Here is a 55,776-nt window from a genome sequence, read left to right on the forward strand (position 1 = left end):
ATAGGCTGGGTGTAAAACTCAAAATTTAACTCGTAATATTAAACATCCTTTTATCAACCCCGTATCCTACTATAGCAAGCACCTAGCACCTAGCACCTAGCACCTAGCACCTAGCACCTAGCACCTAGCACCTGTGATCATTCCTACGCGATATAAAATCGCTGCTACAATTTTGCCAACTTGCTAACTCGCAACTCACCTCATTTAATCGTCTGGGCCTTTTAGGGTAAACACTAAATGCCTGCGCATGTCTTTTAAAATCACGCCTTTTTTCAGCATTGCGCCACTAAGGCGTTTTTGCCATTTTAATAGCTCTGGGGTCGCTGCATCGAGTGTTTGCTGGTTTTCAAATTGAAAACATAATAGCAATGAGCCTGGGAATAAGTGGTATTCCACATCAAACCAGCATTGCAACATGCCTTCAAGTTCTGCGCGACCTTGCTCTTCAAGGGCGTCGGCAACATTTAATACAAGGGCTTGCTGTTTTAATTGTACTTTAGAAAGCTTTTTCATTTAAAAACCAAAATCGAGTCGAAAAACTAATTATACCTAAGCTTCATGCTTGGCGGAATGCATTACGCCAGTCTCGCGGTGATAAACCAAACTGAGAGCGAAAATGGTGACGTAAAGTAACAGATGAGCCAAAGCCGCATTGCTCGGCTAAATGTTCTAGAGGTAAATCAGTTGACTCAAGAAGTCGCTGCGCGTGGTTTAAACGTTGATTTAACAGCCACTGCCCAACGCTCTGCCCAGTAAGCGATTGAAAGTGGCGGGTAAAGGTGCGTCGGCTCATGTGCATTTGCTCTGCGAGTGTATCAATCGTATGGTTGCTAGCTAAGTTTTTTTGCATCCGTTCAAGCAAGCTTGCTAAACGCTCATCAGCAACATTTTGCGGGACGGGTAGGGCAATAAATTGTGTTTGCCCGCCAGTGCGATACGGCGCAGTTACCATCATTCTGGCAATAGCATTAGTTTGCTCGCTTCCTAAAAATTTGCGAACTAAATATAAGCAACAATCAATGGCTGCCGCTGTTCCTGCCGATGTATATAGCCGATTATGTTCAAGGTAAAGCACTTGATTGTTAAGTTTCACTTTTGCAAAGCGCGCTTTGAAGTCATCGCTGTATGCCCAGTGGGTAGTTGCTTCAATATTATCTAAAAGCCCAATGTGCGCTAACGCATAAGCGCCTAAACAAAGCCCTACAATTATAGCGCCACGGCTATGCGCGTTTAGCAAACTGGTTGCTAATTCTTTAGAGGGGGCTGTTTCAGGTGATGGCCAAGACGGAATAATTATAATATCTGCTTGATCAAACTTTGTTATTGAGTGATGCGCTTGAATATCAAACCCCGCGCTTGAGGGCATTACAGCTTTACTTTCGCTGCACACTGCTAAGTTAAATTCTTTAATACCAGCTGAGCGAGCGCCTTCACCAAACACCATGCATGGTACTGCAAGGTGAAATGGACTGATATTTGGAAATGCTAATACTGCAACATTCATGGTAAAGCCTTATCAAACACTTTGGCCCAATATTATCGATAAATGGTGTTTGGGTCACTGTTTGATACGTTAAAAATTCAGCAAACTAGGCGTCAATACAATGAAAAAGGGTTTATACAATGACAAACACAGCATTACTAATTATCGACTTACAGAATGATTACTTTGAGGATGGCGCGTTTCCTTTATGGCAGGCTAAACAAGTAAAAGATCAGCTAGTAGATGTGATCAAACAATCAACAGAACGCGGAGTTTTACCTATTCATATTCAGCATGTTGCTGATCCTTCTCAGGGTTTAGCGCCATTTTTTAATGAAGGTACAGAAGGTGTTGATATTCATACTGATATTTTAAATGCAGCACCAGAAGCCCCTGTGGTTGTAAAACACTATGCAGACAGCTTTCACCAAACTAATTTAGAAGATGTCTTAAAGCAGCATGGTATTAAAAAACTTTTGATCGCAGGCATGATGACGCAAAACTGTGTGACTCATACAGCTATCTCAGAGCAAGCTAAAGAGTACGATGTAGAAGTTTTGACAGATGTGTGTACCACAGTATCTGAAATGCTACATTTAATCGCACTAAATGCGCTTGCCCCACGATTAAAACTCCTGGACGCAAAGCAAGCCTTGCTTAGTTTGCAAAGTAATTAATATTTGCAAAGGCCGAAATAACATCTTTGGCAAATGCAATACGGGGGTGTTTTAATGCCCCTTTGTTCCAAACTAAGTAAATAATGTTTTCTGGGCCTTCGGGCCCTAGTTGCACAAGCTCCCCGGCTTTTATCTGATCGCGACAAAGGTAATCGGGTAATACAGAATAACCAATACCTGAACGAATAATATTGCTAATAGCACGTATATCTGGGCAAATAGCAATGACGTTTGAGTGGCATTTTGCGTTGAATACAGCTTCAAAGTATTGTCTTATCAAAGGCAGCTCTTCATCATAAGCAACGACATTGTAGCTTGAGAGTAAATCTGCGGTAAGGGCGCTGTCTTTGATTTCTCGGCCATGTAAACGGTTCATAACCAAAATGAGCTTTTCTTTGTCGAGCACTAGGCTATCGAATAGTGCTGGATCAGGCGCTGATGCGGCAATAGCAATATCTGCAGTACCTGATTGCAAGGCATCAAAAATTCTCACTTTATTACCAATATGCAGAACAAGATTTACATTGCCAGATTGCAGTAAGTTGGCAATTTGTGGCCCCGATACACTACTAATATATTCGGCAGGTCCTGCAATATTAACAGTGCCATGTGCGGCATCAGAACGTGCCCGTATCGACATGATCTTTTGCTCTAATATATCGATATGACCAGAAACCTGCAGCGCTAGATCATGTGCTGCAGCGGTCGGAGTAACACCGCGGGCTTTGCGCTCAAATAAAGATTTACCAACTACAGTTTCCATTGCTTGAATATGAGAAGTCACTGAAGGCTGAGATAAGCCTAAATTAGCCGCCGCCTTCGTAATATTTTTACAACGATAAACTTCAACAAAGGTTTTTAATTGCGTGAGATAAGACATGTAACTGTACGAGCCATAAATATTCTGATTGCTCCTCTTAATTTATCCGAATTCTACTCGCCCCGCAAACTCACTATGATAACTTCACTTTCTAAGAGGACGAATTATGAAAAAGATATTACAGCGACTAACGCTTGTTGCTGCATCAACTATGTCGATGTTTGCAGTGGCGGGTGAAGGCGAAGTGTTGGTTATTTTATCAAGTGAAACAACTATGGATTTAGCTGACGGCCAGAGCATTGAAACAGGCTACTACCTAAATGAGTTTGGTGTGCCAGCAAAAGCATTAGTTGATGCGGGTTATGAGCTTGTACTTGCAACACCTAAAGGTAATGCGCCTCAAGTAGATAAAAAATCAGTGAGCACCGATTACTTTGATGGTGATGAAGCTAAAATGCAGAGCATTCAGCGTTTTGTAGCATCACTTCCTGATATCAATGATACCGCGAGTTTGAGCGAAATTTTAGCGGGTGACTTAAGCCAATATGAGGCTGTGTTTATCCCTGGAGGTCATGCACCTTTAATTGATTTAGCAAACAACCCAGAAGTGGGTGAAATTTTGCGTCACTTTAATAAGCAAGGTAAACCAACAGCGGCAATTTGCCATGGCCCAATTACCTTGTTGTCGGCTCAAGTTCAGCCAAATTCTTATTATCAAGCGATAAAAGATGGCGAAAAAGCATCAGCCAATAACTGGATTTATGACGGCTATAAAATGACTATTTTTTCAGACCCTGAAGAGCGTGTTTTTGAAAGCAGTTTAGAAGGTAAAAAGCTTAAGTTTTATCCAGCTATGGCAATGGAAAACGCCGGTGGAAATATGGCATTCGCTAGTGAGTGGCAGCCAAACGTGGTTGTTGACCGCGAACTCATTACGGGGCAAAACCCGTTTTCAGATAAATTATTAGCAGAAAAGCTTTTAGAAATGTTAGCTAAGTAAATTAGCTAATTAGCAATTTAAACCTAATTTAAGGGGCATTTAAATGTTGAACTTTATTTATAAAAATCAAACCGAAATTTTGTTTGGTAAAGGTCAAATGAGTGAGATCACGTCACGTTTACCAGAAAACGCTAAAGTACTATTACTTTTTGGTGGTGGCTCAATAAAGAAAAACGGCGTTTACGACCAAGCAATGAGTGCGTTAGCCGATGTTGACGTTATAGAGTTTGGTGGTGTTGAACCTAACCCAACATACGAAACACTGATGCAAGCTGTGGCAAGTGCTAAAGAGCATAATGTTAACTTTATTTTAGCTGTTGGCGGTGGCAGTGTTATTGATGGCGCTAAGTTTGTTGCAGCAGCTTATAACTTTGCAGGTGAGCCGTGGGATATCCTTGTTAAAGGTGCTGAGTTTAGTAACCCGCTTCCTATTGGTGCAGTATTAACTTTACCTGCAACTGGCTCTGAGAGTAACGGCAACTCAGTGGTTACTAAAAAAGAGACGTCGCAGAAACGTGCTTTTTCATCACTGAGTGTGCAACCAGTTTTTGCAGTACTTGATCCTGAATATACTTTTTCGTTACCAGAGCGCCAAGTAAGTAATGGTGTTGTAGATGCATTTGTACACGTTATTGAGCAGTACTTAACTTACCCAGTAAATGCGCCATTACAAGACCGCTTTGCAGAAGGTATTTTACAAACTTTGATCAGCGAAGGACCTAAAGCGCTGAGCGAACCGCAAAACTATGATGTAAGAGCCAATGTTATGTGGTCGGCTACAATGGCACTGAATGGTTTGATTGGTCAGGGTGTACCGCAAGATTGGTCTACACATATGATTGGTCATGAATTAACAGCCCTTTATAATCTTGATCACGCACAAACACTAGCGATTGTTTTACCTGCACTAATGCATGTTCAAAAAGAGCAGAAGTCTATTAAAATACAGCAACTTGGTGAGCGAGTGTTTGGTTTTAATTATAGCGATGAAGCTGAACAAATCGATAAAACGATTAAAGCAGTGCAAGACTTCTTCGAAGCAATGGCTGTGAAAACACGCCTTGCTGATTATGACCTTGATGAACAAGCAATCGACGCGGTTGTTAATAACTTAGAAAAGAATGAGTTAACTACGCTAGGTGAACACGGTGATATTGATTTAGCGAAAGTTAAGCAAATATTAGCGCTGGCACTTTAGGGGTTAAATTTAAAGGCGTAACATAAGCTGTTACGCCTTTTTAAAAAATTGAAGACGTTTAATTCTATTGCATAAGCTAGTAAAATCTAGGCAATAAATTATCGATAAAAATCACACCATGAAACTTACCCATTTATTTTCAAGCGCTTGTTTAGCTTTATCTTGCTTTGTCTATGCAGAACCTGCAAAGTTTTATGCTAATGAAGCATTGCAAAAACAAACGCCAACAGCATACGCGCTCAGTGAATCTAATATTCCTTGGTTAGAGCAAGCACATAAGCAAAGACAACTTGATGCAGAAAAACTGGTCAACGCCTTAAAGCAAAATAAAGCGCTTTATAAAAAGTTAATGAACTGGGAAGCGCTATCGTTTGAGCAGCGAATGGCTTTACTACCAGAGGTGTTTGCAATTGAAATTAAAAGCTTTGCTATTACAGCACCAACCTTGGTGATAAATAACACCTTGTATCCGCAAAGAGCAGTTAATTTTGTGTTTGATGTACGTTACCCAGGTGCAGGATTAGTTTATTTAAACCCAGATAAGCTCAAAGAGATGGAAGTTTATGCGCCATTAGCGTTTTTATTACACGAAACCCGCCATGCATACCAATTTCAGCTAGCCTTTAAAGAGCAAAACTTATTAGCAAAAGGTTACTTAAGCGCATTTAAAACGCAGAGTAACTTATCGGGCGCATCATTTAGTGATTTTTTAACACTACTTAATGAGTACGAGGCGTTTCAATTTGGTAATCAGGTACTTGAACTGCTCACTGATGGTAAGTTTGAATCAGCAATGATGGGCACGTTTGCTAGCCAATTTAATGAACATAACCACTTAAAAATTGATTTGCTCGAACTGGCTAAAGAACCCCAAAAGGGCAGTTTACTTGAGCGGTTTAATGCCGCGATGAAAGAGCAATATCAGCTACGTTACCCTGAAAAATAAACTAACGTAGTGAGTATTCACTATTTCATTGAGCGCCATGCAAAGGTCGAGGCGGCAACCACAATCGCAATAGAAATACCAAGGTAGAGGGTTTCTATTGTGCCGCCAAACTCAACGGCGTGTTCTAAAAACAGAATCACCAAAATCACAGATGTTACCTGCACTAAAGTAATTTTTAAGTCATGAAAATCTTCGATATGAAAGGCGGCCAAAAACTGGCTGCTTTTTGTTGTTGAGGGCGATATAAATAGCCGGTACAGACTGATGGTAATGACTTGAAGAGTAATGCCGATGAGTAATAGGTCGAGAATTTTTAAAAGCTCGACAATTAACTCTTTCCCTCCTTTTGCTGAGTCAGGTAGTGCGGTGATGGTGACTTTCACAACATTGAAAACGATATTTACACAGGCAATGTAAACGAGTAACGATGAAATTGCTGTAGTGATAATCGCGATGATGACTAAAAACCGGCTATTTTGAAAAAGGCGCTCCATATCAACTCACACAAATTAATTTCTTTAATATACGTAGTTTAGCTCGTTTTTGATTAATTACTGAACTTATTATATGCCAAGTAAAACCTAACTTATTAGTTCTTTGAGTATTTACTCGTAAGGTCGGGTTGTGTATAAGTTTAAGGAACAACGAAGGTTGTTCTTATTTAGCTTTATTTTAAAAGGGATGTTTATGGGTTCTATGGCTAAGCACTCACTGGAACTGGATTTAAATGATAAAAAATGGTTTCGATATGCAGCCTTTAAAGGAAAATCGTCACTAACTGAAGATTCATTAACAGAACTAGAATCTCTCCCAGGTTTAGCGACGTTATCTGGGTGGGCCGAAGTGTTTTTTGCGCTTATGGTATGCGCGATTTCGTTATCTAGTTTTTATTTAGTAGATGTTGTTAAACCATGGTTGGCTTTTTTAATTTGCCTTATAAGCTTTTTATTGGTGTTTATTACCAAACGCATCATGACTTACAAGAAGTATGGCTTTGGTTCTAAATGGGCAATGAGCATAAGCAAGGATGAGCTCAAAATTGATAAGTTGACGTTTAAAAAGCACCAAAATCACACTCTCACCATTGCTAAAAACCAAATCGCAGAGGTGTTATTTCACTATACGATGGATCTAAAACGCAAACGAAAGTTTGGCGAACCACGAGTTAGATTACCCACCTTGCATGTGTGTGAAATTCACTTAAAAAATGGTGATACCCATGAAATTGACGGGATGCGGGTAGGGCTTTTTAACGTATTATATTTAATGGTTTTTCATGGCTACCCATTAAGCTTTAAAGGCACTTTTGCTGGTGGTGCAGGGAATGTCTTAATTTTGTTACTAAGGATGTTTGCTCTATCAGCGATTGCAAGTGCGCTTAGTATGCTTTTCATTAATTTAAAGCCATGAGCAGTTGTTGTATGTTCTTGAATGAAATAGCGCCTATTAAAATCAATAGACGCAACAGGTACGCTCGTATTAAGCAATAAAGTCAAGGGTTACAAGTAGTCGTTTTTCGCCAGCAGCAAGTGCTGGTGAGCGGTGCACAAGGCCTTTGCCTTCGTTATCTTGCCAAGTTTCGCCTTTTAATAAGGCTACATCACCCACATTTAGAGAGTGAATTTTAGCATTTGCTGTCATTAATCCTGATTCTTCATCGCTTAATCCTTGATGACCAGCGCCAAGTTTGGTGCGATCAAGTCCTGCATTTTGCAACCACTGCGAACCACTACCATAATATGTGCTGACTAAGCGGCAAGGGACTTTATCAACATGAAAACGTGGGCACATGGCACGTTCAAGAACTCTTAAACGTAATCCGGTGCGCTTTAACTCAAATAAATAACAAAACATATCAACAAGCTGAGCGAGGTCGGCTTTAAGCTCTTTTGTTTGAGGTAGTTTTTCAAGGGCTTTATCAATGTCAGCCACAATGCTGTTTTGATTGATCACAGCGTTAATGCTGAGTTCTGGGTTGGATGTAATACTCTCAGCTACTTCTGATTGCAGCTGTTCAGCTAAGTTACGCTGCCAAATTGCAATGTTATGCTCAGGTTTATAAATTTGTGAAAACACCACAGGGCTTAGCGCTGTTGCTGCCGCTGATGGTAGGTTATCAGTGTCATGTTCTAATACGTAGGCTGTCATTATGCTTCCTCCCAAACAGGAAATGGATCGGGCAGGGTTTGCCAAAGTGCTTTGCCTGCTAATAGTTCATCGTCGCTAAGTAAGCAGTTATCGAGAGCTTGAATGATCGCTGCTTGATTGAGGTTTTGGCCAATAAAAACCAGCTCTTGGCGCATATCACCAAAGGGTTCTTGCCATACTTGGTTAATTGAATCTAAGTAGTCGCTATCTGTTGGCCACTGATCTTTAGGTAAGGCTTTCCAAAATATCCCGCCAAAACCATAGCGGGCTATGCCGCCAGCTTGATTCCATTGGCAAGCAAATTGTGGTCGAGAGGCTAACCAAAAGTAGCCTTTAGAACGAAGTAATTTGCCTTCGCGTTGATTGTTATGAATAAAGTTATAAAACTTTTCAGGGTGAAAAGGGCGGCGAGCCTCGTAAGTAAAGCTACTAATACCGTATTCTTCGGTTTCTGGGGTATGCTCGCCGCGTAGCTCTTTTAGCCAGCCAGGTGCTTGCTGAGCTTTTTCAAAGTTAAACAGGCCCGTGCCGAGAATTTTATTGATATCAACTTGGCCATTTTCAATGGCAATAAGCTCTGCAGAAGTATTTAATGAGCTTAAAATGGCTTTTAAACTCTCAAGTTCATCGGCACTAATTAAGTCTGTTTTACTAATTAAAATAACATCAGCAAACTCAACTTGATCAATAAGTAAGTCGGCTACGCTTCGCTCATCTTCATCACCTAAATGCTCGTTGGTTTCTTGTAAAAATTTGGCTTCGTTAAAGTCGTTTAAAAAGTTAACGGCATCAACGACCGTGACCATGGTATCAAGCCTTGCAACATCAGAAAGTGACACGCCATCTTCATCAGCAAAGGTAAATGTTTCGGCAACAGGAAGGGGCTCTGAAATACCCGTTGATTCGATAACTAAATAATCAAATTGGCCTGTTTGCGCTAAAGCGCGTACTTCAATGAGTAAGTCTTCACGCAATGTACAGCAGATACAGCCATTGCTCATTTCTACTAGTTTTTCTTCGCCGCGGCTAAGCGAAACATCGTTTTTAACTGTTGCTGCATCGATGTTTATTTCGCTCATATCATTGACGATTACAGCCACTTTTTTGTCTTCACGGTTATTTAAAATATGGCTGAGCACAGTGGTTTTACCTGCACCTAAAAAGCCAGAGAGCACGGTGACGGGAAGTTTGCTCATGGTAGTGACCCTTAATTAGATTAAACAAAATACGTTAATGTTTTGTTATAATATATCAATAAGGGGGCGTTTAGGAATAGTAATCGTTGTTCGAGTAATACTATTTGACAGTGTACGAATAGGTACAACTGGCTTAACCTTTAGGTAAATGACTGCTTATTAAGGATTTATATGCGTTTAACCAAACTGTTGTTACCGCTTTTTATGGTGTGTTTGCCTTATACGTTATCGGCAAAAGAGCCGTTAGCACCAAAGCTCCCTGAGGCTATACAAGAAATTTACCCTACAGTCATGAATCAACAAATTTGGGTTGCTGGGGGCATCTCTACTGAGCTGCCAGCATCAACGGGTAAGATGACTGCAAAAGTTCATTTTTGGTCGCCTGAGTATGCTAGTTGGCAATCAGCCCCGAGTTTGCCTGAAGGGCGTCATCACACGTATTTAATCGCAGTAGAAAACAGGCTATTTGCCTTTGGTGGTTTTGTTAATAGTCAAGGCCAATGGACCAATAGCCGTGATGTGTTAATGCTAGATAAAGGCGCCAAAGCATGGCAAAAGGTGGCGAGTTTGCCTTTTGCGTTAAGTGAGACTGTGGGCGCAGTGCTTAATGGTAAAGTGCACTTAGCAGGTGGACGTAGCCCACACAGTGAACAAAATGGGCAATGGCAGCATAGTTTAGATGTGAGTACGCATTTAGTCTTTGATCCTAATAGCTTCACCTTCAAAGAAGCTGCACCCTTACCTTCGGCTAGAAACAGTGCGGCGAGTGCACAAGTAAACGGCCGTTGGTTTGTGTTAGGTGGCAGAACCGTTGGCGGCGAGCCTATCACTGACATGCTCGAATACTTACCCGAAACAGACACTTGGCAAGCACATGCAGCACTCCCTAAAGCACGAGCAGGGCATGCGGCGGCAGTTATTGATAATGCTATCACTGTGTTTGGCGGTGAACATAGCCAAGGAGTTGACCGTGAGGTTTTTAGTTATGATTTAACCAAGCAGCAATGGCGCAAAACTTTCGAATGGCAAACACCTCGCCACGGTTTAGGAGCTGTTACATTAAACGGCGAAATTTGGCTAGTGGGTGGTGCCACAAAGGTAGGACTTTCTGAAACGAGCCGTGAAGTGAATAATGCAAATGTGCTGCTTGAAGGTATGAAAGGTTTATGATTACTGTCTGTTAAAAATAATGTTATATTTGTATTCTTACCAAAAAGTAATAAAATAATACAAATTAAAATTTAACGATCAGGTTTCAAGATGACATTACAAACAAATAGTCCGTTAGTAGAGCAGCGTGCCGATCCATTTGTGCATAAGCACAGCGATGGTTTTTATTATTTTACCGGTTCTGTACCAACTTATGATCGCATTGAACTTCGTAGGGCTGCGACATTAGAGGGCCTAAAAGACGCTGAAACCTTTGATATTTGGTTCAAACATGACAGCGGCCCGATGAGTCGTCATATCTGGGCACCTGAAATTCATTACCTCGATGGCAAATGGTACATCTACTTTGCAGCCAGTGAAGAAGATGATATCTGGGCATTACGCCCGTATGTGCTTGAGTGTAAAGGTCAAGATCCGTTAAATGATGAATGGGTTGAGCTTGGCATGATGCAAGCGGCTGAGGGCGATGAAAAGTCATTCACTGATTTTTCTCTAGATGCCACTATTTTTGAAAATAACGGTAAGCGTTACTTCTGCTGGGCAGAGAAAACGGGTGGTCAATTTGCGGCATCCAACCTGTATTTAGCTGAGATGGAATCTCCAATTAAGCTAAAAACAGCACAGTTTATGCTGACGACACCTGATTACGATTGGGAGCGTGTCGACTTTTGGGTAAACGAAGGCCCGGCAGTACTTAAAAATAACGGTAAAATTTTCATTGCTTTCTCTGCAAGTGCAACAGGCGCATGTTATTGCATGGGTTATATGGAAGCCGATGAAAACAGCGATTTACTTGATCGTAATTCGTGGACCAAAACACGTATGCCAGTACTTGAAACAAGTGTTGATAAGAAAATTTTTGGTCCAGGTCATAACTGTTTTACAGTAGCTGAAGATGGTGAAACACCACTGTGTATTTACCATGCCCGAGACTATGAGCACGCAGTTGGTGAACCAAGTGTGGTGCCAAAAACAGACACTCGTCCACTTGAGGAAATAGTAAAAGATCCACTTTACGATCCAAACCGCCACGCTCGTGTGATGGAAGTAAAATACGACGAAAATGGTCGTCCGCTATTTGAATTGTATTAATTTACAGTGATTCAAAATTCGCTTACAAAGCCACCTACTCAGGTGGCTTTATTGTATGAGGTTTAGTTAGCTAACAATAGCTGGGTACCAGTTTGCCATAGTCACCCCAAATAAGCCGATTAAGAACACGATTGATATTAGCGTCATCAAACAGGCGGTGCCGATAGTGATAAAGGTAATATTCGTTCGAGCTGCATAGCGGACAAGTTCGGCTATTAAAAGGGGGACTAAGTAAGAGCAAAGGCTAACAGCAAGCACGGCAGGCCCTGTGAATGTGGCGGTATCGACGCCTAAGGTGCCAAATACTAAAAACCATGCAAATATTAATAATCTAAAAAACAACACACCGTTAGCGGCAAGATATAAGCGTATAGCCCATACTTGATGGGCGTTAAAGTTACGAGCCCTTGCGGTTTTAACCGCAAATAGACTTGATACGATAACCACTAAGCCGCCAAACATTGTCAGCGCATGCATTAAGGTATTACCAACCGTTCCTCTTACTATCATTAAATACATGCCAGCAAATGAAATACAGCAAGCTAAAACAACAAATACACGACCATTGTAGCGATGAAATGCTCTGTATTTTGTTCTCAGTTTTTCAATCAGCTGTAAGCTTCCGCCAAGGATCATCACGACAGCAAATAATACATGCACTGCATACATCAAATTCCCCGTTGCATCATTGGCAACATAAGCGGTGTTATTAAGTCGGTTCCAACCAGAAAGACCTGTAGTTAACCCTGTCACTCCATAACCAAGAATGAGGTAAATCACAAAGCAAGTTTGCGCCATTATCAGGCTAATAAACCAAAGCTTTTTACTGTATTCGAGCGCCTTTAAAGGCGTGAGTTTGCTATTTTTGTTAAACATCATCAAATCCATTATATTTTTCTAATACCGCAAATATAAAGGGCTAGAGAAGAAACTCTTCTCAAATTCGAAATTTGATCAATAAAATATTGTGATTATTTATGAGAACTCACACAGGGTTTGACACATTCACTAACAAACTCTTTTTGCTATGTTGATTTTGAAAAAGTACACTTATCTGATTGGTAAAAAAATCATCAATCACCCAATTTAAGGCATGAAGAGTTATGCAAAATACATCCCCTTATTACTTACTCGTTTTCGTTTGTATGGGGCTCATGCTGCTAAATGGCATGAAAAAAGATAAGCAACTTATTCATTATCTGTTTGCTGTATTTTGTGGCTCGCTTTGCATGGTTGGGGTGCAAAAAATTAGTGCGCCCAGTATTGGTGTTTACAGTTATTTAATTGGCTTATTTACCTGCGCAACTTGTAATATGGCTTGGCTTATCTCACGGACTTTATTTCGAGAGCAAAAGCCTATTTCTAAGGTGCATATTGCAGTGGCAACTGCTATTGCGGGGTTAATTATGTTTAACCAGACGTGGCATTATTTGGTGAGTATTGATGTAGAGCTTTTCCCTGATAGCCAATTTATGTGGCGTTTAAAGCAAGGTATGGCCGAAATAACGGTACTGCTCTCTTCAAGTATTCTGGTATTGTCTTTTTGGGAAGCATTACGGGGTTATAAAGGTAAAACACAAACGCAAAAGTTGCAGGCAAAGATTTTTGCTAGCTGCTACTTCTTAGCTGTATTTAATGCCAGCATTTTGCCTAAATTTTTATTCAGTGAGAGCGAATTTCGACAATTTGAGCCGCTTATAATTACCTCATCTGCATTGTTGATTGTATTTGCCATGCAGCTAGTAATGTTCTTGCAAAAACGTGCCCACAACAGCGTACCTGAAGCTGTTGATAGTGAAGTGCTGAACTCTGAAAAGGTAGTGAAAGCTACCAATCAGGCTGAACAATCTGAAAATAATGAGGTAGAGGCTGAGCTTATTACTGGCATAGAAGCACTCATCAATAAGCAGGTTTATTTGCAAACTAATTTGAAAATTTCTGATTTTGCCCAAGCATTAGCAGTACCTGAATATAAGATCAGCCGGGCAATTCGTTACCACTTTAAAGCTACAAATTTTAATTTATTTATTAATCAGTACCGAATACAGCATGCGCAAGGGTTGTTACTAAAAGACGAAGCAAGTCATTGGAGTATACTTAGTATTGCAATGGAAAGTGGTTTTTCTTCGCTTGCTACCTTTAACCGTGTGTTTAAAAGCATCGTTGGGGTTAACCCTAACGAGTTTCGTAAGCAGAACAACTCAATAGGTGAACAAAAAATCATAGAGCTTACTGACTAAAAGTTACAGAGGCTTTTGCGTTAAATGCTCAGCAATGACCTCAAACATGGTTTGTACTTCTATTGGCTTGGCGATGTAGCCTTGCATGCCAGATTCTTTTGCTTTAGTTAGGTCGGCTTCCATGGTGTTGGCGGTCATGGCGATGATTGGAATATGCGCAAACTTTGATTGCTGTTTAATTTTATTCGCGGCGGTATAACCATCCATTCTTGGCATTTGACAGTCCATTAAAATGCAATCGAATGTGCCTTTTTCTACTGCTTCAATCGCTGCAACCCCGTCTTCGGCGATATCAACAATAAAGCCATTTGAACGCAATATTTGCGATGCGACTTGTTGGTTTAGCGGGTTGTCTTCAACGAGAAGTATTTTTGAGCCCGCGAGCGTTTTAAAACAGGTGTTATCTACTTTGTTTTCCTTTTTAGTAGCGATCCCCATCACATGCTCAAGGGTTTTTAGTAAGTTTCCTTTTATAATCGGCTTTAAAAGTATTTCTTCAACGGTTTTATCTAGCGTACTTAGCGTGTCTTTAACTTCTTGGTTTTCAAAAGATGCGAGAATAATGGTTTTTTTAATATCGATAGAAAGCTGCTTTTTGAGGTTTTCTAAAATGTTATTTTGCTCACAGTTTAGTACGTGCCAATCTAAAAAAATAAAGTCGTAACTATGGCTAATATCGACCTCAGAGAGTTTTTCATCCATGCAATCAATAGTTTTTACATTGATGCTTAATGTGTTGAGCATGCTTTGGAGAATAGCTTCAGGTTGGCCGCTTTGCTCAATAATAAGAGCTCGCTTATGTTTGAAAATGTTTGTGTCGTGGCAGCTTTGCATACCCGATAGCGCAAATGACACATCAAAACTAAAGCAACTCCCTTTGTTTAATTGGCTTTTTACCTCAATGTGACCACCCATAAGCTCGATGATCTTTTTACTGATAACAAGACCTAGACCTGTACCGCCAAACTTACGTGTTGTTGAAACATCGGCTTGTGAAAAAGGCTTAAACACACTATTTACTTGCTCTTGAGACATACCAATGCCTTGGTCAATGACCTGAAATTTAATACAAATAGAGGTATCGGTTTGTGACTCTTTTGTCATTTTTAGCGTGACATTTTGCTGGTTTGAAAACTTAATAGCATTGCTCAGTAAATTTAACAAAACTTGATTGAGCCTAAGTGCATCACCGATTAAAAATTCAGGAATATCATCGTCAATTTCAAAAATGACTTCGATGTTATTTTTCTCAATTAAGCTACTGGCTAAATTAGCTAGGTTAGCGAGAAAGTTGTTTAGATTAAAATCACTGTTTTCAAGTTCGAGCTTATTGGCTTCTATTTTAGAAAAGTCGAGAATGTCATTGATAATACCAAGCAGTGATTTGGCCGAGAGTTGGATTTTTTCAATGTAATCATATTGTTTGTCGGTTAATTCTGTATCAAGGGCGAGGTGGGCCATGCCTAGAATTGCATTCATTGGCGTACGGATTTCGTGACTCATATTCGCTAAAAACATCGATTTAGCTTGGTTGGCGGCATCGGCTAACTCTTTGGCTTTATTTAAATCCTGGGTGCGAATGATGACTTCTTGTTCTAGATTTTCGGCGGCATGTTTTAGCGTCATATTGGCTTCATATAACTCTAAGGACTTCTGTTCTAAAAGCGCTTCGGCTTCTTTTCGAGCCTGGCGCTCTCGTTCTATTCTACGTTTGTAGAGTTCTTCATCCACATTAAGCTTCTTTTGTTAGAGTAAAAGTGGCAGATTGATAGTTATCCTCAATCTCGCTTTTAACGGTAATAACTTCATTGAAATGTTCGCATGCGCCCTCAATTAAGCCCTCAGCTAGACATGCAAATGGGTTACCAGAGCGATAAAACATTTGCATTTCGTTCTGGCTAATTCGTTTAGTTTCAAAGCTTGGTAATTCAGCGTCGTTGTAGAGCTTTTTAACTTCAATATGTACGTGTTGGTCAATGGTATCAAGGAATTCAAAAGTACTTTCGACACTATCAAAAAAGTGTGGAAATAAAACAAAAAAACGCTTTAACAAATACTTACCATAAGCATGAACTAGTTCATCAACGGGCTTATTTATGTGATTGCTTAATGAGCTGACCAACATTAACAGCTCTTTATTGTCGTAGTTTCCAACGCTGGTGTAAGCGCCGTTTGAAGTAAGTGAGTTTTCTTCAATGATTTTGTCTGCGACCTCATAAGAAAACTCATTTTCGACCATTTCTAAAAACTCGGTAAAGACGATACCTTTCATATAATTGGCCTAATGATTTTTCATACTTAAAGTTTAGATATAAACAAGAGTTTTACAATTTTTATGTATCAAACTTTAGTATGACTAGCGATAAAATCAGCTATTAAGTTTTTTGCTTTAAATAACACAGACTTTGTCGGGAGTTGTAGTCATGTAGTTTTCAGATGGTTTATTAGTTTCTTTACAAAAAATAAACATTAATTGTGTTTTTGGGTACATGCAGGTAGTCTATCTTTATAGGTAATTTAATATTATAAATAGTTAAGGAAGATAGTCTTGAAGATTTACAGCTCAACTAAGTTGTTAGTGAAAACATTAATAGTACTTTTGTGCTTTACTCAACATACCTTACAGGCACGAGAATGTAGTGCTATGCCAGAATCTGGCAATGTATACTCTGTAATTAATAGGGGGTCTGGCCTTGCACTTGATGTAAATACCAGTGATTCTAGCTCAGCCCCGAATATTATTAGCTACGAATACTGGGGTGGAAATAACCAAAAGTTTCAGCTTATTCAAGAAGCAGATGGCTATTGGATTATTCGCTCTAAATTTAATAATAAAGTTCTTGATGTGTTGAACTCATCGCAATCAAATGGTGCAAATATAATTGCTTATGATGATTGGCAAGGAGCAAATCAACGTTGGTTGTTAAAAGCATCTTCATCGGGCGGCTTCAATATCGTTAATAAGTTAACAGGTAAATCTTTGACAGTTGCAGGCTCAAATAATACTGCAAATGTTTATCAAAATGATGATGCTGGGATCAGTTCACAAAGATGGTTTATTAACCCTGTAAATGATGATTGTGGAAGCACAGGTACCACTCCCAGTGACTTAATAGGTTTTGCATCTCAAGCAGGCCAAGATGGATTGAGCACAACGACCGGTGGTGGGAATAACACAGCCATCACAGTATATAGCTGTGATGATTTAAGTACGGCGTTGAGTTCTGGCTCTGCTGCGGTTATTCAGGTTCCAGATAACACCGTGATTGATTGTAGAACCGCCAATAGAACGGTGCCAGCTTGCCCACTTGATTGTGGCCAATGGGGTGATTACGGTAAAACTTGGTACAGAATACCTGTTGGTAATCAAAGCTGTAGTGAGTTGGGAAGTAGCTCAAACTCAACCGTGAATGTTACCCGCAATGATAGACGTATCATTGTGCAATCAAATAAAACGCTGCAAGGGTTAGGTAAAAACTCGAAAATAATTGGTGCCAGCCTCGTTATCAGTAATCAACGAAATATTATTATTAAGAACATTATGCTTGAGGATATTAACCCTGCGCTTGTTGAAGCTGGTGATGCTATTTCAATAGATGATAGTAGTCATGTATGGGTTGATCACATGGCATTTAATAAAATAAGTGATGGATATATTGATGTAGACAATAGTCAAAACGTTACTTTAAGTTGGAATCGTTTTTACGGGCATAACACGCAAGTTTGCGCTAACCAGCATTGGTATACTCATTTATTCAGAAACTCTCAAATAACAGCGCATCACAATTTTTGGGATACAGCAGCAGGGCGAAATCCTAAAGTCGATGGCTATAATTCACGTGTGCATATGTTTAATAATTACTGGAAGAACATTACTTACTTCTCAATTAGTGCAGGTAATGGCGCTGAGGTTTTAGTAGAAAACAATTACTTTGAAAATTCAGCAAAACCGCACTGGAATCAAGGCTCGGGTTATTTTAGTGCTTCAGGAAATATTTACACTGGAAGATCAGCAACTGATCAATATCGTGATAGCGGAGCAGCGGTATTTGGTGATGTTCAACTTTACCCATACCGCTTGGATGATCCAAATTCTTTGGGCAGTAAAGTGAATGGCGGAACAGGCCCACAATAAATACTTATTGTGAGTTGGAAAAAGCTCAGCTATTACTAAATAGCTGAGCTTAACGTTTTAAATTGCAACTAAGCTTTGCTCCAGCATCGCTTTAATTTGCTTAACAATTTTAGCTTCTGTCTCGGGCTCAAATTGCTGAATACGTGGGGTGTGAATATGCCCTGTAGGGATGTCTGAATTAAGCTCATCACGCAGTCGAATACTACGATACGAAATTTCATTTGATAAGTAGCCGCCACCACCACCTTTGACAGCAATCGCACCTTCTAATTCTTTAAGAGATTGTGGCTCAAATGCTTTTTCAAGCGTAACGACTTTATGATTGTCGTTGATTGGGAATGGCCCTTTGGCTTTTTGCATCTGCTTAACTGGTAAGCTAAAAGTGACAAACTCATTGCCCGGAAGAGGGCGGTCGTTAAGGCTCGAAATTTTCGGTGCAGTGGCTGTGCCGCCATACACAATATTGGCGTTATCGGGCGCCGTTACACTACGGCGTTTACCCGGGAAGCGTTCAAGATCAAAGTCTTTGCTGCCCATACTGATAGTGGCAATCATATCGACATTGTTAAGTGCGTAATAGGGCGCAAGTAATGATTCGATAATACCTTGGTCAAAGTCTTCGTAGCGTACTGGCACCATTACCGTATTGATCTCAGCGCTAATGCCATTGTAATTAATCACTTGGCCATCAAGTAATAATGCCGCAACACCTGATGGGTTACTTTGATTAATATTTCTATCTAAAAGGAACGGATCAAAACCTGTAATTAAAATGCGTTTATCGGATTTTTTACTGTAATCAAGGTCGGTTCGGCCTCGGCTGCCATTTTCAAGCATGGTTAATAACGCGGTTTGTTCACTGTCGGTCATTGCAAACTGAGGTTTGCTGGTGCGAATAATCTTGCTTGAAAGTAAACGTGCCCAATACAGCTCTCGGTCGTCGAAGCTGTTGGTTTTAATTATACGCGCTTTGGCATCGCGCCATAATTGTTTGGCGTAATCATCAATAAGGTCACTTGCTTGCTGATAACTGGTGGCAGCTTGCCATTGTTTTTCAAATTGATTTACTTCATCAGAAAAAGCACTCAACACCTTTGGCATGGCTTTGCTGGCTTTTTCAATACGCAGTTCCTCAACGGTTAAATTGGCTGCAAATGCAGTAAATGACGAGGCGATTAAGCTAGTGGCAAGTAAAACTTTTTTCATGATTATCCTATTTAGTTACAGCAGGTTTTGTAGGCTTGAGTTAACTATCCTATGGATAAAAGCTGAGCGCAAATAAAATCGCTCAAAACAGAATTAGAGAAATAATGAATGAACAGAGATAGCGCTTTTGCTCAATACTTTACCTCAAAGGAAGGACTTTAAATGTTCGATATGAGTTAATTTATTATTGTTTTTCGATAATTTTTGTTTGTTTTTTAACTTTTTCAGTGCCATAGTAGTTTTTTTACTAGAAGGATCGTGAAAATGAAATTTGGTTCTATAGCAATCGTTTCGCTGATTGTGTTGTTATTAACTGGTTGTACGACAATTAAAGTTGAGGAGTCTCACTTTTTGTATCCGGATAAAAAAATAACGATGCAGGAAATACTAAATGTTGATGCGACAGCCAAAAAGCAAGAAGTTACTTTATCCACCGATGAAGGCATCACTCTTAAAGGCACCCTAATTAAAGTTGCAGATGCACGCGCAACAGTTATTTACTTTGGTGGCAACCAGTTTCGCGTTAGTGCCGCAGGCGGGGATCCTGCCAAGCTACTTTTACCTTTTCAGGTAAATATTCTAATGATGGACCATCGCGGTTATGGGCTGAGTTCTGGAGTACCCAGTGTGGCTAACCTAAAAGCTGATGCATTACTGGTGTTTGATTATGTGAAAGGCAGAGCCGATCTAAGTACTTTGCCTGTGGTGATCCATGGTCATTCTTTAGGAAGTATGATTGCAGGTTATGTTGCCAGTCAGCGCAACGTCGATGCTCTCGTACTCGAAGGCAGTGTGACAAATGTTGAGCAGATGACAGCAGCACGAATTCCGTGGTTTGCTAAACCGTTTGTTAGTGTTGAATTTAGTGAAGAGATTTATCAAGTTGATAATTTAAAAGTATTACAAGTTTACCAAGCACCGCTATTAATAATCACCGGTGAAAAAGACACACAAACGCCACCTGAGTTAGCGGAAGATTTATATCAACATGCAAAATCTCAGCAAAAGCAGCTTTACATTGCAAAAGGTAAGCATCATTCAAATGCGTTGACAGGTAAGCAGTTAGCGACTCACTATGAGCAACTTTTAAAACAAATAACACTGAGTAAATCGTCATGAAAAAAATAGTGTGGATGAGTACGCTGATCCTAAGCTTGCTACTTTTTACGCTTATTAGTTTGTTAGTAACAAGCATTATTGTCCTTTTCAGTGACAGTGATGTGTTAAGTTTTACGCAAAGTAACGGTGCGCATATGTGGATTGGCCTTGAAGTCAGTGGATCTTGGCAAGGAATCGCTCAGACATTGGGTGAGCATGGCTTTGATAGTGTTTTATGGCTGGGTCTTGTGCAATTGCTGCCGTTTTTTCTTATCAATATAATTTTGATTCGGTTATTTCTGCTTTACCGATGTGGATCTTTTTTCACTATTGAAAATATCCAATGTTTTAAATGGTTAGGTGGCGTATTATTAGCGCAATTTGCACTAGTTGTATGCTATCCATCACTACTTATAACTCTTCTTAATTTTGCAACAGGAACTGATATGGGAAGAGTCGTGACGATACAAGATACTGATATTATAGGTTTAGTGGTGGGGTTGATTATTTATGTTATTGGTTGGATTATGGGCCAAGCACAGCAACTACAAGAAGAGCAAGAGTTAGTGATTTAATGGCGATTATTATTGATTTAGATGTTGTGTTAGCTAAGCGAAAAATGAAATCTACAGAATTAGCTGAAGCGATAGGTATTACGCCACAAAACTTATCCGTTCTTAGGGCTGGGCGAGCTAAAGCTGTACGCTTTACAACCTTAGATGCAATTTGTAAGCACTTAGGTTGTCAGCCAGGTGATATTCTGCGTTTTGAAGATGACTAACGCAAAATGAGTTTTGTTTGTTTAGTTTGAGCGTCTTTTAATAACTTGCGGTATTTTGCCGGGGTGACGTGCATTATTGCTTTGAACTCTTTGATTAAATGGGGCTGATCGGTAAAGCCACACTCTACAGCAATATCTGCAAAGCTTTGCTCAGGGTTTTCCTTAATTGCTTGTTTAGCCAGTTTTACTCGGTAAATACGTTCAAAATATTTAGGTGTGACACCACATTGCTCCTTAACCTGCCTTTCAAGCTGACGTTGACTCAGTGGGGCACGCTGATAAGCCGTTTCGAGAGGCGTTAACTCAATGAGATTACGGATTAAATGTTTTGAGTGTTTATTATGTTGATTTAATCTGTGCTGGCTAGTGAAATACGATTTGACCAAGGTCACAAACTTTTCGAGGTTGGCACTCTGTTGCAAGGTTTTTGCTATAGCATTTAATGAGCTCTTTGCGACGATAGGGTGTGCAGAGCGTTCAAGTTCAGGTAATACGGTCGGGTTAAAACGAATACCACAGAACACAGCATTTTCTGAAAAAGTAAGTTTAGAAGCATGTGTAGATGTTTGTTGGAATGCATAAGGGGGGAGCAACTGATGGTCATCAAGCAGTAGCTCACCTGCAACAGGAAATATAACACCTGTAGCTCCGTCACAAGCAAGCCATTGCTCCCCTTGAAAATTCGCCTTGGCAAACCAAATAGCTTGAATACTTTGGGCAATATCACCTTTAGGGGTCATCAGTTCTAAGGTAAGGTGGTTACTCATTAAACTCCACTTCAGGTTTAAACATTTTCACAATACGGTTCCAACTATTAATGGCATTAATAGCGATTGTGAGAGCGACTAACCCTTCGTCTGTAAATTCTTTAACTAGCGATTGGTAGAAAGTATCATCAATTGGCTGTGCTTGTGTCAATTTTTCTGACAAAGTTAGCGCAAGTTGTTCTTGGTTAGTGTAAAAGGGCATATCTTTCCAAGCACATAAACCAATAATACGGTTCGTAGTTTCACCATAGTCTTTTGCTTGTTGTGTGTGCATCGCAATACAAAAAGCACATTGATTAAGTTGCGACACTCTTAATTTAATAAGCTCCCATGTTTTTAAGCTGAAAGTCGTTTCGGCAGCCTGTTTTATAAGTTGCTCTTGTTCCATTAGGTGCTTTATTAGCAGTGGTTGTAAAGAAAAATAGTTAGCTCGTTTCATAAATGATCCTTAAATAATATTTTCAACGAGCTTAGTGCTTATGCATTGTTTAATATTGCAAAAAAACGACATTTTATAGAGTTTCTTAGACACGCCAATTAGCACCTTATTTTGAATCCTGCTATGCTACGCGCATTTGCAACACTGAGTATTTGAGATGATTAACGATAACGATGTAATTGAAACATTAGATGAGTTAGAAACGTTTTTACGCCTAGTTGAAAATGGCGGTTTAGGGCTTGAGAACGTAGCCGGAGTTGCACTTGCTACAAACAATAGTGATGGTCGCCCATTTGTTGCGGTGCTTGATGATAGTCATAAGCTGCTACTGGGTCGTTACGTAAGTAATGATGTTTATGAAAACGGTAAAGATATGATCCGTTATGGGACTAAAAAAGCACATTAGCGTTTTTCTTGTTGATAATGAATTGCTATAGTGGCGGCTCGTTTTCATGATTATCTATTAGTTTTAGTTAGTTTTAAAAGGAAATTTGTTTATGAGGTTTTTAATGTTGGCCTTGGTTGGTTTAGTTTTATCTGGATGCGCAAACTCAGGTAAAGAACAAGCAAGTAACGATGGCTTAATTTGTAAAATGGAAAAACCGACTGGCAGCAATATTGCTACTCGCGTGTGTCGTACACCTGAACAAATTGCTGCTTTGGAAAAAGAAGGTAAGCAAGGGATTCGTGATATTCAAAGAAATAGCACTAATACAATAAAATGAATTAGTGGCTGCAATAAGCTCTATAGTATTTTAGCGTTTCAATGGCCACATGTTAATTGTGGCCATTTTTTTGATTGTATTTTGATATTTTATTTTGTGCGATGACGCTGCTGTACGTCACTTGCAAAATATCCATATAAACAGAACTAAGTTTAATTTTTGCTGGCGTTCTTTTGTATCTAATAACTAATAATGTTAATGGTTTAGCTAATCGTGTAAAGTTCTCTATGAATACTCATTACCAGTTCGCTAGGAATGCATAACTGATTGGCCAATGTGTCTAAGTAGTGTTTAGAAACTGTTTGGTTCAAATCAATTGCACTGGCACTGGCTGCATATACTTCAATACCCATTTGTGCGTTTGGCACAGCGGCAACTAACTCTGATAGTTGCATTGGTTTTCTTAGCTCATCAAACAGCATGGCTTTTTCTTGCACTGACAATTGCATTGTTTCTACTTGTGCGAAGATTTTTTGTCTTTCGGTTTCATCAATGTGGCCATCAGCATAGGCAGCTGCAATCATAGCGCGCATGAGTAATAATTGCCCATCACTGTGATTATCGTCGATTGCATCAGTGAATGACTGCTCGGGCAGCGTGGCGGGGGTAAAATCAAAACCACGAGAACTAGTTTGCTGAACTGGAGCCGCTTTTTGTTCTGAGTATTGTTTATAGGCTTTCCAAGCAAGGCCACCGACAGCAGCAAGCGCACCATATTTTACGGCTTTTTTACTGCTCTTTTTACTTTTTCCGCCCATCAAGCTCGTTAGCCCACCGCCGGCAACACCACCCAAAAAGCCATTCAGCGCGCCTGATTTATTTAAATTACCCACTAATTTTTGTAAGTCTTTCATTGTTCTCTCCTTGCAGATATGTGCCCAGATTAGGTGATTTAAAATCAAAAGGAAACGAGATAAATGTTACAAAACACATCAGTTAACAATTGGTGGTATATTTTTATTGGGTATTCTATCGGCAATATTAAAACCTGCTATTGGGGTGAATAGGGATTAACTTAAGTCAAGAAAGCCAGCAAACTAGCTGGCTATCTATTGGTGAAAATATAAGGTTTAAATTAAGGTAAACGTCCCTTGCATAATTGCGTAGTGACCAGGGTATGAGCAGAAAAATGCATAATTTTCGCCCTCTTTTAAAAGGTTGCTTGCGAAGGTTACGCTGGTTTGTTCGCCACCCCCTATAATTTTAGTTGCAGCAAGTACACGACTATCACCTTCTTTTAGGTAATTTTTGTCAAGCCCTGCGCCCATGCCATCGCTGGCGATATCTGGAATATCTGCTTGTTTAGAAAGCACCCAGTTATGGCCCATGGCATTTTTTGGTAATTTGCCAGTATGTTTTAGTGTTACCGTCACTTCTTTACAGCTTTTTGGGGCAGTTAATGACTTAGTTGAAAACTGCATCATATCGTTTGATTCAATTGTTAGTTCACATTCATTAGCATTTGCTGAAGCTGCAAGAATAAACAAAATAGAGCCTAAAATTTTCTTCATGGTATTCTCCTTAAATGAACATATTTATACAGTGGCACGTGCATCTTTAGTTAGTTGAACAAGTGCTTTTCGTACTGCTTGAGGGTTATCACATACCTCATTAAAAGGGATGTAGTAGTTCTTATTATGGCTTCTGATGTAGCAGCCTTGCGGTAGCAAACCATTCATAACGGGTGCTGTGTCGTCAACGTGGTAGTGATGGTTTAGAATTAAGGACATTGCATCTTTGTGGTCTTCGTTCATATGATTGATCATATGCAGCTCTTGGTTGTCATCCCATGCTTTTTCTGATGTAAGCCATTCATCTTTTTCAATCCAAAAAATCTTGCCAAAGCCGCCTATATAGCGAATGCGAACAGGGTCTAATTGCCATAAGTTAAAGTCATGAGCGCTACGATAAGAGTCAGCTTCTGGGTATAAAGCAATATATTTGTTGAGTAATACTTCAGCATGTTCTGCTGGAACTAATGAGCCATCACCCACGATGGTTACTCGACCATGTTCGTTTTGATCGCCTGTTTGCGCTGCATCAAATATTGTTAGACTCATGCGCTTGTCGTGAACTAGGTTTTTAGTGTGTTGAGCAATATCGCTGATAAAAAAATACAGTTTTCCTTGCTCATCACACATGTAAGGAGTTACAGAGCCAAATGGATAGCCGCGTAAATTATATGAAAGGGTAGACATTACTCCGCTATTTTTTTTGTATACCAATTGCTTGGCGTCGTTGACGGCTTGTGTTCTCATGAAAACTCCTGACGTTGAGAATAAATCATTGGGGCGTCATGCAGTGGATGTGACTTAACATACAAAGGCATGGCGTAAATGTGTTTTAAATTATGTTCAGTGAGGACATCTGATGTTCTGCCAGACGCCAAAATGTGTTTTTGATGCAACATAATAATGTCGCTGGTATAAAGACTTGCTAAATTTAAGTCGTGGATTGCAATAATGGCGGCATTGCCTTGCTCAACAAACTTGTTAACACAACCCAATAAAGCATGCTGGTGGCGCATATCGAGCGCTGAAGTTGGCTCATCTAATAACATGAGCTTCGGCTGAGCATCATCACTAAATGCATCGAGTTGCGCTAAACAACGTGCCATACTCACTCGTTGTAACTCGCCGCCCGATAAAGCCGTGGCACGACGATCTCTCAAGTGTCCCAGCTCCATAAAATCAATGTATTGAGCTACTTTTTTAGCACAGTGCTGCGTTGTTTCTTTGTAAGGGTAGCGCCCCATTGCAACAAGCTCTTGCACTGTGAATGCAAAACCTAGCTGCTGAGACTGCATAACAACGGCACGTTGATGGGCCAGTTTAGCTTGGCTAAATTTTGCTAAGGGGTGGTTGTGGAGCAGTATTTCACCTTGATAAGGATGACTTCCGGCTAGAGTGTGGAGCAAGGTCGATTTTCCAGCTCCATTTTCACCAATTAAGCCCACACATTGACCTGCTTTAATCTCACCAGTTAAATCTTGCAAGATGGCTTTTTCGCCGTAATTAACACTTAAGTTATTAAAACTAAGCAATTGCGCCTCCTTGCTTACTTTTTAAAATAAGGTAGATAAACAAAGGCGCACCAAGTAGGGCGGTGATTATCCCAATAGGAAGTTCTGCTGGCATGACTAATGTGCGTGCGAGCCAATCAGAGAGTAATAAAACGATAATGCCAAGCAACATACACAAAGGCATCATAACCCGTAAATGGGGACCCACCATAAGCCTTGCAATATGCGGAACAACCAAACCAACAAACCCGATTAAGCCTGTCATTGCGACACTTGCTCCCACACCTAATGCAACTAAAATAATGATTTGAAATTTAAGAGTCTGCGTGTTTATTCCTAAATACTGAGCTTGTGATTCACCTAGCAGCAAACAATTCATAGGTTCTTTTAAATACCACAGGCCAATTGCACTGATAAGTAACAGTGGTAATGCTTGATTTAAATTAGTCCACGTAGCACCGCCAAGTGAGCCCATAGTCCAATAGTTTATTAACCTCAGCGCACTGTCATCAGCATAAAAACTTAATAACCCTATTAATGCAAAGGCAAGAGCGTTTACTGCTACACCGACCAAAATCAAGGTCGTCACATTAACTTGACCGGCCTGTTTAGCGATAAGGTAAACAAAAAGCGTGACAGCCAATGCACCTAAAAATGCGGCATAAGGTAAATATTTATCGGCTTGAAAATCAAATTTCGCACCCAGTGCGATAAATGCCACTGCAATAACTGCAGCGCCTGAACTAATACCAATAATAGATGGGTCGGCAAGTGGATTACGGCACAGGGCTTGAGTTGCCGTGCCAGTTTGAGCCAGCACTAAACCAATCATTACTGCTAACATAAAACGTGGTAAACGAATTTGCGTAACAACATTAATTTGTAACGGGTCAAACTGTGTAAAGTGCTCTGGCGCAAGCCAAGCAATAGCTAAACGCCAGTCCCAGCCGGCGGGGCCAAAACCAATACTTAGTAAAGATAAGGCGGCAATACTCAGAACGCAAAGGACTATCCATTTATTAGGAAAAAGCCTTGTTCTTAGCTCTATTGGTAAAGTAATTGAACCGTTCATAGCTTATTGCGATATTCACTAACTTGCTCAATGGCAATCGCTATTCTTGGTGTTAACCCCAATGATAATAAACTATCCATAACCAGTAACTTACAGTTTTGTGCTGCTTTTAATAAAGATAAAGCGGGCAGCTTACAAAATGCATCTTTACCACCTAATGAGTAAACGACATGAGCAGGTGCAATAATAAAATCGGGTTGCTCTACGGCAAGGATCTCTCTATTTAATGGTTTAAAGCCTGAGTGAGTCTGCGCTAAGTTTTTAATTCCAGTATATTCAAACAACATTTGCGGCACGGTATCAGTACCGGCAGCAACTAAGCCTCTATCATTGGCCGATAATAGAAAAAGTGCTTTTTTACCAGTAAGCGAAGATTTTTCAGGTAAGCTATTTTGGATTTTTTGATTTAAAGCACGTGCTTGCTCTTGCGCACCTAATTCATTACCTAAATTAGTAATTAAGCTATTTAGCTCACTGATAGAGTCTGGCTTAGGGTAGGTTTTTAACGTTACACCAGTCGAACTGATTTGTTTCAATACTTCAGGTCTGCCAGTTCCTTCAAGTGCAAAAAGTGCCGTTGGGCGTAAAGAAAGTACACCTTCCGCAGCAAGATCGCGGTAATACCCAACCTGAGGTAACTCTGTGGCCGCTTTTGGATACATACTCGATTGATCAACACCTACTAGCTCTTGCTGCTGACCTAACGCGAATATAATTTCTGTTAATGTTCCTCCGGCACTTACTATTCGTTGCTCAGCGAAGACTGAGCTTGAAAGCAGTAATAACATGACGCTTAAGTATTTCATATTTGCACTCACTTGAATGATAGTAGCCCTATTATAATTAATTAAATGCAAATGAAAATAGTTATCACAATCAATATGTGTTTGAGGGTGTAACTTCGTAGTTCAACTCTTTGTGCTAGTCTTGTTGGATGAAATTTAGATTATACTCGATCATCTATTACTTTGAGGGCGGGAGGCTTGCATGAGGCGTTTTTATGAAACAGAACGAACTTTAATGGATTATCGAGAAAGAGAAAAAAGCCGTTGGCTTAGGATGCTTTTTATTACTGTGATTAGTATTGCAATTTCTTTACTGATTACTTTCTTGATTCTTCTTGCTACAGGGACAGAAATGATGCCTATCATTTTTATTATAGCGACAATTGCTCCTGCAGTTACTGCACCAATCGTTTCATGGTCTATTAGTGGTTTGATGATTAAAGTTCAAAAATTAGAGGAAACACATCGAAAACTAGCAATGTATGATCATTTAACAGGATTGCTATCTCGTCGAGAGTTTCTAGCTCAAGGGAATGAACTATTGCAAATGTGTCAAAGTAATAATCAACCAGTTGTATTTGCTTATTTAGACTTAGATCACTTCAAAAAAATTAATGATACATACGGTCATGCTGCTGGAGATGAGGTATTGGTAAGTTTTGCAAACCTAGTCAAGAAAACTTTAAGGCAAGAGGATTTACTAGGTCGTTTAGGGGGCGAAGAGTTTGCTCTAATTTTGGTAAACACGCGAGTGGTAGAGGCAAAACAGAAGCTAGAATTGCTCCGTAAATCTGTCGCAAAGATGACAATTAATTACGCTGAGCAACCGCTAAAGATTACAGTTAGTTTAGGGGTAGCTGATTGGGACCGTCCTCATAAAGAAAACTTAATATCGTTAATGAAAAGAGCTGATAATGCACTTTATAGTGCTAAATCATCTGGGCGAAACCAGCTTGCATTTGCCAAGCTATTTTAATGGCTTGCTCCATAAAAACACTGATATATTGTTTGTTTTTGAAACATCTAAATTCTTTAAATAATTTTATTTTTTAAGTAGGGCGCATGTTACGATTTTTTTCTATAGACCAAGGTGTGATCACAGAAACAGAGCCAGCTGCTGATATGCCTCTTGCAACCGCTATTAAGAATGCCCATTGGATTGATACTATAAATCCGACTGAAGAAGAACGACAAGCGCTGGCAAGCACCCTTAATATCACCTTACCCGGCGCTGATGATGTTGAAGAAATCGAGGCCTCTTCCCGTTGCTTTATCGACCATGAAGGCTTGCATGTGCATGCGCTTTTCATGTCACCAAACGAAGGGCGCTTTAATACGGTAACCGTAGCTTGTTTGTTACAAGACAACTGTTTGCTGACAATCCGCGATGATGAACTAGCCGATTTTCGTCTATTACGACTACGTGCTCGGAAAGGGCAAGTGGCGTGTGATAATCCAAAGCAACTTTTGGTGACTTTATTTGACCAAAAAGTCGAAAACCACGCTGATATGCTTGAAGACATGCATCATCAGTTAGAAAAACTCAGTGCCTATGTACTTGAAGAGGATGACTCTGACTTAGAAGAAGCCGTTGGCCGAATTTCTCGCCTTGAAGATAATAACGGTAAGGTGCGTTTATGTTTGATGGATACGCGCCGGAATATTTCGTTTTTACTGCGCCACCTAGGAGCGCCGACAGAAGACCGCGAATCACTACGTGAAATTGTACTCGATATTGATACCCTTATGTCTCACTGTACATTTTTGTTTGATAAGGTGAATTTCTTAATGGACTCGACTCAGGGTTTTATTAACATCGAACAAAACCAAATTATCAAAACCTTCTCTATTGCCTCAGTGGTGTTTTTACCTCCAACCGTTGTCGCCAGTATCTATGGGATGAATTTTAACAGTATGCCTGAACTGCAATGGGCATGGGGTTACCCGTTTGCAATTGGCATTATGTTGCTGTCTGGCTTTGCACCTTACTTGTTCTTTAAACATAAAGGTTGGTTGTAACAAAGCATAAAAAAGCCCAGCAAATGCTGGGCAAGGGGTCTTCGGATAGACCTAGGGGGTTTAACCTTTCAATTCGCCGGTAGACGATTCAATATGCGCACGAACAAACCATTGGAATTGTTCTAAATCAGCCAGTTGGCCGGTGATCATATCTTCAGAAACTGGGTCTAGCTCACCAAGCTTTTCGATAGCAGCACGGTGATCTTTATTAACACCGTTATACACTTTATCAAGCGCTGTTAGGTGGTCAGTAACTAAGCCTTTACCAATTGAATAATCTTGCCAAGTACGGCGTTCTACAATTGATTGAGGTGTGCCAACAGGTACACCGCCCATGGTTGCAATACGCTCTGCAATCGTGTCAGTCATCTCTTGCACTGCGCTTACTTGTGGGTCTAACATTTCGTGTACACCAATAAAATTAGGACCAACAACATTCCAATGAATGTGTTTTAAAGTGAGGTGTAAATCGATTAAAGCGACCATGCGTTGGTCTAGAATAGCAATCGTGTCCGCTGCAGCTTGGTCTTTAACACCCGGTGCTGTAAATTCTGCGATTTTTGATGATGAATTACTCATTACTCCTCCGAGATTATCTGTAAATTTCCTTTCGCTTTTAATCTAAAAAGCATGTGTAATTACACAGAAGCAAGCGTTGTGCCTAATAATTATTAAATTATAAAATATTGAATTTAAAGGTTTAATTTAATTTAAGTCTTGAGGTGGGGTGATTCTAGCTAAGAAGAAGTATGAAAACTCTGCACACCTTCTGTAAAAAATTCAGTGTGCAGATACAAAGTTACGACTTAAGAAAGTAAAGCCGCCGCTAAACGAACAAAATCAGATGAGGTTAGAATGCCCACTAGGTTGTTATCTTTATCAACCACAGGCATGCAGCCATGACGGTTTTCAACAAAAAACTTAGCAACTTCGTGTAGCGGTTGCTCTGGCGAGATACTGGTAAAATCGGTAGCCATAATATCAACCACTTTAGTTTGCTTTTCCTTGCGTTCAAGGGCGCTGGCACTGTAATTAGCCATGATATTCATTACCTGAGCAATCATGATTTTTTGCGTTAACATGCCAACCAAACCACCATGCTCATTGATCACAGGGATATGACGAACATTTTTCTCTTTCATTAGATTATGAGCATCATGCAGGGTATTTTGCGCGCTAATAGCAAATGGGTCTGGCGTCATTAAATCACTAACTAGGTGTGTCATGGCTACATCCTTACAATTAATCAAGTTGTGGTAAGTTTAGCGCTTATCTAGTTAATTTCACTTAAGTGAGATCAAAGTATTAGTGATTAACGGTGTAATTACTTATGCAGTTCAGCCGTAGGTAAAAAGATGTAATGAGGATAATTTTTACCTTAAATATTAATTTTATGAATTATTAGCTTGTTCAATTAGCGTATAAGCATCATGCGCTTTTTCACTTGGTTTTATGCCTTTTCCTAAAATGATTGTTAATTGTATGACGATTGTGCGCTCTAATAACGTTGACTCATGCCGTGCTGGCGAAGTTTGACTTGTGCAGGTTAATAAACCGCAGTGTGCTCTTTGCTCAAAACGTGGTTTGTTAGTGGGCTTGGTGCGTTCAACATCAACTGCCTGCTCGGCAACGAGAAACCAGTCATAACCGGTGTCTATCGTAATGTTGGCGGCTTGCAGCATACTTTGCTCAAGCGCTGAGCGCTTTGAACCGTGACGAGTCTCGTATCGAAGGATATATTGATTATCTGCAAGCTGCTTAGTTGTTAGGCCAGGAATATTTTTATCATTCGAATGTTGGCTGCTGGTGCAGCCAATTAATACAATGGCAATATAAGCTAATAATACGTGTTTCATGATTGTCTCGCTTATTGCCAATGGCTAGTCAGTGCTTGTTGTTCGGCGTTACGATCTAACGGTTGGCCTTGAATGTGCTCGTCGATGTAACTATCAAGCGCAGGTGTTTTAGTTGCTAAGCGATAGCTTTGGCTTGACATTGCGCGTTGCTCGCTCGATGCATGAAGCTGCCAAATTCCTTGTTGTTTACAAGCAATATGTGTTTGCTGGGTAGTTTTAGAATACAGCGTGTATTGGCGGCAAAAATCGCCATTAGTATTAACAAAGCTAAGCTGTGCAGTTAGGCTTCTGTTTGTATCTAATAGTGTGTTGTCGCCACTCAGTTGTTGATCTAATGCGTTGGCAATGGGTTGTTCCAAACCTTGTTGTTGAACAAAGCTAGCAATAGCGACTGTAAAAAGCACCGCAATACTTGCTGCAACGGCCATTTGTTTGCGACCAGCTAGTTTAATTTGCTGCCATTTGGATAGCGAAACGACATTCTCTTTATTATGTTGCTCGATTGTTTGTGCAAGTTCATCAGACAAGGGCATTGCATCAATCTGTGCTGCGTGTTGTTTAACTAGCATGTCAACTTCAGATAGTTCAGCTAGGCGTAAAGCGAGTTGCTCATCTTCAGCAATTGCATTACGTATTGCGTCCATTTCGTTTGCTGGTAATTCATTGTCTAAAAAAGCACTGAGTGTTTGGTCATCAATCTTCATGCGTTTTCCTTAGTGAAATCAGGCTTAATTAATTGATAAAGTGCAGCTCTGGCTCGTGACAATTTACTCATCACGGTGCCAACAGGTATCTCGAGGGTGTGTGCAACATCTTTGTAAGCCATACCTTGCACTGCTACGAGGGATACAATAGCGCGCTGTTCATCTGGCAAGCTTGTTAAAGCGTTATTTACTCGTTGTAAAGTCTCTTGGGTAGCGAAACTCTCTTGTTCATCGTCACAGACGGGTTCTTGAAGTTCAGTATTTTGAACTGCCTTTAAGCGCACTTTTTGCGAGCGGTATTCGTCGATCCAAACATTGCGACAGATCTTGAAAGCCCATTTTAGTGGTTCAATATCATCGGGCATGCCTTTTTGTAAAAGTTTCTCGATGGTCATTTGTACAATATCATCGGCATCTGCTTGATTGCCGGTAAGCGAAAATGCAAAACGTCGCAGCGCTGGTAATAAACTGGTTACTGTATTTGTCATAGTTTCCCTTATTGGTTAGGGCAAGGGCCGATTAATGAAATAACTCATCAATGATTCAGCCAACTCACACTACTATAACGAGCAAGAAAAAGTTTTATTCCCAATAAATGCAATTTTTCTTTCACTGAAACGTTATAGTAGTACCTAACTAAATGAGAAGTCACTGTAACATGAAATTGAAATCAGTCATTTTAAGTAGTTTGCTGTTTACTTCAAATACGCTATCAGCTGCGATTATCAAGCCAATAAATGGTGTGATAGAACAGGTAGATCCTGTTATTAATCAACTTGAACCGCGCATAACCAGCCAAGTAGAAAGCATACGCAAACATGAGTTAATCGACGACGCAACAGCCATTGTGACCTCGCTACCCAAAAGGCTAGAGATACTTAATCAGTTGCAGGCTCCTGCATTTGTTGAAGTCGATGTTGAGCATGGTTTTCGTGCAGTTGAAAGGCAATGGATAATGCTGGCGAATGAACAGCATCAAGAAAAACTGTTGCAAATTGGCGCGCAAATTATCGTCACTAAACAATACACGTCATTGGGTTTGTCATTAGTGCGGTTTGTTGTCCCGACCAATTACGATTCAAAAGCGCATTTGCAACGTTTACTTTCACTCGATGATGCAGCGTTACTGGACAGAAATCATATTTATCAAGCGCAAAATGGTTCTCAACAAGATGCTTCTACAAAAAAGCTTACAGCAATGTGTGACTGGTCTGTAAAAATTGGCATGATTGATAGTGCGATTGATACGACTCATCCGGGATTTAGTAACACACAGATAAAAATGCAGTCATTTCTTGCAAATGACTTAGTTTCACCCGATTTGCACGGCACTGCGGTTGCTGGCGTTTTGGTAGGTAAGTATGAGCAGCTCATGCCGTTATTAACTGAGGCAACATTATACAGCGCGGCGGTGTTTTATCAGCAGTCTGATTTATCACAAGGGGCGACATTAGCTGCAATAGTTGAAGCACTTGATTGGTTGGTTGCTAACGAGGTGCCTGTTATCAATATGAGTTTTACTGGGCCCGACAACGCTATTTTAGCGGCAGCAATCAATGCTACAGCGGCTAAACAAGTAACTTTAGTGGCGGCTGCAGGCAATGAAGGACCTGCTGCGCTGCCACTTTATCCTGCGGCATACCAACATGTCATTGCTGTCACGGCACTAGATAGCCAAAACCGAATTTATCGCTGGTCAAACAAAGGTAATTATATTGATTTTGCGGCATTAGGCGTCAATGTCATGACGTTAAAAGCTGGGGGGGATCTTGGTCGGGAATCTGGAACCTCTATTGCCGCGCCGCGTATTTCAGCGGCGGCTGCATGCTTAGCGGCAAAGCCAAATGCTTCTCCTAAAAACATTTACCAGGCGTTACAGCAACAAGCGAATGATTTAGGTGAAGTAGGCAAAGATGCGGTGTTTGGACATGGCGTAATTGATTAAAAGCTGGCTTTTAATGACAGCGAAGCAATACTTTGGGTATAGGTGTTTGCTGCCAGCTTAGATTGATAATCGCCGTACTCTGCTTCAGTAACAATTTGCAAAGAGTCAAAAACAGAAAGCTGCCAAAATGCGCTGACTACACTGCGACTTTCATCCCGAGATGGCTCGCTTTGTGTAAGTGGCTGGTTGATAACTTCTTGGTAGTTTTTATCTTGATAGCGCCAGCTTAATCCTGCTTTATTGCTTATATCAAACGCTTTAAAACGATGAGTGATGCCCGTATTTAAGCCCCAACTTTTAAAGTTAAATTGCTCTGAATCAGCATTTTCTCTATCTAAACTAGCGCCTAAAAGCAGCATCGTTTTACCCTGGTTAATAAAGTAATACAGGTTCGAATCAAGCCCTAACCCTTTTGCATCGCGCATTGACTGTGTGGCGAATTGTTTATCTGAAGCCCTAATCGCAGTGCGCAGATAGGTTGTTGGATTAACGTAATGGCCCACATACAAACTTGCTTGATCCAAGGTTAAAAATGTTTCTTTTGCTACTTTTGCTAAAGCGCCGTCATAACGAATACCTACATCAGTACCAGAAAGGCTATAGCTAGAATCAAGGCTGTATTGATGCAATGCCAAGTCATACTGATCAAGCTGGTGATAATTTGTTTGCTCGTATCGATAACTTGGTGTGAACTTAAGGTTGTCAGTTGCATGTAACTCAGCGCTAACGCCAGCTTTAAGTATTGAACCCGTATCACTTTGTGAAGAAATATCATCTAACTCTTTAATGGCTAAATCGGAGTTAGTCGTTAAGCCAATTTGTGCATCAGCATGAAAAGTTGCATCCGAAGCAAATACTTGAATGCTTGTGGTTAACGCACTTAAGGTGATGAGCTTATTAATTGTACGCATAATAATCTCCTAAAGGAGCGCCGGGGGATAACCCGGCACGCTATTGGTTAAAGGCCTAAGTTCAAGCTGTTTTGAATGTTATTAACGACTTCGGTAGTCGTCGCTGCGGATACTTGCTCAGCAACTTGTTGATTGACGCTGTTGCTAACAGTTGATGAAATGGTTTGCTCAACACTACTTTGTACAGAGCTCATTGCAGCTTGTTGTACATTACTAATCAGTGATGATTGCAGGTCATTAGTGATTTGCGAGGCTTGACTTAGACCAGCAGAGCTTAGCTCACTAGGCTCTAAAGACGCTAATACATCTGTTTGCTGAGTCAATTGATTTTGCATTGCGTTAGTTGTGTTCGAATTTGTGTTCGCGACGGCCACATTACTAACAGCAGTTGTCGCAGTTGACAGCATTGACTCACCTGCTAGCGCTACGGTATTGGCTGCTTGAGAAGCGCTTGATACTGAGTTTGTTAAACCAAGCTCGGGCATAGTTTCCGCAGGCTGCTGCTCATCGTTTTCAAGCGTTGTTTGATTATTTGCTTGTCCGCTATTTGAGCTTTCAGTATTCACACCAGCTGATGAATTTTGTGTTGTTGCCGAGCCCGACACTTGAGTTGATTGTATCAGTGTCGTATTCGACGTTGCTTGGTTTGAATCAGTCGAAACTTGACTATTATTTGCTGTTTGCTGCTCAGATGCTACTGATAGTTGCACGTCAGCTGCTGATGAAGCCGCTGAAAAGCCTGTTGCAGTTACGACACAGATTGCGATAAGTGATTGTTTGAAGTTTGTCATTGTCTCGTCCTCTTTTTTGCGAATTGACATAGAGGTAACGAGTGGGTGAAAGGTTTATTCCAAAAAGTTTTTACTTTTTTCAATCAAATTAGCTAACTTATTGAAAGCTAGACAGAGTTTTCACTTTTCGTTCATTCATAGGTCACTAAGCTTTAAATTTTTAAAGAAGCTACTGCAATGAAAACATGTTTAGTTTTAGCCTTATTATTTTGCTCTGGATCGGTTTTGGCTAATAGCGTCTGTGGTGGAACGATTGCCAATGGCTATGTACGTAATGCAGTAAAACTACCCAGCAAGGGTGATAACTTTACCAGTTACAGCAAAATAGCAGAGCTGGCAGGGCGTACGTATGTTCATTCGCAGGTAAAAAACATCATTGTTGATGCCTACCAAGCGCTCCAGAAATCCCATCCTGATAAACGATACAAATACGCTGAAACGGGCTTAGAAAATGGCGGGAAATTTAGCCCGCATAAAACCCATCAAAATGGCTTGTCGGTTGATTTTATGACGCCGGTTGTTAACGAAAAGGGGCAATCAGTTCATTTGCCTACACATGTGTTTAATCGTTTTGGCTACGATATTGAATTTGATAAACAAGGCCAGTTTGAACAGTTTAAGGTTGATTACACCGCTTTAGCAGCTCATATTGTTGAGCTACATAAATCGGCAACAGCAAAAGGTTACGATCTTTGGCGCGTGATCTTTGCCCCAAGCCTGCAAGCTGGGCTTTATAAAACCAAGTATGCCGATTATTTAAAAGAGCATATTCAGTTTTCGACTAAACCATCCTGGGTGCGACATGATGAGCATTACCATGTCGACTTTTTAGTGCCGTGTGAAAAATAGTCTTCAATTTATTACGGTTAGAATTGTTAATTAGATTATACGGTTTTAGTGAACAAGCAGCTGAAAGCTGATAAAGTACGTTGCGCAAAACATGGATGTTTCAACTTGTGCCACTTTTAAGTAAGTTCCTCACGTTTTCTTTAAGAAAAATAGAATCATGCCTCTGTTTGTATTTAATATGCTTAAAGCCTCACTATGCACATAGCTTAAGCATTTTAATTTAGAATTTACTATTAAATATAGAATTTAAAAATATGAAAAAATTAATACAAATCTTTGCTATTTTATTCTTTGTATCAACTTTATCTGCTTGTATGACAACTTATAACCCTGTTCCTCAAGGATATCAGGGCGAAACAGCAACTATAGATGATACCTTCAGAACCATGGCAACTAGTACAGGTCGCTTCTTTTACTTGAGTAAAGTGAATGGTAAAGATGTCAATAACGCTATTAGGGCAACAAACCAAGCTACTTATGGACAAGGTATGGTTCTGTCACCAGTGGGGTTTAGCCGAAAAGTACCAGCAGAGGAAATGACACTAACACTAGTAGCGCAGGTCCATCATGCCGCACCTATTAACTATATGTTTAATTCAGGAACGAATTACATTGTTACAGGTGATGTATCTTTTATTCCAGAAGCAGGACAAAGCTATCTAGTAAAGGGATATTTGAGTAGTGACTTTTCGTCTGTTTGGCTTACAAATAGCGCTGGTGAGCAAGTATCTGATGCTGTTGTTTTAAAAGGTGATCCTGATAAGAGTACAGCTGTAATCGCCAAATTAGTTAAGGGTAAAGTTGTACTTCCCGAGCCGCCAAAAACGCAAGCGACTATTAAAAAGCAGGTTGATATCACAACAGAGTCATTTGATAACCCATTGTTTTTTCTTGAGCAGGGGCTAAGCGCAGAAGCTATTACTAAGAAGTTAGGTGAGCCTGATCATATTCGTTATATTGAAAAAGGCTTTTTTAATAACAAGCCTGAAATACAAATATTTCATTTCACAGATCTTGGCAGTGTTCAAATGGTTAAGTCACCTGCAGATGGGCAGTTTTACTCAAAGTTAACTTATAATGTTAATAGCCAAGAGCATTATCAGTTTGTTGATGTAGTGAACCAAGCTGATGGTACCGAAACTCAAATCCTTGGTAAGAAATTTTATAATATCGGTGTTTATAAAGAGCAATACCTAGACGCATTAGCGAATAAGCTCTGGCAAAATAAATATACTGTCGATGGGCGTATGCTAGATGGTGTCGCGTACTATTGTAAAATTATTGCCAATGCACAAACGATGCGTTATCAAGCTATGCTAAAAAGCCTTGTTGCAGATAAAGATGTTCCTTCAAAGTTACGTCGTCATTGTAAAGCGGCCAAAAAAGATATAGACAAATTAAAGCTCGCAACTGTTGAGCAGTTTGAATTTATGTAGTTTAGATCCAAGCCAATTCACTTAATCAAGTGAATTGGTATTTCAATCTTAATAATTATTTAAAACAAACTAAACATCACTGAAGCGATTAACAGTATTGCCATTAGGTAGTTAAATGCTTTTAAGCGCTTTGGGCTGGCAAGCCAGTGTTGTAGCTTTTCGCCAAGTAGAGTCCACGAGCTGACACAAGGCAGGTTAATTAAACCAAATACAAGGCTTACGATTAACACTGAGGTGAGGTTTTTATCTGGGGCATATAAACTAACCGCGCTTAATGCCATTGCCCACGCTTTTGGGTTCACCCATTGAAATAGTGCAGCCTGAATAAAAGTAAACGGCTTACTTTCACTACTGGCTTTTTGTTGTGCGTTAGTTGTGGCAATTTTAAACGCCAGATAGAGCAAGTAAGCAATGCAAAATACTTTCAATATCAAATAGCTTGGTGGAAACAAGTCAAATAGCTGCATGATGCCAAGGCCGACTAAAACTAACATCAACATAAAGCCAAACGTTACGCCAAGTAAGTGTGGTGTGGTTCTTTTAAAGCCAAAGTTAGCACCTGAGCTCATCAACATTAAGTTATTTGGCCCAGGGGTAATTGATGATACCAAAGCAAATAATGCCAAGGCTGTTAAAATTTCGAAACTCATCGCTATCTCTCCATTTGAATTAAGATGCAATTATAAGTTGTAATGCACGCAATTTTTGCGCTTAATGTTGTTGTGTAAATTTAAAGTTCACAATGAAAAATGAAAAAAGATAAAATTAACGACAGAATATTGCATGAGCTTAAACGCAATGGCCGAATTGCCAATGCCGAGCTGGCAGATAAAGTGGGTTTATCGCCATCGGCATGCCTTCGTAGAGTGCAAGAGCTAGAAAAGCTTGGGGTTATTGCGGGGTATCGGGCGGTTATTAATAATCAGGCTGTTGGCCTTGGGTTTATCGCTTATGTTGGGGTTGGTTTAAATGAGCACTCAACCGTCTCTCAGCGAGCATTCGAACACGCTCTTGAGTTTATTGATGAAGTAAAAGAGTGCCACAATGTAACTGGCTCGTTTGAATATTTGCTGAGAGTTGAGACGTCGGATCTCAAGTCCTATAAAGCATTTCATGCTGATGTACTTGGCTCAATCCCACAAGTACGAACCATTACAACTCATGTAGTGATGGAATCGCCGAAGGATGAACGCGCTTAGTAAATAGGTCTAGAGCTTTCATATAGAAAACGTTTGGAAAAAGGCATTAGCAAGCGCTAGTGCCTTTTTTGTTTAACGGGCAGTTAGCGCAATAATCAGCGGCTACAAGTTGGTAGTGTAAGCAGCAGGTTTTACGCATAAATGTCAGCTTATTGTTTTGATCATGGAAGCGATGTTTACCACATAGCTTTTGCCATGGTTGAAAACGCTTTGCTATAAATTTTATCGATTTGTCTGGCCAGCAAGCGATTAACGCTGCGTGGAAAGTATCACTTTGTAAACGTTTTAATAATCCTTTATTTAGCCTGTATTGCAATGGCACGTTATTATACCAAGCTTGCTGGTGGTCAAATAAATGATTGGCTGCCAGTTCAATCAAATCTGCATTATTAAAAGAGTCTTGTTGAGCCATGATACTTAAATTAGCCAAACCATAAATATGTGAGCCTGTTACCCGCTGCTTAATATTGACCAGATCAGGAATGCAACCAAGCTGCTCTACACAGGCTACTAATAAGTAAATAACTTGCCAGTTCAGTTGTAAGTAGAGATTGATTGCGACATATCCCTCAGTAACATTTGCTCCTCTTAATTTTATAGCGTTAGCTAAATCGGTTAATTGCTTGCTAGTTAAACATTGACTGCTAAACCATTGTTCATCAATTGTTGGAGTTAAGAACGTCAGCAGTGAGCACTGCTGACGTAAGGCTAACTCAAGCTTATTATGCTGTTGTGTTTGCAAGTGCATATTGCGCCAATGGGTTTTGTAAATCACCTGCATACTGCAAGCTTGAAGCTGGGTCGGTAATATCAACCATTTGTTGATTATTACGCAGCTGTAAGCGGTTTAAGCATGACAATGGGAATGACTCAGCAAATAAATCATGCTCAGCAAACTTGTCTTTTAGCGCTGGGTGGCTCGCCTGATACTGAACAATTGTATCGGCGACGGCTTGCCAAAATTGTTGTTCGGTCAAAAGGCCATCAGTTACTAAAATTGCCGAAAGGTAGCGGAAGAAGCAATCGAAAATGTCAGTAAAAATAGACAACACGGCAACGCCTTCTGGAATGGTTACCTTAATCCGCTTTATTTCATCATTCAGTTTGATATTACTATTTAATAAGGCAATTTCTTCACCAATGTCTTTAATGAATACCCCTACCGGAACATGATTGTTAAATCGAATGATGAGGTTTTCACCATGTGGCATAAAGACTAAATCATACTGGTAAAAACAATGTAGCAATGGTGTCATATAAGCCTGTAAGTAGTGGGCTAGCCACTTATCAGCACTAAGCCCCGATTTGGCAATTTTAGCACTTACAAATGAACGGCCTTCGCTATCGATATGAAGCAGACTTGCCATAGTGGCAAGGCTTTCATTCTCGTCCATATATTGAGCAGGATTTTCACGCCAAAGAGCCGCCATCATTTTCTTATAAGGGTTATCGCCAAGCGCTGGATGAGTGTAATACTGCTCATCAAAGCCAAGGGTTGCGACTTCTCTTAAAGGTTGAAACTTCAGAGATTTTAAATAGCTATCTTGGTTTACTAAGTCGAACAACCATTGATTTATTGCCGGTGTTACTTTCATATAGGCACTCGATAAACCCCGCATAAAGCCCATATTTAAAATCGATAGAGCGGTTTTAACATAGCATTTGTGTGGTTTGCTGATGTTATACAGGGTACGAATTGATTGCTGTGGTAAATAACTATCTTGCGAGTAGCCTAAACACACAATATGTTTTTGCGAGATGTGATAGCTATAAACATGGACTAATTTGTTAAACCACTGCCATGGATGCATAGGAAATAACAGATAGTCACTTGGCCTTAAACCTTGCTCAGTCAGTGCTTTTTCAAAGCGTAAACGCTCAGCTAAATCAAGCTCATCGGCAATCAAGCTTTCGTATTTATAATCATGGGTACTTTTAAAGGTGGTATGCTGTTTGTGACACGCAAGCCATATAATTTGAAATGGGTTTGCGGCTTCCGGCGTATATTGGTGAAAATCTTGTGAGTTAAAACCAATGCGGCCATTGTTGGCAATAAAGCTTGGGTGACCCATAGTCATTTGGGTTTCGATCACTTGAAAATCTGCGTCTGCTAATTGCTGGGCGCTATAGCGATTATTTTTAAATTTAAATGCAAAGCCACTGAGTGTGCTCGCGAGTTCTTCGAGATAAGTGCCAAGCATTGATTTATCTATGTTTAACTTGTCATTACACTCAAGCACAAAGGCAATAGCATCTAATGGTTGACTGTGATCAAGCGCCATTTTAGTAATGCTACTTGGCTCAACTTGTAGGTGATTAAGCAGCATTGATTCACCTTTAAACTGATAGCTTTGCCCACCCATGGTATGCAACACGTAATGGTTAGATTTTTCACTGTCGTAGCTAAACAGTCGTTCGTGATAAAACTCACTGAGCATTTTGGCAATCAGTAAACGGTTTGCGTATTGCCAAGCCTGTTGGTCTAGGTGAGAAGTACTGCTAGAGGGCGTGGTTTGTTGCACTGATGGCCCTTGCTGTGAAGTGTCGAAGCGAGACGAAAGGTGCTGTAAGTAATTAAAATGATCTTTTTCTAAACTACCAAGTAATGCGGTTTTCTCACCCAATTTGATAACTTTATGATGGCTGAAACCTGCCTTTAAGTTAAGACGATGAATTTTATGATTGGCTACATCTGGCTCCACAATCACTCGCTCACAGGCGAGGGTATTAAACATAAACTCTAACACCGACTGCATAACAGCAAGACTAAATCCTGCCACAGAGAACTGCTTTGGAGCGAGTAAAATATGCATGCCTAAATCGCCGTTTTTAAGCGCTAGGTGGTTCTCAAGTTTTAGTATGTGTGGTTTGTAAATCTCAATTAAAGCAATCGGTGTTTGGTTTATTTCAAGCAAATAGGCTTGTTGAGCCTCATCTTTATTGAGTGTTGTATAAAATTCTAAAATCTCTTCGGGAGAATGTTCCATTGCTCCCCAAAATTGAGCTTGGGGATGTTTAAGCCAAGGGGTAATCGTCGTTAGATCGTGTTCAGGGTTTAATGTTCTGATTTTTACATCACCAAGCAAAGCGTGCTTAATATGAGTTTCAGTAATATTTTTCATAGTCGTGTTCTCTTAAAAATTAATAACTGTGAATAGGGTCTGTTGAGGTATGTTTGTTGCGTAAAAAAAGCAGATAAAACAAACATAAAGTGATGGCAAAGCCAACAGAGCCTGTCAGTAATGGGGTGTTTAGTTCAAAGCGAGAGACTAAATCTCCCGCTAAAAATGAGGCGCAGATGACGCCGATATTTTGCATAAAATGAAGCTTGGCAAAATCGCTTGAGTAAAAGCGTGGTTCGCTCATTGCAAACAACATGACTTGCAGACGCACGGTCAGTAAAAATAGCCCAATAGCAAATACAACACGGCCGAACACAAGCCATTGCCAGTGTGAGCTAAGTTGTATAAATAGGCCGATACTGCTTAATACAAGTGCATAGGCGATTGTTTTACTGTGTTGATTGGTTGCAGGTTTGTTTTTGGTTGTAATCAAAATGACAAGTGCAACCCAAGCAGGGATAGCAAACACAGCGCCAGCTAACAGTGCATTGCTGAAATCACTTACTTGTTGCCAAAGTAGCGTAAAGTATGGCGTTGCTAAGAACATGCTGAAGTACACGCCCATAGATATAACCCCTAAGCGAATAATGTAGCCAGGGAAACGCTTTCGTTTTACTGATGATGCGGTTAATTCCCGTGGCTTGTAGCTTACTTTTAATAAGTAAATTAAATACAAGCAGAGCATAACCTGTAAGCAGTCGCCCGCAGCCATCACTAAATATAAAAAGCGCGGCTCAATACTTTGAATGATTAAGCCACCTAATAAAGCACCGCCAATACCACCAAAGTGTAAAAGCACACTAAATAAAGCAACGACACCGAGGTGCTGTTGTTTTTCTTCGATACTTAGAACAAAGGGGTAAATAAGCAGGTAACTTGCTTTAAATACCAGCATCAGCTGTGATAACAGCCAAAAGCTCCAAACGTTTTCGCTGTAAAAGCACGCAACTCCCAATAGCCCAGCCATTATCTGGGTGATCACCCATAAATACAGCTCGTGCACGTGCTGCGCTATTTTCGCCCATACAGGAAAAGCACACATCACAGTGATGCAGCAAACAGCGATATAGGCACCAATGTGATTACTTGATTGCAAACCAAATTGGGCACTAAAAAACTGCGGGTAAAAGGGCAAAATCATGGTGTCGCAAACAACAGAAATAATCGTCAGCAGCACCAAGCTTGATTTTAATGCGGGTTGTTTCATGCTATTTGCTTCTGTTTTTCGTTGACAACATCGGGTAAACCAAACTCTTGAAAGGCAATTTGTGTTTCAACAGGGTAGGGGGCATAACCTAAAATTGAGCGCAAAATATGGCTGTTTCGATAGCAGGCCATGCCCAGATCTGGCGTTACAAAACCATGACTGTGCAGCTCAGCATTTTGTACAAATAGCCGTTGTTGCTTGTCGATACTGTAATTCCGCTCAACAGCAAAGCACCCGTTATCTAGCCAATTTATTTCGCTCATTAAGCCACTTAGAAAATCGGGTAGCTGATAACTAAAGCCCGTAGCCATGATGACGTGATTACTATGTAAGCTAAATTCAGCCTGCTGTTCACTGTGTCTAAAAACTAACTTACTGCCTTGTTTTTTAATGAGCTCGCTGTTGGTCAATAACCTTGCGCGGTTCACACCTTGAATATCAAGTTGATAGAGCTGATCATAAATCTGATTAATTAACTCTGAGTTGATGCCTTTGTATAAATTACGTTGCTTGGCTAGTAACTCCTGTTTGGTGGTCTGTTCTAGGTTATAAAAGTAATCAACATACTCAGGAGAAGTCATTTCAAGCGTGAGTTTCGTGTACTCAAGAGGAAAGAAACGCGGCGCTCGCGTTACCCAATTGAGTTGGTAGTTATGCTGTTTAATGTCACACAACAAATCATAAAATACTTCAGCAGCACTTTGCCCTGAGCCAATCACAGTAATGCTCTTACTATTTACTAACTCATCCCGTTTATACAGATATTCAGTGGCATGGCAGAGCTGTGTATCTTCTGCCTGAACAGCGGGTGGGTAATAAGGTGAGGGACCTGTGCCCAGTACCAAGTGACGACAATAAAGCGTTTTAGTTTGCTTTGCTGATTCGACAGTGAGTACATAGAGCTGCTTAGTGTGATCAAACTGGCTATGAATGACTTTATGGCCAAACTGTATGTTACTTAATTGGCTTGCTGCCCACTGGCAATACTGGTTGTATTGCTCGCGCAGTAAAAAGAAACTTTCTCGAATATAAAACTGATACAGCTTACCTTGTTGCTTCGCATAGTTTAAAAAGCTGTATGGATTGGTTGGATCTGCCAATGTGACTAAATCCGACATAAACGGTGTTTGTAATGTAACGCCATCGAGCATCAGCCCTGGATGCCAATTAAATTCATCACGTTGTTCTAAAAATAACGAATCAAGTGTTTCAATTGGCTCCGCTAAACATGCCAAACTGAGGTTGAACGGACCAAGACCCACGGCAATTAAATCGTATACTTTATTCATGGCTAGTTTCCTCAACTTTTAGGCGTGCCTTGATGCTGTAGGCGCAGGCTTTAATATCAGCTGCAATACTTTTAATGTCTTCAATCTGTGTGTTTGGATTAAGTAGCGTGAACTTTAAGTAGTTGATACCTCTAAATTTGGTGCGAGCAATGGCACACTCACCTTGTTTGAATAGCTCATCTTTAATTTGATAATTAAGCAGGTTTAATTGCTCATCACTGAGGTTTTTATCGTTAAAGCGAAACACTAAGGTGCTCAGTTCAGGTTGGTGAATTAGCTCAAATTCAGGGTCTTGTTTGAGTGCCACATAACTACTACGGGCTAATGCCATAACAGAAGAAAACACTTTGCCAATCTGTTCGTGGCCCATAATGCGTAAAGTTAGCCAAAGTTTTAAGGCATCAAAACGGCGAGTCGTTTGAATGCTTTTATCAACAAGGTTTGGCGCTGCTTGCGGGTTGTCGTTAAACGGATTTAAATAATCAGCATGATGAGTTAAATGTTTAAATTGTTTTTTATCAGCAACAATAAATGCACTGCTGCTGACAGGTTGTAAGAATGATTTGTGGTAATCTAACGTCACCGAGTCAGCCAGTTCAATGCCATTGAGTAAGTGACGGTGATCATCAGCGGCAAGTAGTCCACAGCCATAAGCTGCATCGACATGAAGCCATAAATTATCAGCTTTGCACCGCGTTTTTAGCTTATCGATAGGGTCTATTGAACCAAAGTCAGTTGTGCCTGCGGTGGCAACAAGCGCTATAGGAATATTGCCTTGTGCTTTACATTCATCAATAGCTGTATCAAGTGCGGCTAGGTCCATTTTAAACTCTTTATCAACTGTAACCGGAACAACCGCGTTATAGCCAAGGCCCAGTAAAGCGGCTGACTTTTGAATACTAAAATGGCTGACTTCAGAGCAAAAAATACGGTAGCGATGAGCATCTGGGCCTAAACCAAAATCGCGAATAAGGTGCCCTGATAAGCGCTCTGCTGCATGGTCTCTAGCAAGTAACAATGCCATTAAATTTGATTGACTGCCGCCACTTGTGAATATGCCATCGGCAGTAGCACTTAAGCCAATGCGTTCGATACTCCAGTCAATTATCTTTTGCTCAATGAGCGTCCCGCCAGCACTTTGGTCCCAGGTGTCTAACGAAGAATTTATAGCAGTTAATAACTGTTCGGCTATCACCGCAGGGTAAGCAACGGGGCAGTTTAGATGGGCAACATACTTTGGATGATGAAAATAGACAGCATGATCTAAATACAACGATTTTACTTCATTTAGCGCTTGCTCAACGTTATTGAGAGGTTGATTTAGTTCTACTCTGGCTATTTGTTTACTGAGCTCTTTGTGGCAGACGCCAGAATGAACTTGTTTTGCAGAACGCAGCGCTTGATGGATAAGCGACAGTGTTTGCATTGAAGCCATCTCATATTTGAGTAAATTATTTTCGTTAAAAATAAACGCATGGGGCTGTTCATCAACGTTTATTGATGAATGAGCATTAAGCACGGGGGCTAATTGATTCACGACTCAATTCCTTCTTGGTTAATTTGAATCGGGATCGTAATGATAGTGATTATCAATATCAATAATAATAAATCATTAATTTACTTTACAATTTAATTACCTTTAATAAGTTGAAAGTGTTTTGTTTTTAAATTTATCTAGTAATAAATAATTGCCATTTAGTCATAAATTATGACTAAGTTAGTCCCTTTTTCAGGTTCTATTTGACAGCATTTTTTGCTTTTTCGATGAAAATGCTCACAAATAAAAGCAATAAAGCCATCATTTAAAAAAACAATAATAGGTAGGTGAGAGGTTTTAAGAGCTAAGTAAACACACTTTGAGCTGCTATAAAATGCGTAAGCAAAGGGAGGGTTCTGCGAATAGTTATTTTAAGAAAGACTGTGTTACAAAGTAGGTGAGGATTAAATTAATTAAAAAAGTTGCCATCGCTCTTTGCGAGAATGGCAACAGGGAACTTTAGCTTATAAAAACACATAAGCAGCGGGGAGTAGCATACCGCTAATGACTAAAACTGAGCGGCTGCCCCATGGGCTATTTTTACCTTTGATCATAAACAAGCCGCTGATCGCTAAAAACAGCAGCAGCCCTGCAAAAATATCAGAAAAAATCACCCACGATTCGTTTGTCTCGTTTAAGTGTAAGCGGTTAAATGCTTGAAATACATGACGAGGCTCAATGGCTTCATAGTTTATGACATCTTGATTGAGTTTAAGGCTGAGGTTGTTACCGTTTTTTAAAAACACCTTAAACTCTTGCGGCGAAACCCAATAAGAGGCCTTTACCGGCTCGCTTACATCAGCATGGGAGATAATTTGCTCAATCAGCAACTCGTCATTATCTAATTGCCAAGTTTCATCGCTCACAGTGATTTGCTGGTGGCTTACTTTGTAGTTTGGGTTCCAATCATCTTTGTGGTTCACTGCAATGCCTGACAACGCAAAAATAATCACTAAACCAACACAAAAGTAACCAATATCGCGGTGCAAGTTTCTGTTTAACTTAAACCAGTTGATACCTCGTTTGTTACTCAATTATTTCAACTCCGCTCGGGACGAGCTGATAAATAGCCATTGCTTCAGTCACAGAGTTTGCATCAAAGCTTTCGCCAGCTTGCTGCGCTTTGTGAGCAAGTAGCGCTTTACTGCGGCCAAGGCTAAGCTGAATTTTATCGAGCTTACCAGTTACGATAGCTTTACTGCCTTTAGCCGTCATCGGGAATACCATGTCGCCATCTTCAACTTTGATACGTAAGTTTTCAAAGCGTTTGTCTGATGCGAGCGTCATCCAGCAACCACGTTTTTCGCAAACCCCAGTGATAGTCCCTTCCACGGTAATTGGACTTGCAAGGTAATCGTCTGGTGAGGCCATAACCGTCGAAATTTTAATGAGTTTGTCACTGTCGACTTGATTGCCAAATTGTAAGCTAAAGGCGTGTTGGCTAAAGCTTAAAAGCGCCAATGAAAATGCAATAAATGTTTTTGATTTTAGGAACATAGCGGTTGCTTCTTTAAAAAAATTAAGCCTTAGTTTAAGCGATTTACTTGTATGATAAAAGCTTAATGAGATTAAAAATGATTTGTAATTATATCAAACCTAGATCAATTGCTTTTAATGCTGCACGGGTTCTATCACGTACATCTAGCTTTCTGAGAATAAAAGACACTTGATTACGGATAGTCCCTTCAGACTTATAAAGTGCCTCGGCGATTTCACTATTTGAATAGCCTACAGCGATTAAATTGAGCACTCTAAGCTCGCTTTTACTTAATTTATCAGGAGTTGCTAAAGAAGTATCGGTTGTTTTAGTGGGCTTATTCAAAATTCGCTCGGTGATCGCAGGAGCTAGCGCTGAGCCACCTTTAGCAAGTGTTTCGATGGCGCTGACCAAGCGCTCTAAATTAATATCTTTTAACGCATAACCCTTAGCGCCATAGCGAATACATTCTAGCACTTGTTCACTATCATCAAAGGTCGTGAGTACCAGTACTGGTTGCCTCAGCTGTTGTGCTTGCATACTTTTCAGTACGCCAATACCGTCTAGAATAGGCATGCGAATATCAAGGAGTACAACATCAATAGAATGTTGCTTGAGCATCTCAAGAGCCGTTTGGCCATTGTCAGCCTCAGCCACGACTTGAATACTTGCTTTAAGGGCGAGTAAGCTTTTTAAGCCTTCTCTTAATAATGTTTGGTCATCAACGAGTAATACCCTAATCATTTTTTACGCCAAAGTATGTGGATTAAGTTTATGAGGTAACGTTGCAGCAATCGCAAACCCATTATTATTTTGTTCAAACTCGATTGCCCCTCGCACTAAAGCTAAGCGCTCTTGCATGCCTGTTAAGCCATTGCCTAAGTTCAGCTTGGGCATTTCGCCGCCGTTATCATAAATAGTGAGATGCACTGAATCAGCTTGGAGGTCTAAGCTTACCGACAGCTCGGTCGCATCACTGTGTTTAATACAATTCGTAATCGCTTCTTGCACAGTATGAAATAACGTTTGTGCCAATAACGTATCACTTATTTTTATATTTTCATCGTAATTGAGTGTGACATTTAAGCCTGTAACATGGCTGCACAGTGAATTAAGCGATGCATGTAAATCAATGGTTTGGTTTTCTCGCATTGACGAGACAGAGTCACGCACATCATTTAATAACAAGCGGGTAATTTGCTGTGCTTTAGTTATGTGTTTTGGTGCTTCATGATTAGCACAGTGATTGGCGACTTCTAAGTGAATACTGAGTCCTGTAAGGTGGTGGCCAAGGGTATCATGTAAATCTCTGGCAATACGAATACGTTCATCGCGAGTTGCGGTGTCGTTTAAAAGCGCTTGAGTTGCTTTCAATTCACGTAATAAATGGGCTGCTTGATCTTTGGCTTTACGCTCAGAAATAAGCCGAGTAGCAAAGCGATAGGCAAAGCTATTGTATAAAGTGAAAGCCAACCCGTTGAGCAATACAAATTGCTTATCAAAGCCATAGTGAAGCGTCAGCGCCATCAAAAAGGGCAGGCAAATGAGTAAATAGAGGCTGGCTTTGTTTGGCTCGTAATCGCTGAATTTAACTAAGAAGATGATCAATAGAATTGCAACAAAGCCAATATTAAATAGCCACATCAATAGCACAACATTAGCGATAGTGAAGTTCAAAATACGGGTTTGATAGTGCTTAAATCGTGATCTGAAAAACTCAAAATAAATTAAAAAAGCAAAAATGCTTATAAATAACACACTGATCAAAAACGTATTTATTGTACTAAAACTTAGCTGCGCCGACTCTGCTCTTTGCGACCAAGCGTGCAGAGTATAAATAAACACAAACCCCCAGGTGATTGCTGAGAGTATAAAATCGCTTCGATGTATCAACGTTTGCAAGAGTTTGTTCATACGCTTAGTTTAATCCGCAATTATTCGTTTATGTATATGACAAATGTCACGATTAAATATGTGACATTTGCAGCAAGTCAGTCCTAATGGTGAGGCGTTAAACTGCATTAAAACACCAATATAGGGACATTATCATGACCAAACATGAATTTCTGCGAAATAGTCTTTTTTCTTATCTGTTGATTGCAACTTATTGTTTAGCAGCATTATTTGTTGATGATGCCAAGGCCGATGAGCAATCACAGCAATGGCAAATGGAGGTCGGTGCTGCACAATTGGCTATTGATACAGCATGGCGAGATCACGATATTCAAACCATGGTCTTGCCATACTTCAACGCCCGAAAAGGCAACTGGCGCATAGGGCCTAAATATGGCTTAGTGCAATATGCCTTTTTACAAGGCGCAGAATTTGAAGCGTCAATGGGGCTTAGTCTCCGAGATGAAACCTACGATAGCAGTTTAATCTTTAGTGATGAGTTGTCGGATGATGAGGTTTTCACTGACTATAAAGACGGCAAAGGTGAGCTAACCTTCAGAACTCAGCTGCAATATAAACAGCTTTTTGTTCGTTTAGCGCAAGATATTTCGAATCACTCCGATGGACTTACGTTTCTTGCCCGCTATAACCTACCGATTTATGGCCAAGGATTAGGGTTACAGCTAAGTGCTGATCTCGGTTTTTATTGGCAAGATAAAAAATACACTCAATACCTGTATGGCATAGCTAATGGCAATATCGCCCCTGAGTTTGGCAGATATGAATATCAGCCAAGTGCAGCCCTTAACCCATTTACCTCGCTAAACCTGACTTATGTTTTTAATGAGCAGTGGTCTGTTTTTACGAGCTTGCGGTATGAGCAACTTGACTCAACTATCAAAAAAAGCCCGCTCGTGGGAGAAACTGCCAAGCAGCAATTCGCTGCAACTATAAATTATCGTTTTTAGAAAAAGGGATGAGCAATGAATTATCTACTGAGATTATGCATTTTACTCTTACTAACTGGTTGCAATAGCGCTGAAGAGGAAGTGTTTGACGAAGACGATTTATACCAAGGTGTCTATGAAAGTGACTATTATGTTTATAACTTTAGCGAGTACCCGGTTGATTTTTATATGATGAACCTACGAAACAACACACCAACAAGCGCAATTTATAAGGAGCAGAACTTCCAACAATCAATCGATGGCTACGGTGGTTTTGAAAAGCTTAACTTTAAGCGTTCTGTGGTCGGAAAGGTTGGCTTTGCAGCTTTTTATGATGCTGAAATAAAAGCTCATCTACAAAAGTGGGTTGTTAGTGATATAGCTAATTATGTGATCATTTATATGGATGGCGAAACGCTGAAACTGGCTTTTTTAGCACGCACTGAGGCTGTAGATAGTGGTGATTACCCTGTGGTTAGGCTGGTTAGTTTTATCGGCAATACGAACTACAGCTATAAACTTGCTAATAGTGAATTAACTGAAGCAACAGCAACAGCTTATATACCGTTAACTCATTGCGCTAGTGACTTACAAATTGCCGGTTTTGAATTTGATTTTTGTAACTTAGAGCAGCGTGGTTACTTAATTGTGCTGCTACCTAATGAGCAACTAGCAATCATCAAAGAGTAGTGCTTTATGACAATTTCGTGAATATTGTGATAATGTAACTTTTTATAGTTTCATTGCTATATAATGCCTTTTTTATTTGTATGATAAAGCTGGTTTTGAGCTTGGAGTTAGCATGGTTTCACGTCGAGAATTTTTAGTAGGGGCGGGCACATTAGCCTTTTTAGGATTATCAAAAAGTGCCATAGGTAAAGTGTCGTTAGGTGATTTAAAAACAACGGCTGTGGGCTTTGGTCCGTTAATTCCTGATCCAGATAAATTGCTCGACTTACCCGAGGGCTTTAGTTATCAAGTAGTTTCAAGCCTAGGTGAGAAAATGTCTGATGGGTTTACAGTACCGGACAAAGCTGATGGCATGGGCTGTCTAGCGCTTGGTAATGACCGCGTTGCATTAGTGCGAAACCATGAGCTCAAACCAAAAGATTTAGCGAAAGCTGAAGCAAGTATTGCCAACCATAAAACGCCCCTGGCTTTTGATACTAACAGTGACGGTGTGGCGTTACCGGGTGGCACAAGTCATATCGTTTATAACTTAAAAACCCATCAAAAAGAGCAAGAATACTTGTCATTGGTCGGCACTATTCGTAACTGTTCTGGCGGTATTACGCCATGGGGCACCTGGCTTACGTGCGAAGAAACCACAGATACCAAAGCCGATGGATTTAACCAAGATCATGGTTATATTTTTGAAGTACCCGCAAATAGTAAAGGCTTAATTAAACCTGAGCCATTAAAAGCCATGGGTCGATTTAACCACGAAGCGGCTGCCGTTGATCCGCGTACGGGCATTGTTTATTTAACTGAAGATAAAGGTGATAGCGTCTTTTATCGTTTTATTCCAAATGAATATGGCAAGCTGCATAAAGGCGGGCAATTACAAGCTATGGTGGTAAAAGGTAAGCCACAATTCGATAGCCGTAACTGGAATAATAAAGCCATGGGGCTACATCAAGAGCTTGAGGTTGAGTGGGTCAATCTAGATAACCCTGAAAGCCCGAAAGACGACCTACGCCTACGCGGCTACAAACAAGGTGCAGCATTGTTTGCTCGCGGTGAAGGTATTCACTGGGGTGATAAAGAGCTTTATTTTTGCTGTACCAATGGTGGTAAAAAACAACTTGGTCAGGTTATGAAATATCAGCCATCAGAATTTGAGGGCACAGATAAAGAAGCACAGCAACCTGGTAAGATCTCGTTGTTTGTAGAAAGTACTAGCAAAACTCTCTACAACTTTGGCGATAACCTAACCGTGTCACCTAATGGTCACTTAATTGTTTGTGAAGACCAATACACCGATGTGGTTGATAATCATCTTCGTGGTGTGACACCCCAAGGCCAAGTTTATAATTTTGCCCGCTTAGTGGCGCAAACCGAGCTGGCTGGTGCCTGTTTTTCACCCGATGGTAGCACTTTGTTTGTGAACGTTTACTCACCTTCAAAAACACTTGCTATAACAGGCCCATGGCATCAATTTAGTGTTTAATTAAAGTCTATTTTAAATAGCCACTGCGAGGTGGCTTATTTTGTATCACGAAAATTTATGTTCCTCTTTTTATAATCAGCTGTTCTAGTTAGAATCACTTTGTTTCACAGGAAAATAATAATAAAACGAAAACGGAGTTGATATGTCTGTTACTGAGCAGAGTCGAGAGCAAGTTAAAGCAAAACTAGTTAAGCAAAGTCCACTTGCAGCCGCAATCGGCGTAGCGTGCTGGAGTATCCCAATCATTATTTTATGGATCACAGTATTTTCAATTAAAAGTGCTATTGGGCCAGTAATGTTAGTGATTAGCGGCGTACTCGTTGGCCTAGCCGTTCGTATTCATGGGCGTGGCTATGATCGTATCTTTTCAGTTATTTCACTTATTGCATACCTATCTGTAATCGCTGTTGCGCTCAGTTCAGAGGTTTTGATCAGCGGTACATTGTCTTTATCAATTTATGCTTTGTTATTTGCACTTGGCTGTTGGTCAGCAGCATTTATTGCACGTAAAAGCATTCCATTTATTGACCATAAGTTATTTGCTGAGGTGTATGAATCGGGGGAGCTGGCAGGGTATAAAAAAATTAAAAATCATTGGTTGGTAGTATTACCGAGTACCCTAATTGCTACATCATGTTTGAGTTTTGCAGGCGCCGTTGGTGCATTTGCTCACCAGCAGTATTTGTTTGTTGAAAAACAGGTGGAGCAAGAGCAACATCAAGCAGCTAAGTTTAGAGCAAAACATATTCCAACAGATGATGAGTTTCTTGCAACCTTGTCTGACAAAAAAGCATTTAGCTATGCTTTTGCCTACTATTCGGGTCGTTACTTTGATGAGCGAGGCGTTTATCAGGGGAATTTTCCACAAGATACATTTAAATCAGAAACTATTTTACGTTATCTCGTTGAACATAAAAATGAACCTAGAGCGCAATTTATTCTGGGAAGAATGCTTGCTTTTGAGCGTGGTGAAGCACTCATGGCAAGCTCAAGGCAGAGCGGTGATCAGTTCGCTCGGCTATATGACATTTATCAATTCGGTTGCCATATAGATGCAAAGCAAGGACGTACGCTATTGCAAAGCTTTAAAAAACTCGTAACAGAGCAGTCGGTGATCATCGATATTCAGCAAATGCAGAGTAATGATTTTCGTGATTATTGCGACATTCTAGATGACACCGAATTTGATTACCGTTATATCCGTGATTACAAAAGCTAATCCCCAAGGTCACTAATTATTAGTAACGGAAAGTTCTTTGCTGAGCGGGGCTGCCAATCTGCAAACTCAATATTACTCACATTCAGTGTATTGAGTGCTTTTTTTGAGTAGCTCCAGCCTCTGGCTTTTTGTGCCACAGCTGCACGTTTTAGCTCTTTAGATAAACCAATCGTTAGCAAGTCATGATTAACTCCGCGTTTTGCATAAAAGGCTTTTTCACGAGCCATGGCTTTTGCGATTATTTCATCGTATTGAGTGCGCAAAGCCTGCCACTTGGTTGTTTTTTCTGGCTCTTTTAAATGGCTTACCATGGCATCAATATCGCTATCTCGCCAGCGAGCTGAAGCGGCATCGCCGTGCCAACCGACAATGGCGTTCTTAGCTATGGTGGTAGGGTTTCCTGCAAGTAATACGTAATTAGCACACGACGAAAAGCAAAATTGTTTTACATGAACTTTTAAATTATGCGCCAAAATCAATTCGGCGAGATCCATACCTAAATCAATGTTTCCGCCACCACTGGTGATTTGTATGCTGTTTATGTTTTGCTGCTCAGCCAAAAGCTGTGCAACATGTTGATTGTTTTTGGCATTAATTTCGCCTTGATAAATAATGCGCTGCTCGCTCAGTGACACACCGGCAAAGCTTAACCAAGGGATGATTAAAAATAGACTAAAAAATACACGTAACATAAAACGCTAACCTTATAAATTATATGATAATTCTATCATGCTTTTAGGGTTTTTTAGCGGCTTTTTTGGCGCTGACTTTAGCGGCATGTTTAGCTATCCACTTAGTCATTTTTTTCATTAAAGCGGGCGGAAAATCATGGCCCATTCCGGGCACGACTCTTAACTTACTGCGCTTTATTAACAGGGCGGTGTTGATACCCGCAGACAGCGGCATAACAGGATCAGCACTGCCGTGAATTACTAACGTGGGCGCTTTAATCTTTTTTAGTAATTGCTCGCGATAAGGCGTTGCGGCAATGGCTGCAAGCTGACGTTTAAAGCCTGTTTGATTTGTGTGGGCCCGCTCAATATAGCGTTCAGCGTTGGCGTATAAAGCGTGTTCATCTTGTGGGTAGGCTGGGCTGCCAATGAGTTGGTTGAGCCTAACATTGTAGTCAATAGCGGCTTCTTTATTACTGCTTCGGGGGCGTATTTTTGCGAGCTTTACCAACAGGTTAATGTTTGAACCCGAAA

The 55,776-nt window shown here is 40.3% G+C and carries 61 protein-coding genes (1 of these 61 only partly in view); 24 read left to right on the plus strand and 37 right to left on the minus strand.

The annotated features are described in order from the left end of the window. Positions 1-204: 204 nt before the first annotated feature. Together CWB80_RS18915 and CWB80_RS18920 are read right to left on the minus strand one after the other, a co-directional pair. A complete protein-coding gene (locus CWB80_RS18915) occupies positions 205-513 on the minus strand; it encodes a hypothetical protein (RefSeq protein ID WP_054560743.1) in 309 nt (102 codons plus the stop codon). Between the two features lie 43 nt (positions 514-556). Next, complete coding sequence (locus tag CWB80_RS18920; protein ID WP_138599865.1) at positions 557-1,504, minus strand: GlxA family transcriptional regulator; 948 nt, start codon at positions 1,502-1,504, stop codon at positions 557-559. A gap of 119 nt (positions 1,505-1,623) precedes the next feature. Between CWB80_RS18920 and CWB80_RS18925 the strand changes: the two genes are divergently transcribed. Beyond that, positions 1,624-2,160 carry a cysteine hydrolase family protein gene (locus CWB80_RS18925; RefSeq protein WP_138599866.1) on the plus strand — a complete coding sequence of 179 codons (537 nt, stop codon included), beginning with the start codon at positions 1,624-1,626 and terminating at the stop codon, positions 2,158-2,160. Here the strand turns inward: CWB80_RS18925 and CWB80_RS18930 are convergent. Beyond that, complete coding sequence (locus tag CWB80_RS18930) at positions 2,141-3,040, minus strand: LysR family transcriptional regulator (RefSeq protein ID WP_138599867.1); 900 nt, start codon at positions 3,038-3,040, stop codon at positions 2,141-2,143. The two genes, CWB80_RS18925 and CWB80_RS18930, sit on opposite strands and share 20 nt — an antisense overlap. Before the next feature lie 106 nt (positions 3,041-3,146). Here CWB80_RS18930 and CWB80_RS18935 point away from each other — a divergent pair, with 106 nt between their 5' ends. The 3 genes from CWB80_RS18935 (at position 3,147) to CWB80_RS18945 (ending at position 6,124) form a co-directional block, all read left to right on the plus strand. Next, entirely contained in the window at positions 3,147-3,980 is an 834-nt protein-coding gene (locus tag CWB80_RS18935) for a type 1 glutamine amidotransferase domain-containing protein (protein WP_138599868.1), read from the plus strand. Between the two features lie 43 nt (positions 3,981-4,023). Next, positions 4,024-5,178, plus strand: a complete 1,155-nt coding sequence (locus tag CWB80_RS18940; protein WP_138599869.1) for an iron-containing alcohol dehydrogenase — start codon at positions 4,024-4,026, stop codon at positions 5,176-5,178. Positions 5,179-5,296: 118 nt separating this feature from the next. Next, positions 5,297-6,124, plus strand: coding sequence for a hypothetical protein (locus CWB80_RS18945; protein ID WP_138599870.1), 828 nt, complete (start codon positions 5,297-5,299; stop codon positions 6,122-6,124). Positions 6,125-6,144: 20 nt separating this feature from the next. On the opposite strand, the gene CWB80_RS18950 is transcribed toward CWB80_RS18945, so the two are convergent. Next, positions 6,145-6,618 (minus strand): YqhA family protein, encoded by a 474-nt coding sequence (locus tag CWB80_RS18950; RefSeq protein ID WP_138599871.1) that lies wholly within the window; start codon positions 6,616-6,618, stop codon positions 6,145-6,147. Positions 6,619-6,811: 193 nt separating this feature from the next. Between CWB80_RS18950 and CWB80_RS18955 the strand changes: the two genes are divergently transcribed. After that, positions 6,812-7,534 carry a hypothetical protein gene (locus tag CWB80_RS18955; protein WP_138599872.1) on the plus strand — a complete coding sequence of 241 codons (723 nt, stop codon included), beginning with the start codon at positions 6,812-6,814 and terminating at the stop codon, positions 7,532-7,534. 69 nt (positions 7,535-7,603) lie between these two features. On the opposite strand, the gene CWB80_RS18960 is transcribed toward CWB80_RS18955, so the two are convergent. Together CWB80_RS18960 and zigA are read right to left on the minus strand one after the other, a co-directional pair. Beyond that, positions 7,604-8,272, minus strand: a complete 669-nt coding sequence (locus CWB80_RS18960; protein ID WP_138599873.1) for a DUF1826 domain-containing protein — start codon at positions 8,270-8,272, stop codon at positions 7,604-7,606. After that, a complete protein-coding gene (gene zigA / locus CWB80_RS18965) occupies positions 8,272-9,468 on the minus strand; it encodes a zinc metallochaperone GTPase ZigA (RefSeq protein WP_138599874.1) in 1,197 nt (398 codons plus the stop codon). The genes CWB80_RS18960 and zigA overlap by 1 nt, the downstream gene beginning before the upstream one ends. Positions 9,469-9,639: 171 nt before the next feature. Here zigA and CWB80_RS18970 point away from each other — a divergent pair, with 171 nt between their 5' ends. After that, on the plus strand, positions 9,640-10,638 hold the full coding sequence (locus CWB80_RS18970) for a Kelch repeat-containing protein (RefSeq protein WP_138599875.1): 999 nt from the start codon (positions 9,640-9,642) through the stop codon (positions 10,636-10,638). Between the two features lie 90 nt (positions 10,639-10,728). Beyond that, on the plus strand, positions 10,729-11,730 hold the full coding sequence (locus tag CWB80_RS18975) for a family 43 glycosylhydrolase (RefSeq protein WP_138599876.1): 1,002 nt from the start codon (positions 10,729-10,731) through the stop codon (positions 11,728-11,730). Positions 11,731-11,796: 66 nt separating this feature from the next. Here the strand turns inward: CWB80_RS18975 and CWB80_RS18980 are convergent, their stop codons facing one another. Beyond that, positions 11,797-12,609 carry a DUF2306 domain-containing protein gene (locus tag CWB80_RS18980; protein ID WP_249362650.1) on the minus strand — a complete coding sequence of 271 codons (813 nt, stop codon included), beginning with the start codon at positions 12,607-12,609 and terminating at the stop codon, positions 11,797-11,799. Positions 12,610-12,833: 224 nt separating this feature from the next. On the opposite strand from CWB80_RS18980, the gene CWB80_RS18985 reads away from it, so the two are divergent. Beyond that, positions 12,834-13,970 carry a helix-turn-helix domain-containing protein gene (locus CWB80_RS18985; RefSeq protein ID WP_249362652.1) on the plus strand — a complete coding sequence of 379 codons (1,137 nt, stop codon included), beginning with the start codon at positions 12,834-12,836 and terminating at the stop codon, positions 13,968-13,970. A gap of 3 nt (positions 13,971-13,973) precedes the next feature. Here the strand turns inward: CWB80_RS18985 and CWB80_RS18990 are convergent, their stop codons facing one another. Both CWB80_RS18990 and CWB80_RS18995 read right to left on the minus strand, forming a co-directional pair. Continuing rightward, positions 13,974-15,701, minus strand: coding sequence for a response regulator (locus CWB80_RS18990; protein WP_138599877.1), 1,728 nt, complete (start codon positions 15,699-15,701; stop codon positions 13,974-13,976). Position 15,702: 1 nt separating this feature from the next. Next, positions 15,703-16,242, minus strand: coding sequence for a heme NO-binding domain-containing protein (locus tag CWB80_RS18995; protein WP_138599878.1), 540 nt, complete (start codon positions 16,240-16,242; stop codon positions 15,703-15,705). Positions 16,243-16,518: 276 nt separating this feature from the next. Here CWB80_RS18995 and CWB80_RS19000 point away from each other — a divergent pair, with 276 nt between their 5' ends. Further along, a complete protein-coding gene (locus tag CWB80_RS19000) occupies positions 16,519-18,105 on the plus strand; it encodes an RICIN domain-containing protein (protein ID WP_138599879.1) in 1,587 nt (528 codons plus the stop codon). Positions 18,106-18,162: 57 nt separating this feature from the next. Here CWB80_RS19000 and CWB80_RS19005 read toward each other — a convergent pair whose 3' ends face one another. Beyond that, a complete protein-coding gene (locus tag CWB80_RS19005) occupies positions 18,163-19,311 on the minus strand; it encodes a PA0049 C-terminal domain-containing protein (RefSeq protein WP_138599880.1) in 1,149 nt (382 codons plus the stop codon). A gap of 264 nt (positions 19,312-19,575) precedes the next feature. Here CWB80_RS19005 and CWB80_RS19010 point away from each other — a divergent pair, with 264 nt between their 5' ends. From CWB80_RS19010 to CWB80_RS19020, 3 genes are read left to right on the plus strand one after another with little or no spacing between them, the layout of a single operon-like run. Continuing rightward, the gene (locus CWB80_RS19010) at positions 19,576-20,430 is read left to right on the plus strand and encodes an alpha/beta hydrolase (protein ID WP_249362654.1); all 855 of its coding nucleotides are present in this window, start codon (positions 19,576-19,578) and stop codon (positions 20,428-20,430) included. After that, the gene (locus CWB80_RS19015; RefSeq protein ID WP_138599882.1) at positions 20,427-20,984 is read left to right on the plus strand and encodes a DUF2975 domain-containing protein; all 558 of its coding nucleotides are present in this window, start codon (positions 20,427-20,429) and stop codon (positions 20,982-20,984) included. Before CWB80_RS19010 ends, CWB80_RS19015 begins: the two co-directional genes overlap by 4 nt. Next, the gene (locus CWB80_RS19020) at positions 20,984-21,190 is read left to right on the plus strand and encodes a helix-turn-helix domain-containing protein (RefSeq protein ID WP_054551900.1); all 207 of its coding nucleotides are present in this window, start codon (positions 20,984-20,986) and stop codon (positions 21,188-21,190) included. Before CWB80_RS19015 ends, CWB80_RS19020 begins: the two co-directional genes overlap by 1 nt. Here CWB80_RS19020 and CWB80_RS19025 read toward each other — a convergent pair. Together CWB80_RS19025 and CWB80_RS19030 are read right to left on the minus strand one after the other, a co-directional pair. Further along, complete coding sequence (locus tag CWB80_RS19025; protein ID WP_054551899.1) at positions 21,187-21,957, minus strand: AraC family transcriptional regulator; 771 nt, start codon at positions 21,955-21,957, stop codon at positions 21,187-21,189. The genes CWB80_RS19020 and CWB80_RS19025 overlap by 4 nt on opposite strands. Then, positions 21,950-22,396, minus strand: coding sequence for a carboxymuconolactone decarboxylase family protein (locus CWB80_RS19030; protein WP_138599883.1), 447 nt, complete (start codon positions 22,394-22,396; stop codon positions 21,950-21,952). The genes CWB80_RS19025 and CWB80_RS19030 overlap by 8 nt, the downstream gene beginning before the upstream one ends. A gap of 157 nt (positions 22,397-22,553) precedes the next feature. Between CWB80_RS19030 and CWB80_RS19035 the strand changes: the two genes are divergently transcribed. Continuing rightward, entirely contained in the window at positions 22,554-22,802 is a 249-nt protein-coding gene (locus tag CWB80_RS19035) for a hypothetical protein (protein WP_054551897.1), read from the plus strand. 91 nt (positions 22,803-22,893) lie between these two features. Next, complete coding sequence (locus CWB80_RS19040) at positions 22,894-23,121, plus strand: hypothetical protein (RefSeq protein WP_054551896.1); 228 nt, start codon at positions 22,894-22,896, stop codon at positions 23,119-23,121. 203 nt (positions 23,122-23,324) lie between these two features. Here the strand turns inward: CWB80_RS19040 and CWB80_RS19045 are convergent, their stop codons facing one another. From CWB80_RS19045 to CWB80_RS19070, 6 genes are all read right to left on the minus strand, one after another. Then, a complete protein-coding gene (locus CWB80_RS19045; RefSeq protein ID WP_138599884.1) occupies positions 23,325-23,975 on the minus strand; it encodes a tellurite resistance TerB family protein in 651 nt (216 codons plus the stop codon). A 216-nt stretch (positions 23,976-24,191) separates the two neighbouring features. Then, entirely contained in the window at positions 24,192-24,632 is a 441-nt protein-coding gene (gene azu, locus CWB80_RS19050; protein WP_054551894.1) for an azurin, read from the minus strand. A 24-nt stretch (positions 24,633-24,656) separates the two neighbouring features. After that, positions 24,657-25,379: a HugZ family pyridoxamine 5'-phosphate oxidase gene (locus CWB80_RS19055; RefSeq protein ID WP_138599885.1), complete on the minus strand. Its 723-nt coding sequence runs from the start codon at positions 25,377-25,379 to the stop codon at positions 24,657-24,659. Further along, positions 25,376-26,164 (minus strand): heme ABC transporter ATP-binding protein, encoded by a 789-nt coding sequence (locus CWB80_RS19060; protein WP_138599886.1) that lies wholly within the window; start codon positions 26,162-26,164, stop codon positions 25,376-25,378. Before CWB80_RS19060 ends, CWB80_RS19055 begins: the two co-directional genes overlap by 4 nt. Further along, a complete protein-coding gene (locus CWB80_RS19065; protein WP_138599887.1) occupies positions 26,157-27,215 on the minus strand; it encodes a FecCD family ABC transporter permease in 1,059 nt (352 codons plus the stop codon). The genes CWB80_RS19060 and CWB80_RS19065 overlap by 8 nt, the downstream gene beginning before the upstream one ends. Next, complete coding sequence (locus CWB80_RS19070; RefSeq protein WP_054551890.1) at positions 27,212-28,021, minus strand: heme/hemin ABC transporter substrate-binding protein; 810 nt, start codon at positions 28,019-28,021, stop codon at positions 27,212-27,214. Before CWB80_RS19070 ends, CWB80_RS19065 begins: the two co-directional genes overlap by 4 nt. A gap of 181 nt (positions 28,022-28,202) precedes the next feature. Here CWB80_RS19070 and CWB80_RS19075 point away from each other — a divergent pair, with 181 nt between their 5' ends. Beyond that, positions 28,203-28,976: a GGDEF domain-containing protein gene (locus tag CWB80_RS19075; RefSeq protein WP_138599888.1), complete on the plus strand. Its 774-nt coding sequence runs from the start codon at positions 28,203-28,205 to the stop codon at positions 28,974-28,976. A gap of 86 nt (positions 28,977-29,062) precedes the next feature. Further along, complete coding sequence (corA, locus tag CWB80_RS19080; RefSeq protein ID WP_138599889.1) at positions 29,063-30,019, plus strand: magnesium/cobalt transporter CorA; 957 nt, start codon at positions 29,063-29,065, stop codon at positions 30,017-30,019. A 60-nt stretch (positions 30,020-30,079) separates the two neighbouring features. On the opposite strand, the gene dps is transcribed toward corA, so the two are convergent. The 5 genes from dps to CWB80_RS19105 form a co-directional block, all read right to left on the minus strand. Then, entirely contained in the window at positions 30,080-30,598 is a 519-nt protein-coding gene (gene dps / locus CWB80_RS19085; RefSeq protein ID WP_058585578.1) for a DNA starvation/stationary phase protection protein Dps, read from the minus strand. Between the two features lie 227 nt (positions 30,599-30,825). Beyond that, positions 30,826-31,245 (minus strand): CBS domain-containing protein, encoded by a 420-nt coding sequence (locus CWB80_RS19090; RefSeq protein WP_054551886.1) that lies wholly within the window; start codon positions 31,243-31,245, stop codon positions 30,826-30,828. 165 nt (positions 31,246-31,410) lie between these two features. Beyond that, positions 31,411-31,875: a CC0125/CC1285 family lipoprotein gene (locus CWB80_RS19095; protein WP_138599890.1), complete on the minus strand. Its 465-nt coding sequence runs from the start codon at positions 31,873-31,875 to the stop codon at positions 31,411-31,413. 11 nt (positions 31,876-31,886) lie between these two features. Further along, the gene (locus tag CWB80_RS19100) at positions 31,887-32,579 is read right to left on the minus strand and encodes an RT0821/Lpp0805 family surface protein (RefSeq protein WP_138599891.1); all 693 of its coding nucleotides are present in this window, start codon (positions 32,577-32,579) and stop codon (positions 31,887-31,889) included. Further along, positions 32,576-33,067: an RNA polymerase sigma factor gene (locus CWB80_RS19105; RefSeq protein ID WP_063700442.1), complete on the minus strand. Its 492-nt coding sequence runs from the start codon at positions 33,065-33,067 to the stop codon at positions 32,576-32,578. The genes CWB80_RS19100 and CWB80_RS19105 overlap by 4 nt, the downstream gene beginning before the upstream one ends. A gap of 170 nt (positions 33,068-33,237) precedes the next feature. Here CWB80_RS19105 and CWB80_RS19110 point away from each other — a divergent pair, with 170 nt between their 5' ends. Beyond that, complete coding sequence (locus tag CWB80_RS19110) at positions 33,238-34,524, plus strand: S8 family serine peptidase (RefSeq protein WP_249362656.1); 1,287 nt, start codon at positions 33,238-33,240, stop codon at positions 34,522-34,524. Here CWB80_RS19110 and CWB80_RS19115 read toward each other — a convergent pair. Continuing rightward, entirely contained in the window at positions 34,521-35,435 is a 915-nt protein-coding gene (locus CWB80_RS19115) for a surface lipoprotein assembly modifier (RefSeq protein WP_138599893.1), read from the minus strand. The genes CWB80_RS19110 and CWB80_RS19115 overlap by 4 nt on opposite strands. Before the next feature lie 47 nt (positions 35,436-35,482). Next, positions 35,483-36,226, minus strand: coding sequence for a hypothetical protein (locus CWB80_RS19120; RefSeq protein ID WP_138599894.1), 744 nt, complete (start codon positions 36,224-36,226; stop codon positions 35,483-35,485). A gap of 177 nt (positions 36,227-36,403) precedes the next feature. Here CWB80_RS19120 and CWB80_RS19125 point away from each other — a divergent pair, with 177 nt between their 5' ends. After that, positions 36,404-37,075, plus strand: coding sequence for a penicillin-insensitive murein endopeptidase (locus CWB80_RS19125; protein ID WP_138599895.1), 672 nt, complete (start codon positions 36,404-36,406; stop codon positions 37,073-37,075). Positions 37,076-37,329: 254 nt separating this feature from the next. After that, positions 37,330-38,511, plus strand: a complete 1,182-nt coding sequence (locus tag CWB80_RS19130; protein ID WP_138599896.1) for a hypothetical protein — start codon at positions 37,330-37,332, stop codon at positions 38,509-38,511. Positions 38,512-38,570: 59 nt separating this feature from the next. Here the strand turns inward: CWB80_RS19130 and CWB80_RS19135 are convergent, their stop codons facing one another. Continuing rightward, positions 38,571-39,161, minus strand: a complete 591-nt coding sequence (locus tag CWB80_RS19135; RefSeq protein WP_138599897.1) for a LysE family translocator — start codon at positions 39,159-39,161, stop codon at positions 38,571-38,573. Positions 39,162-39,260: 99 nt separating this feature from the next. Here CWB80_RS19135 and CWB80_RS19140 point away from each other — a divergent pair, with 99 nt between their 5' ends. Then, positions 39,261-39,710: an Lrp/AsnC family transcriptional regulator gene (locus tag CWB80_RS19140; RefSeq protein WP_138599898.1), complete on the plus strand. Its 450-nt coding sequence runs from the start codon at positions 39,261-39,263 to the stop codon at positions 39,708-39,710. A 46-nt stretch (positions 39,711-39,756) separates the two neighbouring features. Here CWB80_RS19140 and CWB80_RS19145 read toward each other — a convergent pair whose 3' ends face one another. The 9 genes from CWB80_RS19145 to CWB80_RS19185 form a co-directional block, all read right to left on the minus strand. Further along, positions 39,757-40,458: a (2Fe-2S)-binding protein gene (locus CWB80_RS19145; protein ID WP_171041558.1), complete on the minus strand. Its 702-nt coding sequence runs from the start codon at positions 40,456-40,458 to the stop codon at positions 39,757-39,759. Beyond that, complete coding sequence (locus tag CWB80_RS19150; RefSeq protein WP_138599900.1) at positions 40,433-42,832, minus strand: GNAT family N-acetyltransferase; 2,400 nt, start codon at positions 42,830-42,832, stop codon at positions 40,433-40,435. The genes CWB80_RS19145 and CWB80_RS19150 overlap by 26 nt, the downstream gene beginning before the upstream one ends. A 19-nt stretch (positions 42,833-42,851) precedes the next feature. Continuing rightward, on the minus strand, positions 42,852-44,039 hold the full coding sequence (locus CWB80_RS19155; RefSeq protein ID WP_138599901.1) for an MFS transporter: 1,188 nt from the start codon (positions 44,037-44,039) through the stop codon (positions 42,852-42,854). Further along, on the minus strand, positions 44,036-45,328 hold the full coding sequence (locus tag CWB80_RS19160; protein ID WP_138599902.1) for a lysine N(6)-hydroxylase/L-ornithine N(5)-oxygenase family protein: 1,293 nt from the start codon (positions 45,326-45,328) through the stop codon (positions 44,036-44,038). Before CWB80_RS19160 ends, CWB80_RS19155 begins: the two co-directional genes overlap by 4 nt. Then, the gene (locus CWB80_RS19165; protein ID WP_212751207.1) at positions 45,321-46,865 is read right to left on the minus strand and encodes a pyridoxal phosphate-dependent decarboxylase family protein; all 1,545 of its coding nucleotides are present in this window, start codon (positions 46,863-46,865) and stop codon (positions 45,321-45,323) included. Before CWB80_RS19165 ends, CWB80_RS19160 begins: the two co-directional genes overlap by 8 nt. Before the next feature lie 464 nt (positions 46,866-47,329). Further along, the gene (locus tag CWB80_RS19170; RefSeq protein ID WP_138599903.1) at positions 47,330-47,899 is read right to left on the minus strand and encodes a PepSY-associated TM helix domain-containing protein; all 570 of its coding nucleotides are present in this window, start codon (positions 47,897-47,899) and stop codon (positions 47,330-47,332) included. Continuing rightward, positions 47,892-48,362, minus strand: coding sequence for a DUF4920 domain-containing protein (locus CWB80_RS19175; RefSeq protein WP_138599904.1), 471 nt, complete (start codon positions 48,360-48,362; stop codon positions 47,892-47,894). The genes CWB80_RS19170 and CWB80_RS19175 overlap by 8 nt, the downstream gene beginning before the upstream one ends. A gap of 88 nt (positions 48,363-48,450) precedes the next feature. Continuing rightward, positions 48,451-49,086, minus strand: a complete 636-nt coding sequence (locus CWB80_RS19180; RefSeq protein WP_138599905.1) for a response regulator — start codon at positions 49,084-49,086, stop codon at positions 48,451-48,453. A gap of 3 nt (positions 49,087-49,089) precedes the next feature. After that, on the minus strand, positions 49,090-49,986 hold the full coding sequence (locus tag CWB80_RS19185) for a sensor histidine kinase (RefSeq protein WP_171041559.1): 897 nt from the start codon (positions 49,984-49,986) through the stop codon (positions 49,090-49,092). A 404-nt stretch (positions 49,987-50,390) separates the two neighbouring features. On the opposite strand from CWB80_RS19185, the gene CWB80_RS19190 reads away from it, so the two are divergent. From CWB80_RS19190 to CWB80_RS19205, 4 genes are all read left to right on the plus strand, one after another. Next, positions 50,391-51,203: a MipA/OmpV family protein gene (locus CWB80_RS19190; protein WP_138599907.1), complete on the plus strand. Its 813-nt coding sequence runs from the start codon at positions 50,391-50,393 to the stop codon at positions 51,201-51,203. Between the two features lie 15 nt (positions 51,204-51,218). Then, positions 51,219-51,872: a hypothetical protein gene (locus CWB80_RS19195; protein WP_054551859.1), complete on the plus strand. Its 654-nt coding sequence runs from the start codon at positions 51,219-51,221 to the stop codon at positions 51,870-51,872. 112 nt (positions 51,873-51,984) lie between these two features. Further along, the gene (locus CWB80_RS19200; protein ID WP_138599908.1) at positions 51,985-53,352 is read left to right on the plus strand and encodes an alkaline phosphatase PhoX; all 1,368 of its coding nucleotides are present in this window, start codon (positions 51,985-51,987) and stop codon (positions 53,350-53,352) included. 142 nt (positions 53,353-53,494) lie between these two features. Then, positions 53,495-54,571, plus strand: coding sequence for a hypothetical protein (locus tag CWB80_RS19205; RefSeq protein WP_138599909.1), 1,077 nt, complete (start codon positions 53,495-53,497; stop codon positions 54,569-54,571). Here the strand turns inward: CWB80_RS19205 and CWB80_RS19210 are convergent. Both CWB80_RS19210 and CWB80_RS19215 read right to left on the minus strand, forming a co-directional pair. Then, a complete protein-coding gene (locus CWB80_RS19210; protein WP_138599910.1) occupies positions 54,568-55,263 on the minus strand; it encodes an ATP-dependent Clp protease proteolytic subunit in 696 nt (231 codons plus the stop codon). The genes CWB80_RS19205 and CWB80_RS19210 overlap by 4 nt on opposite strands. Before the next feature lie 43 nt (positions 55,264-55,306). Then, positions 55,307-55,776 carry the 3' portion of an alpha/beta fold hydrolase gene (locus CWB80_RS19215; RefSeq protein ID WP_054551855.1) on the minus strand. 451 nt of this gene lie beyond the right edge of the window, so 470 of the gene's 921 nt are visible here — the last part of the coding sequence; its start codon lies beyond the right edge, outside the window; the stop codon is at positions 55,307-55,309.

The sequence above is a fragment of the Pseudoalteromonas sp. S1650 genome, assembly GCF_005887195.1.
Taxonomy (GTDB): domain Bacteria; phylum Pseudomonadota; class Gammaproteobacteria; order Enterobacterales; family Alteromonadaceae; genus Pseudoalteromonas; species Pseudoalteromonas simplex.

Bases quoted from the DNA above. Each gene is read 5' to 3' on its own strand.
- CWB80_RS19005 (WP_138599880.1), bottom strand. From the start codon at position 19,311: ATGAAAAAAGTTTTACTTGCCACTAGCTTAATCGCCTCGTCATTTACT.
- azu (WP_054551894.1), bottom strand. From the start codon at position 24,632: ATGAAGAAAATTTTAGGCTCTATTTTGTTTATTCTTGCAGCTTCAGCA.
- CWB80_RS19105 (WP_063700442.1), bottom strand. From the start codon at position 33,067: ATGACAAATACAGTAACCAGTTTATTACCAGCGCTGCGACGTTTTGCA.
- CWB80_RS18920 (WP_138599865.1), bottom strand. From the start codon at position 1,504: ATGAATGTTGCAGTATTAGCATTTCCAAATATCAGTCCATTTCACCTT.
- CWB80_RS19150 (WP_138599900.1), bottom strand. From the start codon at position 42,832: ATGAAAAATATTACTGAAACTCATATTAAGCACGCTTTGCTTGGTGAT.
- CWB80_RS18915 (WP_054560743.1), bottom strand. From the start codon at position 513: ATGAAAAAGCTTTCTAAAGTACAATTAAAACAGCAAGCCCTTGTATTA.
- CWB80_RS19135 (WP_138599897.1), bottom strand. From the start codon at position 39,161: ATGAGTTTCGAAATTTTAACAGCCTTGGCATTATTTGCTTTGGTATCA.
- CWB80_RS18945 (WP_138599870.1), top strand. From the start codon at position 5,297: ATGAAACTTACCCATTTATTTTCAAGCGCTTGTTTAGCTTTATCTTGC.
- CWB80_RS19185 (WP_171041559.1), bottom strand. From the start codon at position 49,986: ATGTGGCTATTTAATATTGGCTTTGTTGCAATTCTATTGATCATCTTC.
- CWB80_RS19070 (WP_054551890.1), bottom strand. From the start codon at position 28,021: ATGAAATACTTAAGCGTCATGTTATTACTGCTTTCAAGCTCAGTCTTC.
- CWB80_RS19115 (WP_138599893.1), bottom strand. From the start codon at position 35,435: ATGCGTACAATTAATAAGCTCATCACCTTAAGTGCGTTAACCACAAGC.
- CWB80_RS19205 (WP_138599909.1), top strand. From the start codon at position 53,495: ATGTCTGTTACTGAGCAGAGTCGAGAGCAAGTTAAAGCAAAACTAGTT.
- CWB80_RS19020 (WP_054551900.1), top strand. From the start codon at position 20,984: ATGGCGATTATTATTGATTTAGATGTTGTGTTAGCTAAGCGAAAAATG.
- CWB80_RS18980 (WP_249362650.1), bottom strand. From the start codon at position 12,609: ATGATGTTTAACAAAAATAGCAAACTCACGCCTTTAAAGGCGCTCGAA.
- corA (WP_138599889.1), top strand. From the start codon at position 29,063: ATGTTACGATTTTTTTCTATAGACCAAGGTGTGATCACAGAAACAGAG.
- CWB80_RS19035 (WP_054551897.1), top strand. From the start codon at position 22,554: ATGATTAACGATAACGATGTAATTGAAACATTAGATGAGTTAGAAACG.
- CWB80_RS18930 (WP_138599867.1), bottom strand. From the start codon at position 3,040: ATGTCTTATCTCACGCAATTAAAAACCTTTGTTGAAGTTTATCGTTGT.
- CWB80_RS18955 (WP_138599872.1), top strand. From the start codon at position 6,812: ATGGGTTCTATGGCTAAGCACTCACTGGAACTGGATTTAAATGATAAA.
- CWB80_RS19125 (WP_138599895.1), top strand. From the start codon at position 36,404: ATGAAAACATGTTTAGTTTTAGCCTTATTATTTTGCTCTGGATCGGTT.
- CWB80_RS19010 (WP_249362654.1), top strand. From the start codon at position 19,576: ATGAAATTTGGTTCTATAGCAATCGTTTCGCTGATTGTGTTGTTATTA.
- CWB80_RS19025 (WP_054551899.1), bottom strand. From the start codon at position 21,957: ATGAGTAACCACCTTACCTTAGAACTGATGACCCCTAAAGGTGATATT.
- CWB80_RS19155 (WP_138599901.1), bottom strand. From the start codon at position 44,039: ATGAAACAACCCGCATTAAAATCAAGCTTGGTGCTGCTGACGATTATT.
- CWB80_RS18975 (WP_138599876.1), top strand. From the start codon at position 10,729: ATGACATTACAAACAAATAGTCCGTTAGTAGAGCAGCGTGCCGATCCA.
- CWB80_RS19195 (WP_054551859.1), top strand. From the start codon at position 51,219: ATGAATTATCTACTGAGATTATGCATTTTACTCTTACTAACTGGTTGC.
- CWB80_RS18940 (WP_138599869.1), top strand. From the start codon at position 4,024: ATGTTGAACTTTATTTATAAAAATCAAACCGAAATTTTGTTTGGTAAA.
- CWB80_RS19055 (WP_138599885.1), bottom strand. From the start codon at position 25,379: ATGAGAACACAAGCCGTCAACGACGCCAAGCAATTGGTATACAAAAAA.
- CWB80_RS19090 (WP_054551886.1), bottom strand. From the start codon at position 31,245: ATGACACACCTAGTTAGTGATTTAATGACGCCAGACCCATTTGCTATT.
- CWB80_RS19075 (WP_138599888.1), top strand. From the start codon at position 28,203: ATGAGGCGTTTTTATGAAACAGAACGAACTTTAATGGATTATCGAGAA.
- CWB80_RS19110 (WP_249362656.1), top strand. From the start codon at position 33,238: ATGAAATTGAAATCAGTCATTTTAAGTAGTTTGCTGTTTACTTCAAAT.
- CWB80_RS19015 (WP_138599882.1), top strand. From the start codon at position 20,427: ATGAAAAAAATAGTGTGGATGAGTACGCTGATCCTAAGCTTGCTACTT.
- CWB80_RS19030 (WP_138599883.1), bottom strand. From the start codon at position 22,396: ATGAAACGAGCTAACTATTTTTCTTTACAACCACTGCTAATAAAGCAC.
- zigA (WP_138599874.1), bottom strand. From the start codon at position 9,468: ATGAGCAAACTTCCCGTCACCGTGCTCTCTGGCTTTTTAGGTGCAGGT.
- CWB80_RS19200 (WP_138599908.1), top strand. From the start codon at position 51,985: ATGGTTTCACGTCGAGAATTTTTAGTAGGGGCGGGCACATTAGCCTTT.
- CWB80_RS18935 (WP_138599868.1), top strand. From the start codon at position 3,147: ATGAAAAAGATATTACAGCGACTAACGCTTGTTGCTGCATCAACTATG.
- CWB80_RS18950 (WP_138599871.1), bottom strand. From the start codon at position 6,618: ATGGAGCGCCTTTTTCAAAATAGCCGGTTTTTAGTCATCATCGCGATT.
- CWB80_RS18925 (WP_138599866.1), top strand. From the start codon at position 1,624: ATGACAAACACAGCATTACTAATTATCGACTTACAGAATGATTACTTT.
- CWB80_RS18960 (WP_138599873.1), bottom strand. From the start codon at position 8,272: ATGACAGCCTACGTATTAGAACATGACACTGATAACCTACCATCAGCG.
- CWB80_RS19045 (WP_138599884.1), bottom strand. From the start codon at position 23,975: ATGAAAGACTTACAAAAATTAGTGGGTAATTTAAATAAATCAGGCGCG.
- CWB80_RS18970 (WP_138599875.1), top strand. From the start codon at position 9,640: ATGCGTTTAACCAAACTGTTGTTACCGCTTTTTATGGTGTGTTTGCCT.
- CWB80_RS19120 (WP_138599894.1), bottom strand. From the start codon at position 36,226: ATGACAAACTTCAAACAATCACTTATCGCAATCTGTGTCGTAACTGCA.
- CWB80_RS18995 (WP_138599878.1), bottom strand. From the start codon at position 16,242: ATGAAAGGTATCGTCTTTACCGAGTTTTTAGAAATGGTCGAAAATGAG.
- CWB80_RS19210 (WP_138599910.1), bottom strand. From the start codon at position 55,263: ATGTTACGTGTATTTTTTAGTCTATTTTTAATCATCCCTTGGTTAAGC.
- CWB80_RS19190 (WP_138599907.1), top strand. From the start codon at position 50,391: ATGACCAAACATGAATTTCTGCGAAATAGTCTTTTTTCTTATCTGTTG.
- CWB80_RS19095 (WP_138599890.1), bottom strand. From the start codon at position 31,875: ATGAAACACGTATTATTAGCTTATATTGCCATTGTATTAATTGGCTGC.
- CWB80_RS19040 (WP_054551896.1), top strand. From the start codon at position 22,894: ATGAGGTTTTTAATGTTGGCCTTGGTTGGTTTAGTTTTATCTGGATGC.
- CWB80_RS19175 (WP_138599904.1), bottom strand. From the start codon at position 48,362: ATGTTCCTAAAATCAAAAACATTTATTGCATTTTCATTGGCGCTTTTA.
- CWB80_RS19160 (WP_138599902.1), bottom strand. From the start codon at position 45,328: ATGAATAAAGTATACGATTTAATTGCCGTGGGTCTTGGTCCGTTCAAC.
- dps (WP_058585578.1), bottom strand. From the start codon at position 30,598: ATGAGTAATTCATCATCAAAAATCGCAGAATTTACAGCACCGGGTGTT.
- CWB80_RS19145 (WP_171041558.1), bottom strand. From the start codon at position 40,458: ATGCACTTGCAAACACAACAGCATAATAAGCTTGAGTTAGCCTTACGT.
- CWB80_RS19130 (WP_138599896.1), top strand. From the start codon at position 37,330: ATGAAAAAATTAATACAAATCTTTGCTATTTTATTCTTTGTATCAACT.
- CWB80_RS18985 (WP_249362652.1), top strand. From the start codon at position 12,834: ATGCAAAATACATCCCCTTATTACTTACTCGTTTTCGTTTGTATGGGG.
- CWB80_RS19100 (WP_138599891.1), bottom strand. From the start codon at position 32,579: ATGAAGATTGATGACCAAACACTCAGTGCTTTTTTAGACAATGAATTA.
- CWB80_RS19140 (WP_138599898.1), top strand. From the start codon at position 39,261: ATGAAAAAAGATAAAATTAACGACAGAATATTGCATGAGCTTAAACGC.
- CWB80_RS19065 (WP_138599887.1), bottom strand. From the start codon at position 27,215: ATGAACGGTTCAATTACTTTACCAATAGAGCTAAGAACAAGGCTTTTT.
- CWB80_RS19180 (WP_138599905.1), bottom strand. From the start codon at position 49,086: ATGATTAGGGTATTACTCGTTGATGACCAAACATTATTAAGAGAAGGC.